The 57,671-nt window shown below is 27.7% G+C and carries 57 protein-coding genes (2 of these 57 running past the window's edge); 45 read left to right on the forward strand and 12 right to left on the reverse strand.

The window, feature by feature from the left end; all coding sequences use genetic code 11:
• The 5 genes from IC174_RS03985 to IC174_RS04005 form a co-directional block, all read left to right on the forward strand.
• Positions 1-222: the 3' end of a pyrimidine-nucleoside phosphorylase gene (locus IC174_RS03985; protein ID WP_227482210.1), read on the forward strand. Its footprint begins 1,104 nt before the window's first position; only the last 222 of its 1,326 coding nucleotides appear in the window; its start codon lies beyond the left edge, outside the window; its stop codon occupies positions 220-222.
• 226 nt (positions 223-448) lie between these two features.
• Entirely contained in the window at positions 449-1,528 is a 1,080-nt protein-coding gene (mltG, locus tag IC174_RS03990) for an endolytic transglycosylase MltG (RefSeq protein ID WP_227482211.1), read from the forward strand.
• Positions 1,529-1,700: 172 nt separating this feature from the next.
• Positions 1,701-2,375 (forward strand): O-methyltransferase, encoded by a 675-nt coding sequence (locus IC174_RS03995; RefSeq protein WP_227434147.1) that lies wholly within the window; start codon positions 1,701-1,703, stop codon positions 2,373-2,375.
• Entirely contained in the window at positions 2,362-3,609 is a 1,248-nt protein-coding gene (locus IC174_RS04000) for a peptidase U32 family protein (protein WP_227482212.1), read from the forward strand. Before IC174_RS03995 ends, IC174_RS04000 begins: the two co-directional genes overlap by 14 nt.
• Positions 3,610-3,680: 71 nt before the next feature.
• Positions 3,681-5,345 carry a peptidoglycan D,D-transpeptidase FtsI family protein gene (locus IC174_RS04005; protein ID WP_227482213.1) on the forward strand — a complete coding sequence of 555 codons (1,665 nt, stop codon included), beginning with the start codon at positions 3,681-3,683 and terminating at the stop codon, positions 5,343-5,345.
• 99 nt (positions 5,346-5,444) lie between these two features.
• Here IC174_RS04005 and IC174_RS04010 read toward each other — a convergent pair whose 3' ends face one another.
• The 4 genes from IC174_RS04010 to IC174_RS04025 form a co-directional block, all read right to left on the reverse strand.
• The gene (locus tag IC174_RS04010; RefSeq protein ID WP_413927177.1) at positions 5,445-5,708 is read right to left on the reverse strand and encodes a sigma-70 family RNA polymerase sigma factor; all 264 of its coding nucleotides are present in this window, start codon (positions 5,706-5,708) and stop codon (positions 5,445-5,447) included.
• 43 nt (positions 5,709-5,751) lie between these two features.
• A complete protein-coding gene (locus IC174_RS04015; RefSeq protein WP_227437633.1) occupies positions 5,752-7,269 on the reverse strand; it encodes a recombinase family protein in 1,518 nt (505 codons plus the stop codon).
• Positions 7,270-7,398: 129 nt separating this feature from the next.
• A complete protein-coding gene (locus IC174_RS04020; RefSeq protein WP_227482214.1) occupies positions 7,399-8,010 on the reverse strand; it encodes a hypothetical protein in 612 nt (203 codons plus the stop codon).
• A 204-nt stretch (positions 8,011-8,214) separates the two neighbouring features.
• Positions 8,215-9,036: a tetratricopeptide repeat protein gene (locus tag IC174_RS04025; RefSeq protein WP_227482215.1), complete on the reverse strand. Its 822-nt coding sequence runs from the start codon at positions 9,034-9,036 to the stop codon at positions 8,215-8,217.
• A gap of 185 nt (positions 9,037-9,221) precedes the next feature.
• On the opposite strand from IC174_RS04025, the gene IC174_RS04030 reads away from it, so the two are divergent.
• The 3 genes from IC174_RS04030 to IC174_RS04040 all read left to right on the forward strand — a co-directional run bounded on the left by IC174_RS04030 (position 9,222) and on the right by IC174_RS04040 (position 11,465).
• The gene (locus IC174_RS04030) at positions 9,222-10,649 is read left to right on the forward strand and encodes a cell wall-binding repeat-containing protein (RefSeq protein ID WP_227482216.1); all 1,428 of its coding nucleotides are present in this window, start codon (positions 9,222-9,224) and stop codon (positions 10,647-10,649) included.
• 154 nt (positions 10,650-10,803) lie between these two features.
• Positions 10,804-10,962 carry a type I toxin-antitoxin system toxin gene (locus tag IC174_RS04035; protein ID WP_227437628.1) on the forward strand — a complete coding sequence of 53 codons (159 nt, stop codon included), beginning with the start codon at positions 10,804-10,806 and terminating at the stop codon, positions 10,960-10,962.
• A gap of 284 nt (positions 10,963-11,246) precedes the next feature.
• Positions 11,247-11,465, forward strand: a complete 219-nt coding sequence (locus IC174_RS04040; RefSeq protein WP_227437625.1) for a hypothetical protein — start codon at positions 11,247-11,249, stop codon at positions 11,463-11,465.
• A 302-nt stretch (positions 11,466-11,767) separates the two neighbouring features.
• Here IC174_RS04040 and IC174_RS04045 read toward each other — a convergent pair whose 3' ends face one another.
• Positions 11,768-12,319, reverse strand: coding sequence for an XRE family transcriptional regulator (locus tag IC174_RS04045; RefSeq protein ID WP_227482217.1), 552 nt, complete (start codon positions 12,317-12,319; stop codon positions 11,768-11,770).
• Between the two features lie 190 nt (positions 12,320-12,509).
• Between IC174_RS04045 and IC174_RS04050 the strand changes: the two genes are divergently transcribed.
• The gene (locus IC174_RS04050; RefSeq protein ID WP_227482218.1) at positions 12,510-13,472 is read left to right on the forward strand and encodes a cysteine synthase family protein; all 963 of its coding nucleotides are present in this window, start codon (positions 12,510-12,512) and stop codon (positions 13,470-13,472) included.
• 391 nt (positions 13,473-13,863) lie between these two features.
• Here IC174_RS04050 and IC174_RS04055 read toward each other — a convergent pair whose 3' ends face one another.
• Positions 13,864-14,256 carry a sigma-70 family RNA polymerase sigma factor gene (locus tag IC174_RS04055; protein ID WP_227482219.1) on the reverse strand — a complete coding sequence of 131 codons (393 nt, stop codon included), beginning with the start codon at positions 14,254-14,256 and terminating at the stop codon, positions 13,864-13,866.
• A gap of 258 nt (positions 14,257-14,514) precedes the next feature.
• Between IC174_RS04055 and aroE the strand changes: the two genes are divergently transcribed.
• The 25 genes from aroE to IC174_RS04180 all read left to right on the forward strand — a co-directional run bounded on the left by aroE (position 14,515) and on the right by IC174_RS04180 (position 40,390).
• Complete coding sequence (gene aroE / locus IC174_RS04060; RefSeq protein ID WP_227482220.1) at positions 14,515-15,366, forward strand: shikimate dehydrogenase; 852 nt, start codon at positions 14,515-14,517, stop codon at positions 15,364-15,366.
• A 57-nt stretch (positions 15,367-15,423) separates the two neighbouring features.
• A complete protein-coding gene (locus tag IC174_RS04065) occupies positions 15,424-15,783 on the forward strand; it encodes a hypothetical protein (protein ID WP_227482221.1) in 360 nt (119 codons plus the stop codon).
• Positions 15,770-16,462: a hypothetical protein gene (locus IC174_RS04070; protein WP_227482222.1), complete on the forward strand. Its 693-nt coding sequence runs from the start codon at positions 15,770-15,772 to the stop codon at positions 16,460-16,462. Before IC174_RS04065 ends, IC174_RS04070 begins: the two co-directional genes overlap by 14 nt.
• Positions 16,463-16,481: 19 nt before the next feature.
• A complete protein-coding gene (locus IC174_RS04075) occupies positions 16,482-16,901 on the forward strand; it encodes a hypothetical protein (protein ID WP_227482223.1) in 420 nt (139 codons plus the stop codon).
• Positions 16,891-17,421, forward strand: coding sequence for a hypothetical protein (locus tag IC174_RS04080; RefSeq protein ID WP_227482224.1), 531 nt, complete (start codon positions 16,891-16,893; stop codon positions 17,419-17,421). The genes IC174_RS04075 and IC174_RS04080 overlap by 11 nt, the downstream gene beginning before the upstream one ends.
• 379 nt (positions 17,422-17,800) lie before the next feature.
• Positions 17,801-18,358 carry an elongation factor P gene (gene efp / locus IC174_RS04085; RefSeq protein WP_227434156.1) on the forward strand — a complete coding sequence of 186 codons (558 nt, stop codon included), beginning with the start codon at positions 17,801-17,803 and terminating at the stop codon, positions 18,356-18,358.
• 91 nt (positions 18,359-18,449) lie between these two features.
• Positions 18,450-18,911, forward strand: coding sequence for a CD1247 N-terminal domain-containing protein (locus tag IC174_RS04090; protein WP_227434157.1), 462 nt, complete (start codon positions 18,450-18,452; stop codon positions 18,909-18,911).
• A 162-nt stretch (positions 18,912-19,073) separates the two neighbouring features.
• Positions 19,074-19,784, forward strand: coding sequence for a ribonuclease III (gene rnc / locus IC174_RS04095; RefSeq protein ID WP_227434158.1), 711 nt, complete (start codon positions 19,074-19,076; stop codon positions 19,782-19,784).
• Between the two features lie 53 nt (positions 19,785-19,837).
• Positions 19,838-20,908 (forward strand): elongator complex protein 3, encoded by a 1,071-nt coding sequence (locus IC174_RS04100; protein WP_227434159.1) that lies wholly within the window; start codon positions 19,838-19,840, stop codon positions 20,906-20,908.
• Positions 20,909-20,935: 27 nt separating this feature from the next.
• Positions 20,936-24,490: a chromosome segregation protein SMC gene (gene smc, locus IC174_RS04105; RefSeq protein WP_227482225.1), complete on the forward strand. Its 3,555-nt coding sequence runs from the start codon at positions 20,936-20,938 to the stop codon at positions 24,488-24,490.
• Positions 24,491-24,516: 26 nt separating this feature from the next.
• A complete protein-coding gene (gene ftsY, locus IC174_RS04110) occupies positions 24,517-25,809 on the forward strand; it encodes a signal recognition particle-docking protein FtsY (RefSeq protein ID WP_227434161.1) in 1,293 nt (430 codons plus the stop codon).
• Positions 25,810-25,911: 102 nt separating this feature from the next.
• Complete coding sequence (gene ylxM / locus IC174_RS04115) at positions 25,912-26,280, forward strand: YlxM family DNA-binding protein (RefSeq protein WP_227482226.1); 369 nt, start codon at positions 25,912-25,914, stop codon at positions 26,278-26,280.
• Positions 26,277-27,629, forward strand: a complete 1,353-nt coding sequence (gene ffh / locus IC174_RS04120) for a signal recognition particle protein (RefSeq protein WP_227434163.1) — start codon at positions 26,277-26,279, stop codon at positions 27,627-27,629. Before ylxM ends, ffh begins: the two co-directional genes overlap by 4 nt.
• Positions 27,630-27,668: 39 nt before the next feature.
• The gene (gene rpsP / locus IC174_RS04125; RefSeq protein WP_003419338.1) at positions 27,669-27,941 is read left to right on the forward strand and encodes a 30S ribosomal protein S16; all 273 of its coding nucleotides are present in this window, start codon (positions 27,669-27,671) and stop codon (positions 27,939-27,941) included.
• Positions 27,942-28,005: 64 nt separating this feature from the next.
• Positions 28,006-28,233, forward strand: a complete 228-nt coding sequence (locus IC174_RS04130; RefSeq protein ID WP_227434164.1) for a KH domain-containing protein — start codon at positions 28,006-28,008, stop codon at positions 28,231-28,233.
• Between the two features lie 110 nt (positions 28,234-28,343).
• Positions 28,344-28,859: a ribosome maturation factor RimM gene (gene rimM, locus IC174_RS04135; protein ID WP_227482227.1), complete on the forward strand. Its 516-nt coding sequence runs from the start codon at positions 28,344-28,346 to the stop codon at positions 28,857-28,859.
• 8 nt (positions 28,860-28,867) lie between these two features.
• On the forward strand, positions 28,868-29,563 hold the full coding sequence (trmD, locus tag IC174_RS04140; RefSeq protein WP_227434166.1) for a tRNA (guanosine(37)-N1)-methyltransferase TrmD: 696 nt from the start codon (positions 28,868-28,870) through the stop codon (positions 29,561-29,563).
• Positions 29,564-29,751: 188 nt separating this feature from the next.
• Positions 29,752-30,102 carry a 50S ribosomal protein L19 gene (gene rplS, locus IC174_RS04145; protein ID WP_227434167.1) on the forward strand — a complete coding sequence of 117 codons (351 nt, stop codon included), beginning with the start codon at positions 29,752-29,754 and terminating at the stop codon, positions 30,100-30,102.
• 317 nt (positions 30,103-30,419) lie between these two features.
• A complete protein-coding gene (gene ylqF, locus IC174_RS04150) occupies positions 30,420-31,316 on the forward strand; it encodes a ribosome biogenesis GTPase YlqF (RefSeq protein WP_227434168.1) in 897 nt (298 codons plus the stop codon).
• A gap of 384 nt (positions 31,317-31,700) precedes the next feature.
• Complete coding sequence (brnQ, locus tag IC174_RS04155; RefSeq protein ID WP_227482228.1) at positions 31,701-32,993, forward strand: branched-chain amino acid transport system II carrier protein; 1,293 nt, start codon at positions 31,701-31,703, stop codon at positions 32,991-32,993.
• A gap of 1,127 nt (positions 32,994-34,120) precedes the next feature.
• Positions 34,121-35,416: a branched-chain amino acid transport system II carrier protein gene (gene brnQ, locus IC174_RS04160; protein ID WP_227482229.1), complete on the forward strand. Its 1,296-nt coding sequence runs from the start codon at positions 34,121-34,123 to the stop codon at positions 35,414-35,416.
• 536 nt (positions 35,417-35,952) lie between these two features.
• Positions 35,953-38,163, forward strand: coding sequence for an adenosylcobalamin-dependent ribonucleoside-diphosphate reductase (locus IC174_RS04165; RefSeq protein ID WP_227482230.1), 2,211 nt, complete (start codon positions 35,953-35,955; stop codon positions 38,161-38,163).
• Between the two features lie 71 nt (positions 38,164-38,234).
• Positions 38,235-39,002 carry a ribonuclease HII gene (locus IC174_RS04170; protein ID WP_227434172.1) on the forward strand — a complete coding sequence of 256 codons (768 nt, stop codon included), beginning with the start codon at positions 38,235-38,237 and terminating at the stop codon, positions 39,000-39,002.
• Positions 39,003-39,059: 57 nt separating this feature from the next.
• Entirely contained in the window at positions 39,060-40,076 is a 1,017-nt protein-coding gene (locus IC174_RS04175) for an alpha-hydroxy-acid oxidizing protein (RefSeq protein ID WP_227482231.1), read from the forward strand.
• A gap of 65 nt (positions 40,077-40,141) precedes the next feature.
• Positions 40,142-40,390, forward strand: a complete 249-nt coding sequence (locus IC174_RS04180) for a hypothetical protein (protein WP_227434174.1) — start codon at positions 40,142-40,144, stop codon at positions 40,388-40,390.
• A 183-nt stretch (positions 40,391-40,573) separates the two neighbouring features.
• On the opposite strand, the gene IC174_RS04185 is transcribed toward IC174_RS04180, so the two are convergent.
• From IC174_RS04185 to IC174_RS04210, 6 genes are all read right to left on the reverse strand, one after another.
• Positions 40,574-41,071: a CarD family transcriptional regulator gene (locus IC174_RS04185; RefSeq protein WP_227434175.1), complete on the reverse strand. Its 498-nt coding sequence runs from the start codon at positions 41,069-41,071 to the stop codon at positions 40,574-40,576.
• 255 nt (positions 41,072-41,326) lie between these two features.
• Entirely contained in the window at positions 41,327-42,391 is a 1,065-nt protein-coding gene (locus IC174_RS04190; RefSeq protein ID WP_227482232.1) for an ABC transporter permease, read from the reverse strand.
• Between the two features lie 2 nt (positions 42,392-42,393).
• The gene (locus IC174_RS04195; RefSeq protein WP_227482233.1) at positions 42,394-43,491 is read right to left on the reverse strand and encodes an ABC transporter permease; all 1,098 of its coding nucleotides are present in this window, start codon (positions 43,489-43,491) and stop codon (positions 42,394-42,396) included.
• Positions 43,492-43,504: 13 nt separating this feature from the next.
• Positions 43,505-44,440, reverse strand: a complete 936-nt coding sequence (locus IC174_RS04200; protein WP_227482234.1) for an ABC transporter ATP-binding protein — start codon at positions 44,438-44,440, stop codon at positions 43,505-43,507.
• A gap of 187 nt (positions 44,441-44,627) precedes the next feature.
• Positions 44,628-45,272, reverse strand: a complete 645-nt coding sequence (locus IC174_RS04205; RefSeq protein WP_227482235.1) for a response regulator transcription factor — start codon at positions 45,270-45,272, stop codon at positions 44,628-44,630.
• Positions 45,265-46,428, reverse strand: coding sequence for a sensor histidine kinase (locus IC174_RS04210; protein WP_227482236.1), 1,164 nt, complete (start codon positions 46,426-46,428; stop codon positions 45,265-45,267). Before IC174_RS04210 ends, IC174_RS04205 begins: the two co-directional genes overlap by 8 nt.
• Positions 46,429-46,612: 184 nt before the next feature.
• Between IC174_RS04210 and IC174_RS04215 the strand changes: the two genes are divergently transcribed.
• The 11 genes from IC174_RS04215 to IC174_RS04265 all read left to right on the forward strand — a co-directional run.
• Positions 46,613-46,957, forward strand: coding sequence for a YraN family protein (locus IC174_RS04215; RefSeq protein ID WP_227482237.1), 345 nt, complete (start codon positions 46,613-46,615; stop codon positions 46,955-46,957).
• Between the two features lie 30 nt (positions 46,958-46,987).
• Positions 46,988-48,571, forward strand: coding sequence for a YifB family Mg chelatase-like AAA ATPase (locus IC174_RS04220; RefSeq protein ID WP_227482238.1), 1,584 nt, complete (start codon positions 46,988-46,990; stop codon positions 48,569-48,571).
• An 18-nt stretch (positions 48,572-48,589) separates the two neighbouring features.
• Positions 48,590-49,690, forward strand: coding sequence for a DNA-processing protein DprA (gene dprA, locus IC174_RS04225; RefSeq protein WP_227434183.1), 1,101 nt, complete (start codon positions 48,590-48,592; stop codon positions 49,688-49,690).
• A gap of 32 nt (positions 49,691-49,722) precedes the next feature.
• Positions 49,723-51,810 carry a type I DNA topoisomerase gene (topA, locus tag IC174_RS04230; protein WP_227434184.1) on the forward strand — a complete coding sequence of 696 codons (2,088 nt, stop codon included), beginning with the start codon at positions 49,723-49,725 and terminating at the stop codon, positions 51,808-51,810.
• Between the two features lie 163 nt (positions 51,811-51,973).
• Positions 51,974-52,759, forward strand: a complete 786-nt coding sequence (gene codY / locus IC174_RS04235) for a GTP-sensing pleiotropic transcriptional regulator CodY (RefSeq protein ID WP_227434185.1) — start codon at positions 51,974-51,976, stop codon at positions 52,757-52,759.
• Positions 52,760-52,873: 114 nt separating this feature from the next.
• Complete coding sequence (locus IC174_RS04240) at positions 52,874-54,139, forward strand: replication-associated recombination protein A (RefSeq protein ID WP_227482239.1); 1,266 nt, start codon at positions 52,874-52,876, stop codon at positions 54,137-54,139.
• A 30-nt stretch (positions 54,140-54,169) separates the two neighbouring features.
• Positions 54,170-54,940: a GNAT family N-acetyltransferase gene (locus IC174_RS04245; protein ID WP_227482240.1), complete on the forward strand. Its 771-nt coding sequence runs from the start codon at positions 54,170-54,172 to the stop codon at positions 54,938-54,940.
• A gap of 109 nt (positions 54,941-55,049) precedes the next feature.
• Positions 55,050-55,499, forward strand: a complete 450-nt coding sequence (locus tag IC174_RS04250) for an RrF2 family transcriptional regulator (RefSeq protein ID WP_227434188.1) — start codon at positions 55,050-55,052, stop codon at positions 55,497-55,499.
• Between the two features lie 17 nt (positions 55,500-55,516).
• Entirely contained in the window at positions 55,517-56,710 is a 1,194-nt protein-coding gene (gene nifS, locus IC174_RS04255) for a cysteine desulfurase NifS (protein ID WP_227434189.1), read from the forward strand.
• A gap of 55 nt (positions 56,711-56,765) precedes the next feature.
• Positions 56,766-57,206 (forward strand): Fe-S cluster assembly scaffold protein NifU, encoded by a 441-nt coding sequence (gene nifU / locus IC174_RS04260; RefSeq protein WP_227434190.1) that lies wholly within the window; start codon positions 56,766-56,768, stop codon positions 57,204-57,206.
• 326 nt (positions 57,207-57,532) lie between these two features.
• Positions 57,533-57,671, forward strand: the 5' end (the start) of a protein-coding gene (locus IC174_RS04265) for a cell wall-binding repeat-containing protein (protein ID WP_227482241.1). 2,705 nt of this gene lie beyond the right edge of the window; only the first 139 of its 2,844 coding nucleotides appear in the window; its start codon is at positions 57,533-57,535; its stop codon lies off the right edge, out of view.

Raw genomic sequence — 57,671 nt, forward strand, 5'->3', positions numbered from 1 at the left:
GATGATATTTTAGATTTATCAGCAGGAATAATTTTAGAAAAAAAAGTTGGAGATTATGTAAAAAAGGGTGAAGTTTTAGCATATATGCACTATGATGATGAGAAAAAACTTACACTAGCAAAGGATAGATTCGTCAATTCATATTCTATTGTAGATGAAGAAATAGAAAAAAATAAATTAGTATATGGTATTGTAACTAAAGATGAAATTAAAAAATTTTAGAAAATTTTAGAAAAAGTGATTATAAAAAGCCTAACATGTTAAAAATAGTGTTAGGTTTTTTATTTTTTTGAAAAGTTTGAGAAGTATTAAATATATAATAATAAAAATATATTTTAAAGTATTTTTTTATAATATAAATAAGTTTATTCGACAAGATGATTGAAAATTACAGTGCTTAGTTTTATAATAGAAAATGGACAAATATACATAAGGAGTAGATTATATTATGAATTTTAAAAAAAATAGATTGAAAATAGTAGCATTAATAGTTGTTATTTTAATTGTTGTGGTAGGTATATTTGTGTCTATGCAAATAGGTCCTTATGACAAAAATAACAAAGAAGATGTAATTATTGACATTCCAAGTGGAGCATCAGTTGGAAAAATATCTGACATACTATATGAAAATAAATTAATAAAAAATGAATTATTGTTTAAATTGATAGTAAAAGTAAGTAATAAGGCACCATCTATAAAATCAGGAACATATTTACTTAATCAATCGTATTCAAATAATGATATAATAAGCCTTTTAGCTTCAGGAAAAATATATCATGATGGTGTAAAAGTAACTATTCCAGAAGGGTCTACATCTAAAGAAATTATATCAATATTAGTAAATAAAAACTTAGGAGATAAAACTACCTTTGAAAATCTAATAAAAAAACCTCAAGAGTTTTATGACAAGTTTACATTCTTAAAAGAAGATGGAATAACTTCTTTAGAGGGATTTTTGTATCCAGAAACATATTATTTTAATTCAAAGAAACAATCAGAGGAAGATATTTTAAATGAAATGTTAAACGTATTTGATAGTAAATATACAGACAAATTTAAAAAGAAACAAAAAGAATCAAAGATGACTCTTCAAGAAGTAATGGAGATGGCTTCAATAATTGAAAAAGAAGCTGTACTTGATAAAGATAGACCAATAATTGCAAGTGTATTTTACAATAGACTTAAAGTAGGTATGCCTCTTCAATCAGATGCAACAATACAATATATATTTGAAGAAAGAAAGAAAATTGTAACTTATAATGATTTAAAAATTGATTCACCATATAATAGTTACAAAAATAAAGGATTACCTCCTACACCAATATCAAATCCTGGTATAAAATCTATTGAGGCAGCACTTTACCCAGATAAAACAGATTACTTGTATTTTGTAGCAAAGATTGATGGAGGAAATAACTATAGTACAAACTATCAAGACCATTTAAAATATGTTAAAGAGTACAAGGAAGCGAGAGATAAACAAGGTAAAGATACAAAAACAACAAATAATGAAAATACCACAAAATAAACAATGATTATAAAAAGTCTAACAAGGTAAGAATAATGTTGGGCTTTTTTATTGAAAATTGTTATTCTTAGATTTATAATAAAGAAAGTGTAAATATACAGAGCAATATGAATTTAAAAAATAATAAATTAAGACAAAATTTTGATGTTTATTATTTTAGGGAGTGTTTTTTATGAGTAATATAGTTAATGACTTGGTTGAAGATTATATAAGAGTAACATTAAAAGAAAAAGAAGGACTTTTAAAAGATTTGGAAATTTATGCTGAAGAAAATAGTGTTCCTATAATACACAAAGAAGTTTCAGACTTGTTAAAAGTTTTATTAAAGATTCAAAAGCCGAAAAGAGTTTTAGAAGTAGGATGTGCAATTGGTTATTCTTCTATTTTCTTTGCAACAATCATAGGAAAAGGTGCAGATATAATAACTGTTGAAAGAAGCGAAAAAATGATAGAAAAAGCAAAAGAAAATATAAAATTAGCTGGATTTGAAAATAATATAACTATACTAGAAGGAGATGCAGAAGAAAAATTGAGTCAAATCCAAGGTGAATTTGACCTTATATTTATAGATGCAGCAAAAGGTCAATACAAGCTATTTTTTGATTTAGTTATAGATAAGCTAAAAGATGGTGGACTATTAGTTTCTGATAATATTTTATATAAAGGAATGGTTGCACATGATGATTTTGTTGTAAGAAGAAAGAAAACCATAGTAAAAAGAATGAGAAATTATTTAGATTATATATGTAATTGTGATTATTTGAGTACATCATTGATACCAATCGGAGATGGTGTGGCATTAAGTTATAAAGAAAGTAAAAGAGGTGACGTAGATGGAATTAAATAAAGTTGAACTTTTAGCTCCAGCAGGTGATTTGGAGAGATTAAAAATAGCTATAACATATGGAGCAGACGCTGTCTATATAGGTGGAGAAATCTTTGGAATGAGGTCTGCTGCAAAAAACTTTAGTAAAGAAGATATGGCAGAAGGTGTAGCTTTTGCACATGAGAGAGGGAAGAAAGTCTTTGTAACAGTAAATATAATACCTCACAATGAAGATTTCCTACAATTAGAAGCTTATTTATTGGAGTTAGAAGAGATAGGAATAGATGCAGTTATAATAGCTGACCCAGGTGTTCTTAGTGTAATTAAAAAAGTAATTCCAAATATGGAAATACATTTAAGTACACAAGCAAATACAACTAATTATCTTAGTGCCAATTTTTGGTATGAACATGGAATAAAAAGAGTTGTAGTGGCAAGAGAATTATCATTTGATGAAATATCTGAAATAAGAGCTAAAACACCTTTAGATATGGATATAGAAGCTTTTATGCATGGAGCTATGTGTATCTCTTACTCAGGAAGATGTTTGATAAGTAATTATATGACTGGAAGAGATGCAAACAAAGGTTCTTGTGCTCAATCTTGCAGATGGCAATATCATTTAGTTGAAGAAAAAAGACCTGGTGAATATTTCCCTATATATGAGGATGAAAGAGGTACATTCTTTTTTAACTCAAAAGATTTGTGTATGATAGAATACATACCAGAATTAATTAAATCTGGTATAACAAGCTTAAAAATAGAAGGAAGAATGAAGACATCGTATTACGTAGCAACAGTTGTAAGAGCATATAGAATGGCAATAGATGAATTTTATAAGGACCCTGAAAACTGGAAATTTAATCCTATGTGGATGGAAGAGTTGAAGAAAGGGAGCCATAGACATTTCACATCAGGTTTTTACTTGAATAAGCCAACAACAGAAGACCAAAATTATCAATCAGCATCATATGTTAGAAACTATGATTTTATAGGTATAGTTAGAGAGACAGAGGATGAAAATGGGCTTATTGTAGTTGAACAGAGAAATAAAATGTGTGTTGGTGATGAAATAGAAGTTATGGGACCTTATAAAGAAACTATGTTTACTAAAATAGAAGAAATGTACAACGAAGAAGGAGAGCCTATAGAATCAGCTCCTCACCCTAGACAGATAGTTAAGTTAAAACTATCTGTAAAAGTTGAGAAAGATTATATGCTTAGAAAAGTTATAGAAGAAAAAGTTGAAGAGTAATAAAAATTTAATAAAAATAGTATTAGCCCCTTAGAAATTGTCAATAATGAAATTATCTAAGGGGTGATTTCATGTCAAAAAAGAAGACTCCATTTTTTAAAAAAGTGGGAAAGAGAAGCTGGTATATATTTACTATAATTTTAATAATTTATAGTGGTTTAATATATAGGCTAGTTGATATACAGGTATTAAAAGGTGATAAGTACAAAAAAAATGTTGAATCGCAGAGTGTTGAGAAAGTAGAGTTAAATAGTGGACGAGGCATAATTTATGATAGAAATAATAAGAAACTTACAGATACAAGTAAAGTTCAGATTTTAGTTGTTGAGAAAGAAAAATTAAATAACAACTATAAAATACTGGAACTTGTTAAGAAGGCTACGAAGATGGATGATTTGGAAATATATAAAATTATACAAGAACAATTGGCACATCCTATAATACAAATTCAGACCGAAAATATTGATAATAGCATGAAAAAACAACTTGAGAAGAATGGTATAATGTTAGAAGAAAAGACTATGCGATATTCACAGGATGGTTTATTATCACATACAATAGGTTATATAAAAGATGATGATAAATCAGGTCAATTGGGGATAGAAAAAAGTATGGATAGTGTGCTTAGAAACTCAAATGAAAAATATATAAGTGCCTTTAAAGCAGGAGATGCGGGAAACGAAAAATCTCTAAATATTTTAAAGGGAAGTGTAAAAACAATTGATGAAAAAGATAAAGATAAACATTTAAAAACTACTATTGATTATGATATTCAAAAAAATTTAGAGCAAATACTAAATAAAGAAGAAAATCCAACAGCAGCAGTGATTTCAGACGTATCTACAGGTGAAATTCTTGCTATGTGTTCTAGACCTAATTTTGACCAAAATAACATAGCAAAGAGTTTAAAGAGTAAAAATGGAGAATTTGAGAATAGAGTCATAAAATCGACATATCCGCCAGGGTCTGTGTTTAAGATGGTAGTACTATTTTCTGCGCTTGAAAATGGAGTTGTAGATGAGAATTATACCTACAATTGCAAAGGTAAAACTAAAGTTGGAAATAGTAATGAAATATTGCGATGCAATAAACTAGATGGACATGGTCTTCAATCCTTACAGCAAACTTTTTCTAATTCATGTAATCCAGCATTTTTAGATATAGCAATGAAAGTTGGTAAAGAGAAGATATTAAAATCTGCTGAAAAATTACATTTATTTGAAAAGGTTGATATTGGTCTTGATGAAGAACGAATTAGAGAAGCTCCAAAAAATATATCAATACGTAATTTAGCTATAGGTCAAGAAAATATAGAATTTACACCACTCCAAATAAATCAAATGACCCAGATAATAGCTAATAATGGAACATTTGAACCATTATATTTATATAAAAGTCTTGTAAATAATGATATGGAGACAGTAAAAACCTATAAGTCTTCAAAAAAAGAAGAAATTATTTCTCCTTATGTATGCACACAAGTAAAAGAAATTATGAAATCTGTTTCTAAAGTTGGAACAGCTAAAGTCCTAAAGGATTTAGAAGGAGGATGTGGGGTAAAAACTGGTACAGCTCAAAGTAGTCTGAATAAAAAGCCAATAGATCATGGTTGGATAACTGGATTTTATCCAGAGAAAAGACCTAAGTATGTAATAACTGTGCTAGTAGAAGGAACTCAAAAGGAAAGTAAATCAGCAATACCTATATTTAAAGAAATATGTGAAAGTATAAAATAAAGTCATGTATTATAAAATTTAAGGATATATCGTAATTTTAATTTTTAGGCAAGTTGTTTTGTCTAATGTTATACGATATATCCTTCTAAAAATATAATATTAATTTTCTTGAACAAGCTCTTTTTCTAGTTTTTTAAGAGCTTTTTTTTCGATTCTGGACACATATGATCTAGAGATATCAAGTCTTTGTGCTATTTCTCTTTGAGTTTTATACCCATAAGGAGTTAACCCGTATCTTAACTGGACAATTTCTCTTTCTCTAGGAGTAAGGATTTTGTTAAGTTGTTCATATAGTTTTCCAACTTGAACTTTTAACTCAACTTCGTCAAGAACATAGTTGACATCTGTACCAAGTATATCCAAAAGACTTATTTCATTACATACTACTCTTTATATGTTATTGGTATTACTGGTCTTCATGTAATTTCAAATGAACCATTAATTCAAAAGAATCTAGTTTTTGTTCTTTAGATTTGTAATAAACTGCTTTATCAATTACAGATTTTAGGAGTTTATTTTTTCCAAGTAAATCTGAATCGTGGTAAAGTGATAGTACAGTTTTAATATCTTCTATCATTTTAGCATTATCTTTTTTAACAGTATTTAATTTATTTTTTACTGTCTTGATTGAATCTTTAATTTCCTCAGTTCTTGAACTTATATTATTAGACCTTTCAATAAATGTATCTTCATCATATATTCCTCGCTCCAATAAATCATATAACTTATTTTTTTGCTTACTCAATTCTTTTAATTCAGTTTCTAAGCTTTTTAATACTCGCTTTTGAAATTCTATATTGCTGTCTTTATTATTTTTATCTAAGTCTATATCAGATGCTTTTAATTGATATTTTTTTACAGTGTCTTCCAAAGATTTTAAAATGGCAGCTTCAATAAATTCAAAGCGAGAACTTTTATTACAACCAGGATGATAACAAATTATATAGTCGTGGTCTGCATATGGTCTATGTACTAATGGTCTACCACAGTTTTTGCAAATTATTATTCCTGCAAGTGGATTTTTTATTTGATTACCATAGCTGATGTGACCATTTTTTTTGAGTATAGTTTGAGCCTTTTTCCATGTTAATTCACTTATTAAAGGTTCATGCTTTCCTTTTGCCTCAATCCATTCATCTTTAGGTCTTAGCTTAACTGTTTTTATTTTGTTTGGATTTTTAGATTTTTTATAGTCCTTTTTTTGCCATTGAATATATCCACAATAAACTTTATTTTTTATTATATTTGTGATTGCAGAGTTATACCAATTAGCACCTGTAGCAGTTTTAATGCCCAAGTTATTTAGATATTTTGATATTTTACTACAACCCATATCCTCATTAATATATAAGTCAAAGATAGTCCTAACTACATCAGCATCATTATTTGGTATAAGTATTCTTTCTTTTCTGCCTGTTGTTACAGCATCATATCCAAATGGAGCAGAAGTTCCTATGAAATTACCTTCTTCAACTGATTTTATTCTTCCTCTTTGCATACGTCTAGATATAAGTTTTAGCTCTTTTCTTGCCATAAAGGCTTCAAATTCTGAATATTCTTCATCAAATTCATCTGTTAGGTCATATGTTTTTCTAGGTGTTATAATTTTGGTTTTACTTTCTTTAAAAGTTTCTAATATTATACCTTGGTCTTTCATATCCCCACGACCAAGTCTGTCTAAGTCCATAACTAAGACGGAATCGTATTTATTTTCTTCAACTTCCTTTAGGAGTTCAATCATTTTAGGTCTATGTATTATACTTTCACCAGAAACTAGCTCTTCTTTTATCTCAGATACATCCAAGTTTTGTTCTTTTGCTAGTTTTAGTAGGGTTGATTTATGTCTACTTAAAGTTTCAAATTCTCCTTGTTTTTCTGCCTCTTCATCAGCACGAGATTTTCTTAAGTATATAGCAACACTCATATAAATAATCACACTCCTTGAATATATTATATAGTAAACTAATAGTATTTTAAATATAAAAAATAAACACATTCAAAAGAGCGTTTATTTTGAGTGTGTTTATTAGATTATGTTTTTATGTTAAAAAAATTATCTTTGTAAAGTAGCTTTTATTTTGTCGTCAAGTTTAGCAAATATACCAGGATGGATTGCATAGCTATCTGATACCCCATAAAGTTTAGTAAAGTCAGAATACACTATATCTTTGAAGTTATCATAATCTACCTTATCACTAGTTTCTCTATTCCAAATTATAACAACTGTTTTTTCTTCACTTTCTTTTCCATAGTTATCAGTAAGAGGTGTAACAGTTTGTAAAGTTACTTTTTGAGCGTTTTTATTTTCGAATGCTTTTCTAAAAATGTCTACACCTCTTGTAGCAGTATCTTTTACAAGTGATTTTTCTCCCCATGTACCAGAATCTTCTAAAGTCACAATTACATTACTTCCATCAATTTTAACATCTTTGATATATGAGCTATCAACATTTTTAATTTCATTTATATACTTTTCATCTGATAATTCTAAATTAGAAACATCTACTGGTTTCTCTTCTTCTTTCGGTTGGTCTTGTTGTTCCTGTTGACTTGAAGCTTCTGTTGGCTCATCCTCTGGTGTATCTGGTAGAAAACTACCAATGACACCCAGAATTAATACCACACCTAATATAATTTGCCACTTTTTAAACTTTCTCCCTTTCATTTATTCTCCTCCTTAATTGTAATAATCCACTTTTATTATATCAACAAATAAATAAAAAAAATGTAAAATAATGTCATAAGAGGAATGGATATTATTTATATATATCTGCAAACATAAAATAATATACTGATTTTGGGTGTGTGCATGTCAAAAAAATAAATAGGTTGAAAGTTACCTCAACTTTTAACTTGTGAAAATACTATTTTATAAGTCTTTAATATAATTCAGATTAGTTTTTGCATACTCATTGTCTGAGTTGAGTTCTAATGCTTTATTGTAATACTCTTTTGCCTTACTAAAGTCTTCTTTATCCATATAGATAACCCCTTTTAAATTATATATATCACTGGAACTTGATTTATAATATTCATCATCTTTATCTAGATATTCTAAGCATTTATCAGCTGCATTTAAAGCCTCATCATATCGTTTTAAATCTACATAAACATATGCTAGTGCATAATATGCTCTAGAATTTTTGCTGTCAATTTCTATGGCTTTTTTTATATCAATTGCAGCCCTGTTAAGATCTTTATTTTCTTTTTTATCAATTTCCATCCAAGCTACATCAACATAATTAGAACTGAAGTTTTCCTTGAAATCGTCATGCCATAATAATTTGTACTTATTATCTTCAACTATAAAATATCTATCAGAATTTGAAGTATCCTCTTTATTATCATCAGTAGATTGAAGAGTAGCAGTTTCTTTTATTTTTATAAGTTTTGAGTAGTTTTTACCAGCATACTTATATTTATCTACCCTTTTTTCTTCTCCAAGTTTATAGCTTTTAACTATTTGGCATTTATCATACACTTCTTGATATTCTTTATAGTCTTCTAAAGTAACATCTTTTTTACTATCTTTACTTAGTAAGTTATATGCTGTTTCATAATCCTTAGATTTTACACTATCAAGATATTTTTTTGTTACTTCTGTAGCACTTTCTTTAGGAGCACATCCAACCATTGATATTATGATTAGAGATGATGCCAATATTGTTGTTATCTTTTTATTGATTCTCATAATATAATCCCCTTTCATTCTCTCTCACTAATTTTATTTTAACACCATATTTTGTCAAAGTCATTAATTTAAGAATGATATTTTCATCAATATTTATGTAAAATAATAATATTTTAATTTATGGCAATATTTTCCTATAAAGTGTTGTATAATTTAAGTGAAAATATTTAGGAGGGGAAGATATTATGAAAATTAAAAAATTATTAACAATAGGGTTATCTTTATCTATGTTTATTGCTAGTTGCCCTATATCTGCAAATGCACTTGACAAGATTGATACAATTAAAGGTGTAGATAAATATGAAACTGCTGGACTTATCGCAGATAAGCAAAACTATACTACAGCTATACTGATTAATGCAGATAGTACAATGGCAGATGGATTATCTGCAAGTGGGCTTGCAGGCAGTACAAATGCACCTATTCTTTTAACTAAGAAAAATAGTATACCAAATGCTACACTTAAAAGAGTAGAAAAGGCAAAAAAAGTATATATAATTGGAGGAGAAAACTCTATTGATAAAGCAACAGAAACAGTTCTAAAAGATAAAGGGATAGAGATTAAAAGACTTCAAGGTAGTGATAGAATTAAGACAAGCTATGATGTTGCAAAAGAAATAAATTCAATTAACAAAGTAAATAAAGTGATATTGACTAATGCTTTTAAAGGAGAACCTGATGCAATGAGTGCTGCACCTGTAGCTGTTAGAGATAAAGCAGCTATAGTATTAACTGATGGAAAAAGTGTGTCATTTAATACAACTGGTGTGGAAAGTTATGTAATAGGTGGTACTTCATCAATGAATGACAAACTAGTTAATGATACTAATTCAACTAGATTGGGCGGGACTGATAGATATGATACTAATGAAAAAATAATAAATAAATTTTATAGTGGAGTAAAAGAGTTTTATATAGCAAGTGGTACTGATTTAGTGTATGCGCTTGTTGGCTCTACTATTGCTAAAAATAATGCTATTGTGTTAGTTGATAATGATAGTAATAAAAGTGTATTGAAAAGTACAACTAAATTAACTGCTATAGGAAATTTGAGTGATAGTATATTACAACAGTGTTTAAATGTGACAAAAAATATAGGAGATTCTAATACTGGAAGACAATATAAAGTAGAAGATGCTGCTAATGCAGTAAAAAAATTGCTAGGTGTAAATAAGTTTTACTATGAACCTAATTATTCAGAAGATGAAGATTTAATATTTATACTAGATAAAAACTTTGCTTTTTCAGGAAAAGAGTACTATGCATTTGCTTATATCAAACAAGGCGCAGAGGGTGATGTTAGATATTGTGTAGAAAAAAATGATATGAGTAAAGTTTATACATATGATGTTAATGGTAATATGAAAGTATGTAATCCTGATGATTATAAAAATAAAGAAAGTATAACAGAGGAACAAGCAAAACAGATAGCATTAAAAGAGTGTGCGAAGAGACATAAAATCAATATCAATAACTTAATAGTTGATATGATAGATTTTAGAGATGATATATATAGTGGTAATGTTTATGCTGTTAAAATCAATTCAAAAAATAGCAATGGAACTTTTGGCTGGTTTTTTATAGATATAAAAACTGGAAAAATTTATAACTAAAATTAGAATATCTAAGTGTACATTTTTTATTAGATAGATTACCAAATTATGTTATAATATTTTTAGCAAGAAGATGTAATCTACAATTTATAGAGTGGAGTTCATACAAACAAAAGATTATCCTCCCAACAAAAATGGAGGGAGGTGATTATGTATGGATAATTTTTTACTGAGTATATTAGCTAGTATTCTAGCTAGCTATATAGTTTACTTAATAAGTAAGTTATTTAGAAAATGTAAAAAACCACTCAAAGCTGGCACTAAGAGTGGTTGGGAGTTTGATTTAAAAATCAAATTCCATAAATTCAAATAATATCATTTATGATGAACTCCACTCTACTGCTAAATAGATTGTAGTTCTTCTTGCTTTTATTATATCACAAGTTGGGATAAATATTCAAAAATAATAATTTTATATTGATTAATTAGAGAAGGATAGAGTAGGTTAAACTACTCTATTTTTATTTATGAACTACACTTTACATTGATTTTATTATACTCAATTTTTTAATATAGAATTTTAAAATTAAATACATCTTAAAATATTAAGTATAAGACAAGTTTATAGCCTCATATTTTATAATAAGGGGTGATATTGTGAAAATACTACAACAATTTAAACCATTTAAATATGATGCTGAAAAAGATATAGAATATGATGAGAAAATTATAGCTAATCAAAATACAGAAGTTTATATAATATATCCACGTATCTCTGATGAAGAAAACAAAAGAAGATGGAATGAACTTGATGCTGTAGCTAAAGAAATAGCTATTAATATAGCAATGAAAAAAGCTGAGACAGTTGAAAGTTAAAAAAATAGAGAAGTTGCTAATACTTAGCACTTCGCTGTAAAGAAATTGGACAAGTATTTTCATAGAATTTTGATAACATTTTTGTAAAGTATATAATACCTAATAATTAGAGTCTTAGTTATTCAGTTAAAAAAATAGTTCCTTGGATTTCAAGGTTTTAGAAGTTAGGTAGCAATAATATTTATGCAATATCATTAATAAATTATGAAAAAGAGTGTAAGAAAACAAAAAAGATAAATCCTATCTATGAAGATTTACCTTTTTATATGAGAAAATCATTATCGTATTTTGAATTAATATCTTTAAACTGGATAGTAATTTATTATCACTGTTTTCAATGTTTTTTTTCCTTGATTATGGTATGTATGTGTTGATTCGGCTGAAAAACAGATAGAGTCATTTTCTTTAAGTTGATAAACAGAATCATTTACTTCTAATCCTAACTGACCTTCTAGAATCATAATATATTCTTGAGATTTTTCAGAATGACCAATAGATGTATAACTATGACCTTCCTCTAGTTCCATTTGAAATAATTCAAAATTTCTAGTTGGTGTATTAGGATAATAACAATAAAGACGATAGTCTTCATTTTCTGAAATTTGAACATCTATGTCAGATTTTGAAACAATAAAAGTTTTATCTTGTGGTTGGTCAAGTATTGCAGTGTATGGTACATTTAGTCCATTTGCAATCTTCCAAATTGTGTTTACTGTAGGATTAGAATCACCCTTTTCAATTTGTGATAGCATTACTTTACTTACACCAGATAATTCAGCAAGTTGACCTAAACTTAAATTACGTTCATTACGTAATCGATTTAAATTTTTTGCAATAATAGTATTAATACTCATATGTACTCCTTAAATTGTAAATTATTGACAAATATAATTTACGAATGTATAATTTATTTAACATTATTTCTAATTTATGAATGCATAATATATTAAATGTTAAATATACTGTACATCCGTAATATACATTATAATGTATAAATAATTGTTTTTCAACAGATGATAGTTAATCGATTAAGGGGGAATTGTGATGCATGTACTTAATAATGTTACAGAAGCAATAGGAAATACTCCAATGTTACACTTATCTAAAATAGTGAAGGAATTTGGATTAGATGGTAATATTTATGCAAAGATGGAGTATTTAAATCCAGGATTTAGTAAAAAGGACCGTGTAGCATTACAAATGATTACAGAAGCAGAAAATGCAGGGCTATTAGTTCCTGGACAAGCAGTTGTAGAATTGACAAGTGGAAATACAGGTACAGGATTGGCAATAGCTTGTGCATGTAAGGGCTATAAGTTTATTGCATGCATGTCAAAAGGGAATTCTATGGAAAGAGCAAGAATGATGAAAGCTTTAGGAGCAGAAGTAGTTCTTGTAGACCAAATGCCTAATTCAGTTCATGGACAAGTTTCTGGCGAAGATTTAGCACTTGTAGAAGTTGAGGCTCAAAAAATTGCAAAAGAAAGAAATGCATTTAGAGCAGATCAATTTAATTTAGAAGCTTGTAATCATGCACATGAATATTATACAGCAGAAGAAATGTGGAAACAATTAGATGGGAATATTGATGTATTTGTAGATTTCCTTGGAAGTGGTAGTACTTTTGCTGGTTGTTCGAAAACACTTAAAAAGCACAATTCTTCTATTAAATGCTATGTGGTTGAACCTTCAACAGCAGCAATTTATTCAGGCAAAGAAATAACTGATCAAGGGCATAAAATACAAGGTGGAGGTTATTCTATGGATTTACCATTAGTAGATAAGAAGCTTATTGATGGTTATATTCAGGTAACAGATGATGAAGCAACTAATGTAGCAAGAAAATTGGCTAAATTAGAAGGCGTATTTGCAGGTTTTTCTTCTGGAGCAAATGTATGTGCAGCAATTAAATTATTAGAGAGTTCAGAAAAAGGTAAAAATATAGTTCTTACTCTTAATGATAGTGGCTTAAAATACTTGAGTACTGATTTATATGAAGAATTATAATGACATTAAAATATTAATGTACCAACTTTTAAATTAAAAATATATATTAAAATTCATCAGTTATGTTTTTAAAAGAATCATAATTCAACTACAAAAAAGTATCTCTTTAAACTTGAGATACTTTTTTCATATTTTTTATATCTATAATATCTATTTATCAATAAATTGTATCTAGATAACAGGTCTTAATTCATACACTTAGTTTTTTAAAAAGCTTCATAATAATTTTTTTATGATTCTTTATTTATATGATACTTTATGGATTTATTGTAGAATCTAAAGTTATCATGTGTATAGTTTAGAACCATATCTGACATTCAAAAGAGATGAAAATACTACTTTGTAACCAAAGCCTAAGATAGGTGAAAACAAAATAATAGATAATAAAAAATTACATATAAAGAGTAGTATTTATTTCATTACCTTCTTTATCTGTTCCGATAGGGTCTTGTAGAGATACTTGTGATTTGTTTTTTTTGTTAGATCTGATATTCATTAAAATTTCATTTTCAATACATCTAGAAGCGTATGTTGCCAATCGAGTTCCTTTATCTATATTATAAGTTTCTATAGCTTTTATTAATCCTATTGTACCTATAGATATTAAATCATCTTGATCTTCTGTCGAATTGTTATATTTTTTTGCGATATAAGCTACTAATCTCATGTTTCTTTCAATCAATATATCTTTTGCACTTTTATCATTTTCTATTTTAAATTTAGTTAAATACTCAATCTCTTCTTCAGGGGTTAAGGGTTTTTCAAAAGATTTAAGCGCTGCCAATAAGTCACCCCCCTTTTTAACGGTCACTTTAAATTATATGAAGGAGACTTATCCAAGTTGACTGTTATTCAATAAAATAATATGTATACTGTTAGAATTTAAAACATATATTTACAAACTTTTGGCTGTAATATAACATTAAAAAGAAGAATTTAAGTTTAATTTTTTGTTGAATATATAAAAAATAAGACGGATAAATTATTAGTTTATTTGGTATAAATTGAATTTTAGATGTCAATAAATAAAAGGGAGAAAGATATGATTATAAATAGCGAAACAAAGCTTATATGTCTTTTAGGACATCCAGTGAAACAAAGCTTTTCACCAATCATGCATAACTACTTATTTGAAAAATACAAACAAAATAATGTTTATGTATGCTTTGATGTAGAGCCAAAAGACTTATGGAAAACAGTAGAGTCCATAAAAAGTATGGGTGTAGAGGGTTGTAATGTGACAATACCTCATAAGGTAAATATAATTAAATACTTGGATTATATTGATTACAAAGCAAAATTAGTTGGAGCAGTTAATACGATTAAGAATGAAGGAGGTAGATTAAAAGGATATAATACTGATGGAGTTGGATTTGTAAAAGCTGTAATTGAAAATGGGTTTGACCTAAAAGACAAAAAGGTCATGATATTAGGTTGTGGAGGTTCGTGTAGAAGTATTGCTATTGAACTTGCATTTAACAATGTAAAATCTATAGAAATAAGAAATAGAAGTATAGATAAAGCAAGGGAAATATCAAATATAATAAAATCCAGTTTTAAATTAGATGTAGTCTATAGCACTAAAGAAGTTGATAAAAATGATTTAAGCAAAATTGATATACTTATAAATACTACACCAATAGGTATGGGGAATAACTTATGTCCAATAGATGAATCATTGATTCCAAGCAAAAAAATACTAGTATGTGATATAGTATACAAGCCTCATGAAACAAGTCTTATAAAATGGGCGAGAAAATACAATTTAGATGTTATATTTGGAATTGATATGTTAATAAATCAAGGTCTAAGTGCATTTTGTATATGGACTGGAATAAGGTTAGATAATAATGAAAATAGTTGTATAAAAGAGCTTTATGAAAAGAATTTATAACTAAATCCTTAAGATTTAATCTATAGAATATAAAATATTAATGAGAGGTTTTTATTATTGAAAACGAAAAAGAATGGTTTTATATCAATTGAATGTATAATGAGTATCGCCATATTATATGTAGCTGTGTATTTGGTATCTACATCTTTACATAACTGCTATAGTTTTATTAGTAAAAATGTATCTAATAGAGAGATGTTAAATATTGCAAAGAAATACTTGGAAGATGAGAAATATAAAATAAAAAATAATGAATATCAACTGACTGAGGATGAAATAAATAAAAATTACATAAAAGGTTATGAGATAAATAGCACAGTGAAACAAATTTTAAACTATTATCAATGTTATGAAATAAATATGGAAATTAAGAGTGATTTAAAACAATTAAGATTTAAGAGTTATGTTACGAAATAATAAAGGTTCTATATTAATAATAACATTGATAATATTTTCTATTATAAGCACTGTATGTATTATGTGTATAGGTTTAATTTATAGTAATGAGAACTTATTTGAATTAGAATATAAAGATGCTAAGTTAAGGGAAGTTTCTTTAAGTGGTATAGAAATATCAATAAGTAATGTCCTTTGCTGTGTGGAAGAAGCTATTAATATATCTAATAATGAAGAAGAATTTAGAGACTATTTCTTAGGAAATAATATGATTGATTGTATAAAAAAAATAAAAGATATATCTTATAGTAATTTAGAAGAAGTTCATTTAAAAATAGAAAACAATACTATATATGACAAAGGAGATTTTTTTGAGTTTGATATAACAAGTACAGCTAGAGAGAAAGACTTTTTAAAAGTAATAAAAGTGAGCGTGAAAATTAAAAATCCATGGGTAGGAGTTGATATTAAAGATTATACAGAGGCTGATTATAGTGATAAAGATTCTATTGAAACATCTGATGAGTCTAAATCGTTTGACCAAATAGAACTTTCAACTATATTTGAGACTGACAGTAAAGATTTTGATAATCAAAACACTAATGGAGAAGAAGAAATCGACCAAGAGATAATAGAAAATATAAAAAAGAACTTTAATGAAAAAAACTTAGTATATATATATAAGTATAGGGGTGTATAACTTTGAAAAAAGAAGGAATGTGACTGTAATAGAATTAGTAGTATCCATAAGTATAATACTATTGATAACTACAATATGTTTTCCAAAAGATAATCTTGAAAATCATAAAATAAATTTATTTGCACGTCAACTTTGTTCAGATATAAGGTATGTTAGACGAATTAATATGTTTAGCAACTACAATACATATATATACTATATAAAGCAAAAGGAACAAGAAGGATATGTATTGAGAAAAGATGGCAAAGATGTTAAATCCATAGTATTGCCTAGAAATGTAATAATCGCAAGAAGTATTGAAACTATAAAATTTAAATCTGATGGCTCACCTCAAAGAGCAACTACAATAGAGATATATAATGGTAGATTAAATAAAACTATAACAATAACACCTGTAAGTGGAAGAGTACTTTTGAAAGAGGGAAAATATGAAACGTAAATGTGGATATTTACTTTTAGAAAGTGCAGTATCTTTAACTGTAATTGTAGTACTGGTGATAACTTTATATTCTATATTTATACTTACAATGAATTTAAAAGTTAAAATAGAAGATAAAATAGAGTTACAACAACAAAGTATTGAAATTACAAAATCTATAGAAGGAATCATTGGTAATTCTAAGGGGATAATAAACTTATCTTCTAATGATGAAGGTTTAAAAAAAATGACATCCATAAAATGTAGATATATAGATGAAAATACAACTTATAATGAAGAATATACAAGCAACAAAGAAATTATATTAAATGAGAGACGAAATAAGTTGTTTGTAAATTCTTTAAATGGTGAAAGTAGTCAAGCTGGTGGATATGAAATTGGTGATTATGTAGATGAAATGTATGTCTCAATGTCTAATAATGGAGAATATATTAATATAATATTGAAATTATCAAAACGTAATCAAAGATATGAAACTGAGTTTAAAGTAAAAGTATGGAATTTTATTAAAAATGTGTAATTTTAAGTAACAGTATTATTAATGAAGAAAAATGTTTTAAATTTTCATAAAAGTTATTCTGTAAAAATCTAAAAAATTATGTTTATCCATTGTTTTTAAATAAAAAGTAATGAGTAATAGTGGAAAGTATAGCTGTAGAGATAAATAATATCAATATATAAAATGTATAAAGTGTGATTATAGATGTAAATAATAAAAATATAGGATAAGTAATCTGCCAAATACTTGTTTATATTGTATAACTTATGATATTATGATATTAGTAAAAATTTGTAATCCTGACTTGACAGAATTCAAGTAAGAGATATAATTTTAAAGGCATAGTAATGTAAAATTTACTAAAAAATAAGAAATTTATTTTAATATGGAGGAACAAAAAATGGTATCAGCAGGTGATTTTAGAAAAGGTGTTACATTTGAAAAAGATGGACAACCATGTTTAGTAGTTGATTTTCAACACGTTAAGCCAGGTAAAGGAGCTGCTTTCGTTAGAACTAAATACAGAAATTTAAAAACAGGAGCTATAAGAGAAGAAAGTTTTAATCCAAGTGAAAAATTCCCTAAAGCTGTAATAGATACAAGACAAATGCAATATCTATACAATGATGGTGAGTTATATTATTTTATGGACCAAGAAAATTTTGAACAAATACCATTAAACTATGATCAAGTTGAAGATGCAATTAAATTCTTAAAAGAAAATGAAGTTGCTACAATAAGGTTTTATCAAGGACAACCATTCCAAGTGGAAGCTCCGAACTTTGCAGAGTTAGAAGTTGTAGATACAGAGCCAGGAATAAAGGGTGATACAGCAAGTAATGTAACTAAAGCAGCCACAGTTGAAACTGGTGCAGTTGTTCAAGTTCCATTATTTATAAATACTGGAGATAAAGTAAAGATAGATACTAGAACAGGTGAATATTTATCAAGAGTATAAAAATTTATGTATATAAAAGCTTATATGTCTTAATAATATAAGATATATGAGCTTTTAGTTTATATATTAAAAAGAAAGCGAGGGGTGTTACATGAAACATTTATATGAAGAAGTTGCATACTTAAAAGGTTTAGCAGAAGGTTTAGAAATAAGCACTGAAAGTAAAGAAGGGAAAATGATACATAAAATAGTTGATGCATTAGAAGTATTTGCAGAAGCTATTGTAACATTGGATGAAGAACAGGAAGAACTTCAAGATTTTGTTGAATCTATAGACGAAGATTTAGCAGATTTAGAAGAAGATATTGCTGACATGGAAGATGACCTTTACGAAGAAGATGAAGAAAATGATGACGATGAGGACTTCAGCTATATAGAAATGGAATGCCCAAATTGTGGAGAATTAGTAGAAATAGACGAAGATTTATTATATGATGATGACGTAGATGTTGTTTGTCCTGATTGTAAGGCTGTAATATTATCATCAGAAGATGATTATGATGATGATGATTGTACATGTGGTGGTTGTTCGAATTGTGATGATAGAGAATAAAAATTCATAAGAAATAAAACTGCCTATGATGCCTATGAGATATTTTGTTTCATAGGTAGTTTTATTTTTATGAGGACAAGTATTTTAGATTTTGGTTTTGCAATAGTTGCACAAAAATAGTACACTAGAATTTATAGAATAGGATTTTGGAGGGATGTAATAATGAAGATAAGTAAAAAATTACTAGATAATATACAAAGATTTGAAGATGTTATAAATTATAAATTTAAAAATAAAGAATATATACTAGAAGCTCTTACACATAGTTCATATTCTAATGAAAATAAGAGATATAATTTTAATGAAAGATTAGAATTTTTAGGAGATTCAGTTTTAGGCATAGTGATAAGTGATTATTTATTTAATGAAGAATCTAATCTGCCCGAAGGGGAATTGACTAAGCTTAGAGCAAATATAGTTTGTGAGGATTCATTAAGTGAAGTTGCAAATGATATAAATTTAGGGGTTCATATGTTACTGGGTAGAGGTGAAGAAGCTACTGGAGGTAGACATAGAACTTCAATATTAGCAGATGCATTTGAGGCTGTAATAGCAGCAATATATCTTGATGGAGGATTTGAAAGTGCAAGACAATTTATATTACACCATATGGAAAATATAATTTACGATTCAAGAAAGGGAAATATATTTAGAGACTATAAAACACATCTTCAAGAAGTATTACAAGGAAATGGAGAAAATAATATTTGGTATAGGCTTATAGAAGAAAAAGGACCAGACCATAATAAAAGGTTTGTTATGGAAGTGGGAATTAATGAAGGTGTTTTGGGGATAGGAGAAGGTAAAAGTAAAAAAGAAGCAGAACAATTGGCTGCTAAAGTAGCTTTAAAGAAAAAATTATGGGAAAAATAAATATAATATGTAAAAATATAAAAAGAAATATTTAGATTAGAAGGATGTTGTAGATGAAAAAGAGAATTATACCTATATTTGTTCCTCACAAAGGTTGTCCTCATGATTGTATATTTTGTAATCAAAAAAAAATAACAGGTGTGAGTACTGATGTTACTAGTGAAGATGCAAGAAATATAATTGAAGAATGTCTAAAGACTATAGATAAGGATGCTGATGTAGAAATAGCATTTTTTGGTGGAAGTTTTACTGCTATAGATGTAGATATACAAAAAAGTTTATTAGCTGTTGCCAAAGAATATGTAGAAAAAGGTTTTATAAAAGATATTAGAATGTCCACAAGGCCAGATTGTATTAGTGAAGAAATATTGGAAATGTTAAAAGAATATAAGACAAGTATAATAGAGCTTGGAGTACAATCCTTAGATGAAAAAGTATTGTTAGATAGTATTAGAGGTCATCAGTCAGAAATTGTATATAAGAGTTCAAAGTTGATAAAAAATAGTGGAATTAAACTTGGTTTACAAATGATGGTTGGGCTTCCAGCTGATACAGAAGAAAAATGCATATTTACAGCCAAAAAATTTGTAGAGCTTAGACCAGATTGTGTAAGAATTTATCCAACTTTAGTGGTAAAAGAGACTGGTCTGGAAAAATTGATGGAGCAAAACGAATATAAGCCATTTACACTTGACGAGAGTATAAGAATAGTAAAAAAAGTACTTGTATTATTTTATGTTAATGATATAAATGTAATAAGAGTCGGGCTTCAAGCTACTGATGATATACAAATGGGAAAAGCTGTCTTAGCGGGTCCATATCACCCTGCTTTTAGAGAATTAGTAGAAGCTGAGATGATAAAAGATTATTTAGAATTTCTTATTTTACAAAATAAAAATATAAATAACGTGTTGGTGAAGTCTAATAAAAAGAATATTTCTAAAATAATAGGAAATAAAAAAACAAATATTAAATATATGAAAGAAAATTTTGGTGTGATTTTAAAAACACAAGAATCAGATTTAGATATAAATCAATTAGAAATTGTGTTAGATGGGAAAAGTTTAATTATTGCTAATATGAGAGACATCCATAGAAAATTGTATGACATTTATAACCTTTAGTTTTAACAATGAAGGGAGAGAAACGATTTGTATTTAAAGAGACTAGAGTTAAAGGGATTTAAATCCTTTCCAGTAAAGACAGATATTATTTTTAAAGAAGGAATAACAGCGATAGTAGGACCAAATGGAAGTGGAAAAAGTAACATATCTGATGCCGTAAGATGGGTATTAGGAGAACAAAGTATCAAAAGTCTTAGAGGAGACAAACTTGAAGATGTAATATTTGCAGGTACAGATACAAAAAAACCCATGAATTACTGTGAAGTAGCTCTTACTATTGACAATTCTGAGAATCAATTAGAATTAGACTTTACAGAAGTGACTATAAGAAGAAGAGCTTATAGAAATGGAGAAAGTGAATTTTTTCTAAATAATAAGAGTTGCAGATTAAAGGATATAAAAGAAGTCTTTTTAGATACTGGTATTGGAAAAGATGGTTATTCAATCATAGAGCAAGGAAAAGTAGATGAAATATTGAGTAATAATCCTTTAAGTAGAAGAAAAGTTTTTGATGAAGCTTGTGGTATATCAAAATATAGATATAAAAAACAGGAAGCAGAAAGAAATTTAAGTAATACAAAAGAAAATTTAGAAAGAATAGATGATATATATATAGAAATTGAAAATCAATTAAAACCTCTTTTTAATCAACAAACAAAAGCAAAAAAGTATTTAGAAATAAGTGAAAAATTAAAAATATTAGAAGTCAATAATTTTATAAGAGAAATTGAAGGAATAGAAAAAGAACTGAGTGAAGTTGATGAGCATAGTAAAGTTCTTGAAAAAGAACTTAAAGAAAAAGAAGAACAAAAAAATGTTGTAGAGAAAAAACAAGAAGATGTTGATAAGGAGATAGAGGTACTACAAGATGTAATTGAAAAATCTGTAGATTATATAAATTCAATTAAAGGTGTTATATCAAAAAAAGAGTCACAGATAAATTTAATTAAAGAAAGAATAAAAAACTTTACAAATGAAATTCATAGAAAAAATTCTGAAATAAACAATATAAAAGAAAAGCTAAATGAAAATAAGGTATACATAAAAGAATTAGAAAGTAATAAGTCTTCAAATAGCGAAGAGTTATCGATATTACAAGAGAATATAAAAAAGTTAGAATCTAGTAAAGAAAATCAAAGGATGAAGTTGGAATCTTTAAATAATGATATAGAATTATTTAAAGAAAATATAATAGATATATTAAATAAGAAGCAAGAATTTAGTAATAAGTTATCTGCTTTAAATGCAAATAAAGAAAATATGAATATCAGAGATGAAAACATAAACTCAGAAATAGCAGAGTTAAACCAAAATGTCCAAACAAAATCTTCTGAATTAGATAGTATAAATAAAGACTTTGATATGAAAAAAGAAAATTTAAACAATGTGAATAACAGAAATAAAAAATTAACTGCTGATTTACAATATTCTATTAATGAACTCAATAAGGTAGAAGATGAAATACAGAAAAGTAAATACAATCTAAATGGATATAACTCAAAGTTAAATGTTTATATAGATATGGAAAATCATTATGAGGGATTTAATAGAGGTGTAAAAGAAGTATTAAAAAATAAGGATTTAAGAGGTATTCATGGAGCGCTAGGACAGATTATAAATGTTCCTGAAAAATATGAGAAATCTGTAGAAGCAGCACTTGGTGCTTATATGCAAAATATAATAACTGATGATGAGTTTAGTGCTAAATCTGCAATAAACTATTTAAAGAAGAATAATTTAGGAAGAGTAACATTTCTGCCATTAAATATAATTAAATCAAATAAAATAAGTTTGGGAAATTTAAAAGCAAATACTAAATTTATAGGAATAGCAAGTGATTTAATTACGTTTGATGAAAAATATAGAAATATAATTGAAAATATACTTGGAAGAACGATATTTATAAATAATATAGATGAGGGGATAAAATTTGCAAAAGAAACTGGTCATAGATTTAAAATAGTAACTTTAGATGGTGAAATCTTAAATCCAGGAGGTTATTTAACAGGAGGTAGTTTAAAAACTAACGGAAATATATTATCAAGAAAAAGATTTATTAACGAATATACAGAAAAAATAAATGATGTTAAGGTTGAGATTTCAGGTCTAGAAATTACAAAAGAATCTCTAAATAAAAATATAAAAAATATAAAAAGTGAAATTGACTTAGTTGAAAATGAAGTAAAAGATTTAGAAAAAAGCATTATAATAAAGAGTACAAGTATAGAAAATATCGAATCTGAGATTGAATCTTTAAAATCTAGCATTACTAGATTAAATAATGAGAAAAGTGATTTGGGTTCTAACTTGAATTATACTCTCGAAAAAAGTGACATTGTTAAAAAAGAGATGGAAGCACTAGAAAATACATACAATCAAAATAAAGAAAAAATTGATATATTAAGTGATGAAATAAAAAAATATAATGATTTGTATGATAAAGAAAAATCTGAATTTGATGAATTAAACCTAACTTTAGTAAAGAAAACAGAAGCTTATAATAGTATAGTTAGAGATATAAAAAGAATATCTGGTGAAAATTGTGAGTTAGAAGAAAAAACCAAACAATTAGATGAATCATTAAATTATGAAGAACAAGAAATAGTTAAGTTACAAGACTCTATAGCTATTGAAGAAAAAGAAAAAGAAAACTTAATTAAGCAATTAGGGGACAGCAATAGAAATCTTGAAACTAGAAAAATAGCTAAAGATGACTTGAAAAATAACTTTGATGAAATTGGTAAAGAGTTAAAAATTATAGATAGACAACATATAGAACTTAAAGAAAGTTTATTTAAGGTTGGTGGAAGATTAGAAAGATTAAAAACTAGTCAAGACACATATATAAATAAGTTATTTGAACAATATGAAATGACTTTAGTACAAGCATTGGAAATCAAAGATGAAAATCTAGAGATAGATAGAAAATTCTTAGAAAATTTAAAGAGAGAAATAAGAAGTCTTGGGAATATAAATATAGATTCTATCAAAGAATATGAAGAAATAAAAGAAAGATATGATTTTTATAGTGAACAAAAACAAGATTTAGAAGAATCTATGGAGGAAATAGAAAAACTTATACATACATTAGAAGAAAATATGAAATCTGAATTTGAGGTTAAATTTGAAGAAATAAGTAAAAACTTTAAGTATGTGTACAAAAGACTTTTTGGTGGTGGATGTGGAGAATTAACTATTTTAGATAAAGAAAATTTATTAGAAAGTGATATACTAATAACAGCTCAACCACCTGGTAAAAAAATGAAGAATTTAAATCTACTGTCTGGTGGAGAAAAAGCTCTAACTGCAATAAGTATATTATTTGCAATATTAATTACAAAACCAACACCATTTTGCATATTAGATGAAATTGAGGCTCCACTTGATGATGCAAATATATTCAGATTTGGAGAATTTTTAAAGGATTTATCTAAAGAGACACAATTTATATCAGTAACTCATAGGAGAGGAACTATGGAAGCTGCTGATTATATATATGGGGTTACAATGCAAGAAAAAGCTATTTCAAAAGTTATTAGTTTAAAACTAAAAGAAGCTCAAGAGATAACTGATATTATATAACTTAGATTGACATAGGAGGAAGAATAGTGTTAAAAAAATTATTTGGTTTTGGCAAAGACAAGGATAAGGAATTAGAAAAAAAAGATGTTGGCTCAGAAGAAGAAATAGAAACTGGTGCTGACAACTTAGAAAATGTAGAAGAAACAATTTTTTCAGGGTTTGAGGAGGAAGTTGTAGATAAAGTAGAAGATATTCCAGAAAAAACTGAAGAAGAAGTTGTTGATGAAAGTGCTGAAGAAGATAGAGAGATAGAAGATAAGATAGATACTAATGAACAAGATGTAGAAGAGATAATAAATAATGATTCTCTAGATAGTGAAATAGAAGCATTAAACAATGATAATAATGATGAAGAAACTGAACATGAAGATTATGAAAATAAAGAAGAGAAATATGAAGAAAAGAAAGTTAATTTGTTTGAAAGATTAAAACAAGGATTAACAAAGGCAAAACAAGGAATAACTGATAGAATAGATGAGGTTTTAAAATCATATACAAAAATAGATGAAGAATTGCTTGAGGATTTAGAGGAAATTTTAATAACAGCAGATGTTGGTGTAAATACAACTATGGACATAATTGAGAAACTAAGAGATAAGATAAAGCAAAAGGGAATTACTGAACCAATAAAGGTAAGAGAAGAACTTAAATCTATAGTTGAAGATATCCTTACAAATGAAAACTCTACATTAGACATAGAACCAGCTCCATGTATAATTCTAATGGTAGGTGTAAATGGAGTGGGTAAAACTACTACGATAGGAAAATTGGCAAATAGATATAAAAAAGATGGGAAAAAAGTTTTATTAGCAGCAGCAGATACATTTAGAGCAGCAGCAACAGAGCAATTAGAAATCTGGGCAAATAGAACTAATGTAGACATAATAAAGCATCAAGAAGGAGCAGATCCAGGAGCAGTAGTGTTTGATGCCATAAAGGCAGCAAAAGCTAGAAAGGCAGATTTATTAATATGTGATACAGCTGGAAGATTACACAACAAAGCTAATCTTATGAATGAACTTGGAAAAGTATTTAAAATAGTAGATAGAGAATTTCCAGAAGCAAAGCGTGAGGTACTTCTTGTAGTAGATGCCACAACAGGTCAAAATGCAGTTGTTCAAGCTAAAACATTTAAAGAAGTTGCAGATATAACAGGTATAGTACTTACAAAACTTGATGGAACAGCAAAAGGTGGAGTAGTGCTTGCAGTAAAGTCAGAAGTAGATGTACCTGTAAAACTTATTGGAGTTGGAGAAAGAGTAGAAGACTTACAGGATTTTGATGCAAAATCATTTTCAGATGCATTATTTGGTAACTAGTATTCTTTTAAAAATAATGGTTGACAAGAGTGTTTATATGATATAAAATACAATAGTGTAAAGTAAATAACCTTTACAGTATACTGCTAGGAAGTGTAAGATATGAATATAGAAAAAATGGTCGAAATTGGATTGTTATTTGAACAGTATAAAGAATTACTAACTGATAAGCAAAAAGAGATAGTAGCTCTATACTATGAAGAGGATTACTCTTTAGGTGAAATCAGTGAGAATTTAAGTGTATCAAGACAAGGTGTATATGATACATTGAAACGTTCAGAAAAGATACTAAGAGATTATGAAGAAAAGCTACATTTAGTATCTAAGCTTCAAGAACAGGAAAAAAATATTAAATTTATAAGAAATAAAATTATTGACATTAAAGAAGATTTATTGCACAATAGAGATTGTGCTAATTTAATCCCTAAGCTAGAAAATATAGAAGATGTATGTAGGGAGATGATAAAATGATATTTGAAGGATTGTCGGATAAACTACAAGGGGCATTCAGTAAGTTAAAGTCAAAAGGAAAACTTACAGAAGCAGATGTAAAAAATGCTATGAGAGAAGTTAAACTTGCTCTTCTTGAAGCAGATGTTAACTTTAAAGTAGTTAAAGATTTTATAAAAAAAGTTCAAGAGAGATGTGTTGGACAAGAGGTTATGCAAAGTTTGACACCAGCTCAACATGTAATAAAAATTGTAAATGAAGAACTTACAAGTTTAATGGGGGATGTACAAAGTAAAGTAATGATTTCCTCAAAACCTCCTACAATCTTAATGATGGTTGGATTGCAAGGTGCAGGTAAAACTACGACAGCAGGAAAACTTGGAGGATATTTTAAAAAGCAAGGCAAGAAGCCTCTATTGGTGGCTTGTGATATTTATAGACCAGCAGCTATAAAGCAACTTCAAGTTGTTGGTGAAAAATTGGATATACCTGTATTCAATATGGGAGATAAAGAAAGTCCAGTAAATATTGCCAAGGCAGGTTTAAGTCATGCAATTAAAAATGCTAACGATTTGGTTATTATAGATACTGCTGGTAGACTTCATATAGATGAAGTGCTTATGGATGAGTTAAAGTCAATTAAGTCAGAAGTTAAGCCACATGAAATACTTTTAGTTGTAGACTCTATGACAGGGCAAGATGCAGTAAATGTTGCAGAAAGCTTCAATGAAGCACTTGGTGTTGATGGAGTAGTATTAACTAAATTAGATGGAGACACTAGAGGTGGAGCTGCACTTTCAATAAGAGCAGTAACACAAAAACCTATAAAGTTTATGGGTATGGGAGAGAAACTAGATGATATAGAACCTTTCCACCCAGACAGAATGGCATCAAGGATATTAGGTATGGGAGATGTATTAAGCCTAATAGAAAAAGCACAAGAAAGTATGGACTTAGAAAAAGCTAAGGAATTAGAACAAAAAATCAAAAAACAAGAACTAGATTTTGAAGATTTTTTACAACAAATGGAACAAATACAAAATATGGGACCTCTAGACAAGATACTTGGTATGATGCCTGGTATGGGAAATATAAAAGACCAACTTGGAGATGTAGACTTGAATGGTAAAGAAATGAATAGAACTAAAGCCATAATTCAGTCAATGACTACATATGAGAGACGTAACCCAGGAATATTAAATGCTTCTAGGAAAAAAAGAATAGCTAGAGGTAGTGGAACTACTGTTCAAGATGTAAATAGACTTATAAAACAACTTAATGAAATGAAAAAAATGATGAAGATGTTTGCTGGTTCACAAAAAAGTATGAAGAAAAGGGGCGGCTTAGGCGGTTTACCTTTTTTTAAATAAAATATAAAAAATAGTAAAAATTATTCGGAGGTGACTGTAATGGCAGTTAAAATAAGATTAAAAAGAATGGGAGCTAATAAAAAACCTTTCTACAGAATAGTAGTAGCTGATTCAAGAGCTCCAAGAGATGGAAAATTCATAGAAGAAATAGGATACTATAATCCAATTTCTGAACCTAAACAAGTAAGAATAAATGATGAAAAAGCTATAAAATGGTTAGCTACTGGTGCTCAACCAACAGAAGTAGTTAAAAAATTACTTGTAAAAAATGGAGTAATAGAAAAATTCGAAGCTTCTAAACAAGCAAAATAATTTTCTCTTAGCAATTAGTATAAGTAAATACTTATTGTTGAGGTTACTTTAGGAGATGAAATATATGAAAGAGCTAGTTGTAGATATAGCTAAGGCTCTAGTTGATAATCCTGACTCAGTTGTTGTTGAGGAATTTAAAGACAATGACGGTATCGTCTTAAAGCTTACAGTTGCTCAAGATGACATGGGTAAGGTTATTGGGAAGCAGGGAAGAATAGCTAAAGCTATAAGAACTGTCGTAAGATCTGTTGCAAATAGAGAAAACATAAAAGTTTCTCTTGAGATAGTGTAAAGAGGAGGATTAGGTATAGTGCCTAGTCCTTTTTGTATAACTGTGTACAGTTTTGAGAATTTATGATGATATGGTAACATAAGATTAAATTTTTTTGAGAAGGTGATAATATGAAAGAAAAATTAACTCATTTTAAGGTAGGGCAAATAGTAAACACACAAGGTCTAAAAGGTGAGGTAAGAGTTTATCCACTTACTGATGATATAGATAGATTTGATGAATTGAAAGATTTTTATTTAGGAAAAGATTTAAACAACAAGTGGACTGTAGAAAATGTAAGATATAAAGGTTCTATGGTTATAATGAAGATAAAAGATATAGACACTATAGAAAAAGCAGAAAAGCTAAAAAATAAATTTATGTATGTGTCTAGAGAAGAGAGTAGAGACCTTGAAGAAGGCGAGTTTTTTATAGCAGACATGATTGGTTTGGAAGTTTTAACTATAGAAGGAAAGTATGTAGGAGTCTTGGAGGATGTACTTCAATATTCTGCAAATGATGTCTATGTAATAAAAGGTGAAGAAGATAAAGAATTTATGATACCAGCTATAAAAAAATTTGTACCTACTATAGATATGGATGAAAGAAAAATGATTATAGACCCTATTAAGGGTATGATAGATTAGGTGGTAATATGAGATTTCACATAATGACGCTTTTTCCAGAAATATTTAATTCATACATGAATGAAAGTATAATGAAAAGAGCAGTTGAAAAAGGCATAATTGATGTGCATATATATAATATAAGAGATTTTTCTAATAATAAACATAAAAAAGTAGATGATTATCCATTTGGAGGAGGAGCTGGTATGGTGATGACTCCTCAACCTATATATGACACATATAAGCATATAATAAAAACTCATAATATAAACAATCCAAGAGTAATTTATTTAACTCCCAAAGGTAAAGTATACAATCAATCTATAGTCAAAGAGATGTCTATCCAAGAGGATATAATACTTCTATGTGGTCACTATGAAGGAATAGATGAGAGAATTATTGATTTAATAGTAACTGATGAAATTTCAATTGGAGATTATGTACTAACTGGAGGAGAACTGCCTGCACTTATAATGATAGATTCTATATCAAGATTAATTCCAGGAGTATTAAATCAGGACGAATCATTTGAAGAGGAGTCATTTAAAGATAATCTATTGGAGTATCCTCATTACACAAGACCTAGAGAGTTTGAAGAGTTAAAAGTACCAGAAGTGCTTTTATCAGGAAATCATAAAAAGATAGATGAGTGGAGACGAGAAGAATCTATAAGAATAACTAAGGAAAGACGATTAGACTTATATAAAAAATCTCAAGAAAAATAAAAACATATACAATAAAAATTTAATATACATGTATACAATAAAGTGGCTATAAATGGAATTAAAAATATAAAAATGCTTGTAATAACTATAGAAGTATAGTATAATATAAAATGTTGGAAATACGGGCGTTCCTCTGTTTACACTGGTCGGGTAGTTAAGAACGTCTATGATATTTAGGAGGAAGAAAGATGAATGAAATGTTAAGAGCAATTGAGCAAGAACAATTAAAAAATGAAGTTCCTAATTTTGGACCTGGGGACACAGTTAAAGTACACGTTAGAATTATAGAAGGTAAAAGAGAAAGAATACAAATATTCGAAGGTGTAGTATTAAAGAGACAAGGTGGAGGAGCAAGAGAGACTTTTACAGTTAGAAAAATGTCTTTCAATGTTGGTGTAGAAAGAACTTTCCCAGTTCACTCTCCAAAAATAGAAAAAATAGAAGTAACTAGAAAAGGTAAAGTAAGAAGAGCTAAACTAAACTACTTAAGAGGTAGAGTAGGTAAAGCTGCTAAGATAAAAGAAGCTAGAAATAGATAATTAAAAACTTTACTTATAAATGGGGGGCTGATTTATCAGTCCTCTTTCTATTTTAACTAAAATCATAACAAATAATTAAATTGTAAGCGCATATGATTATTTGTTGAAAATATACTATTTATTGATAGATTTAGGAATTTTAAAATTGAAAATAAAATCAATAAATATTGGATTATATTTTGAAATAATACTAAAAATAAGAAAATAATATTATGTAAAGTATGATGTTAAAAGGGTGACAATGTAGGATTTTAAGTAGATATATTTTTAAGTAAAATTAGGTAATAATAACATACTATTTTAAAGGAGTGATATACGTGTCAAATGAATATGAAGAGTATCTTATGGATAATAATCTACATATAAACTGGTATCCAGGTCATATGAAGAAAACCAAAGAATTAGTAAAAAATAACTTAAAACTAATTGATGTAGTGGTTGAACTTTTAGATGCTAGAATACCATTTAGTAGCAAAAATCCAGATATAGATATGCTTGTAGGAGATAAGCCTAGGGTAGTTGTATTAAATAAAAGTGATATGGCAGATAGAGATAAGTTAAATCAATGGATTGAGTACTACAAAAAGAATAACATAAAAGCTATACCAGTAGATACATTAAAAGGTGTAGGTGTAAATAAGATAGTAGAAGAATGTAAGAATGTAACTAGAGAAAAAATGAGTTCTTTAAAAGATAAAGGAAGAAAAGAAAGAGCTATAAGAATAATGATAGTTGGTGTACCAAATGTAGGAAAATCATCTCTTATAAACAAATTAACAGGTAGAAAAAGTACTCAAACGGGAGATAAGCCAGGAGTAACTAAAGGTAAGCAATGGGTTAGGTTAAAGGGAAATCTTGAACTTTTAGATACACCTGGAATACTTTGGCCAAAGTTTGAAGACCAAGAAGTTGCTTTAAACTTAGCATTTAGTAGAGCTATAAAAGATGAGATTTTAGACGTTGAGACCTTAGCTTTAAGACTTATAGAAAAACTTATGATAATAGAGCCAGAAAAGTTGAAAGCTAGATATAAATTAGATTCTTTAGGAGAAACTCCAATTGAAACAATGGATATGATTGGTCATAAAAGAGGATTCATAACAGGTGGGAAAGAACTTGATTATACACGCATAGCTGTAACTGTCTTAAATGAATTTAGAGATGGAAAGATAGGCAATATAACACTAGAAGTACCAGAGAGTGTTAAAAGATAGATTTTAAAGCTGGGTTAAAAAATTAATATTATAAGTAAAAAAAAACCTTTTTTTAAAAGGTTTTTTTTCTTTTCTGAAATATAGACAAAAATTGTCACATGAAAGTATAAATTAGATTATAAAACTTTCAAAAATATTAATTTAAGACAAATATACCTAATTTTTTGAAAATTAAAATCAGTATGATAATTTGCAATTTTGGCATATTGACGTGCTTGTTTCATATAATATATAATAAGCACAAATAAATACAATATATTAAAAATTTATTTAATTTTATTAATTTAATAATAGATTCTTATTGTTTTAGTTAATTTATTTATGCAAACGTGAACAATTGAGAAATTTTGTTAATTTAATAAGGTTAAAAAGGGGGATTTTATAATGGGTAAGACCAAAGATGTAATAGTATTTGGATTTGCGTTATTCGCAATGTTCTTTGGAGCAGGTAACTTAATATTTCCGCCATACTTGGGAATAATTACAGGTCCAGAATGGTTAATTGCCTTCTTAGGATTTACATTTGCCGATGCTGGTTTGGCACTTCTAGCAGTAATGGCTACAGCTAAATTCGATGGAAACGTAATAGAAATGTTTAAAAGATGTGGTATGAAATTGGGGATTCTTATAGGTTGTGTAGATATTTTATGTATAGGACCATTCTTAGCTATACCAAGAACAGGTGCAACAACTTATGAGATGGGTATGATGCCTTTATTTGGAAGCTCAATTCCAGTGTTATTATTCTGTATAGTTTATTTTGCGATATCATATGTATTAACAATAAGACCATCTAAGGTCGTAGATATAGTTGGACAGTTTTTAACTCCAGCTCTTCTAATAGCTTTAGCATTTATAATTATAAAAGGTGTTATATCTCCTCTTGGAGAGGTAATAGATAAACCTATGATACCTAATGTATTTGCAGAAGGTATTGGTCAAGGTTACCAGACAATGGATGCATTTGCAGCAATAGCGCTTGCATCAGTACTGATAGTATCTCTAAATGAAAAAGGATATACTAGTATTAGTGAAAAGTTAAAGATGATTGGTAAAGCAGGTGTTCTTGCTTGTGGAGGATTGGCACTAGTTTATGGTGGATTATGTTTCCTTGGTGCAACTGTATCAACAATGTATGGAACAGATGCAGTACAATCACAAGTAATAGTAAATATAACACAAGGATTGCTTGGAAATGTTGGGAAAGCGATTTTAGCAGTAGTAGTATCTCTAGCATGTTTAACTACATCTATAGGTCTTACATCTGCAACAGGGCAATATTTTTCTAGACTTACAAAAGGTAAGTTAAGTTACGAAAAAATAGTATTAGCCGTATCTGTATTCAGTGCAGTAGTAGCATCTTTTGGTGTTGGAACTATAATAAAGATAGCATCTCCTATACTAAGTATAGTTTATCCACCATCAATTGTTTTAATAATATTAGCTTTCTTTAATGAAAAAATTAAGAATGATAATGTATACAAAGGAGCAGTATATATGTCATTGCTTGTAAGTATATTAACAGTTATATCTAGTTATGGAGTAAGCGTTCCAGTAGTAAATTCTTTACCCCTTCATTCATTAGGATTTAACTGGGTAGTTCCAGTTATAATAGCTGGAATAATTGGTAATTTTATACCATCAAAAAGTCAATCTAATACACTTGGTACAAATTAAAACTTATTTAATTGAAATATAAGCATTTGAAAATAAAAGAGTTATCTATAATAAATGAAACTATTTATATAGATAACTCTTTTATTTTTGAGTATATACTAATTATTTGCATTTAATATAGTAAAATTAGCTAGAAGTATTAAAAAAAAAATGTTTATTTTTTAACAATAATGATTATTTATAAAAGATATTCAGAGTAATATTACAAGTTCAGATATTTGTATTAGTTGACTTTTACAAAAATATTATATAAATAAAATTATGACAATAATAAAATAATAAAATAAAATTTAAGCATTTAAACATATAAATAACCTGTGTAAATTACTAAATTGTTTTTTAATTAGTTCATATTAAGATTATTTAGTAAATTCTAAAAAATAAGTAAACTAAGGTGAATACTAGCAACTGCAAAGTTTTAACAAGTTGGAACTTACAATATAGTTTCTATGAAGAAAAATAAATCAACAAATCATAATAAAAAATTTTCAGAAAAAATGATTTGGAAGCACTCTAGTAAGTAAAAAGTCTATAAGAGTAGAATTGGAATTCAGTAAAATTAATAGTGAATTTAGCAAAATAAATACAAAATACTACAAGAATTAACGTAAATAGAAGTTATGACAAAAGGAAAACGATTTTTTAAGTATCATAATTTTGAAAATTAAAAAAATTAAAAATCATATTGACTGCTTTTTTTTCAGATTATATAATAAACACAAAATATTTAAAATTTAAATTGAACTTAAAAAATTATACAAAACAAAAAGGAGAGTGATGTATACATTAATATTGTCTATAAAGCAATATAAATTGGAAATAATGCAAATAATTGAAAAAGTCGCACAATTAAGATGATTTAAAAGTTTTAATTTTGTCAAGAAAAATTAAATAAAAATAAAAAAAGCATATATGTTTAAAGTATACATGTTAATTTTATTTAATTAAGAAAGTTGTACTAAATATTGCGAAGATTTTATAAATTATGAAACATAATTGACAAGTTTAGGTCAAAAATGTATAATTAAATAAAATCTCGTCAAAAGGTTTTCATTTAAGAAGAGATTGGACTTATTTTTTGGTAAAATGTAATAAAACGTAGTAAAATTCAAATGGGGGTGCTTTAAATGGGTGAGAAACAAATCAAGTTTAAAGATGTAATTGTAATTGGATTTGCACTATTTGCAATGTTTTTTGGTGCTGGGAACTTAATATTCCCTCCATATCTAGGAGTTTTATCCGGAAGTAGTTGGCTAGTAGCTTTCATAGGATTCCTTTTCGCAGATGGTGGTTTGGCATTATTAGCAGTTATAGCAGCAACTAAGTTCAATGGAGACACATCAAAAATGTTTTCAAGAGCTGGTAAAGGATTAAGTGTTGTATTAGGATGTGCAATGGTAATCTGTATAGGGCCACTTTTGGCAATACCTAGAACAGCAGCAACAACTTATGAAATGGGTATATTACCTACAATAGGTTCAGGAATAAGCCCAGTAATATTCTCTATAGTATTCTTTGCTATAGTATTGATTTTAACAATAAGACCATCAAAAGTTGTAGATATAGTTGGATCAATTTTAACTCCAGCTTTACTTATAGCTTTAGCAGTATTAATAGTTAAAGGTATTGTATCTCCACTAGGAGACATAAGAGATACTTCTTTAATACAAAATGTATTTGCAGAAGGTATAACTCAAGGATATCAAACAATGGATGCATTGGCAGCTAGTGTATTTGCATCAATTATAATCATGTCAGTAATAGCTAAAGGTTATACAGGTGAAAAAGAAAAGATGAAAGCTACAGTAAGTGCAGGTGTTATAGCGGTAATAGGTATGGCACTAGTTTATGGTGGACTATGTTACCTTGGAGCAACTGTATCTAAGATATATGGACAAGATGTTCAACAAACAGCTTTAATAGTTTCAATAACAGCAGCATTACTTGGAAATACAGGTAAGATTCTATTGGCTATTATAGTTACATTAGCATGTTTAACAACAGCTATAGGTCTTTCTTCAGCAGCAGGTCAATATTTCTCAACACTTACAGATGGAAAATTAAAATATGAGCATATAGTTATAGTAGTTTGTGTATTTAGTGCAATCATATCAAACTTTGGAGTAAGTACAATAATAAAATTCTCTTCTCCTATATTAAGTATGGTATATCCAGCAACTATAACTCTAGTTATACTAGCATTATTTAGTAATCAAATTAAAAATGACAATGTATTTAAATGCGCTGCATATATGGCATTGTTAGTAAGTGTATTAACAGTTGCAACAAGCTTTGGTATAAATATACCTTTAGTTAATAGCTTACCACTAGCTTCATTAGGATTTAACTGGGTAGTTCCAGTTGTAATAGCAGGGATAATAGGAAACTTTATTCCATCTCAAAGCAGCAAAGCTGTACAATAATAAAGAATAATTAATACATATAGGAATTGCCTTAAAGTGATTAAAATCATTTAGGAGGCAATTCCTTTTTGATATGTAAAACTTTATATGTATTTATATGTAAATGGATATTAAATTAAGTAGATTAAAGATAGATTATTGTTAGGTTGAATTTTGTTATATATATTTACAAATAATATTTATGGGATGTAGCATATTTATATGGAAAATATAAAGAATTTATTAATAATTTCAATGGAAAATAATGGAATAATAAGGATAAAATTTATAAAAAAATAAAGTATATAAGAGTATAATTACACTTTTATATACTTTTTTATGTTATTTTTAAGTTTTTAATAGAAGATATTTAGAATATAAAAAGTTCATTTACTTAATTGAGAAAACTATAAAGCGTGTTATATTGAATATAAAATAGTATAATATATATTGTGTAAGATAATTAATATGAAAACATGCAAATATAGAAAAAAGTTTGTTTAGAATTACAACTAATAGGTGTATTAATGTAATACTAATTTATTGGAGGTCTAAAAATGAAGTACATAATAAAAAGAGATGGGACAAAAGAACTTTTTAGTAAAAGTAAGATTGAAGATGCTGTCTATAAGGCTAGTATAAATAGTGAAGGTGGAGTAGATAGAGATTTAGCATATGATATATCAAGAAAAATCGCTAATGATTATAATTCTATGGAAAAATGTTTATCTGTAGAAGAAATCCAAGATATAGTTGAAGTATTACTTATGGAATCAAATAGAAAAGATATAGCAAAACACTACATATTATATAGAGAAAGACGTTCAGAAATAAGACATAAGGCTTGGGAGTTTGATGAATTACAAAAATCAATATGGAAAAATAAGTATAGACACGATGGAGAAAGTTTTGATGAATGGATAAAGAGAATTTCAAATAATAGTCCAAGAATATCAAAGTTAATAAGACAAAAGAGATTTTTATTTGCAGGTAGAATTTTAGCAAATAGAGGTTTACATAAAGAAGGTAAAAAAGTAACTTATTCTAATTGTTATGTAATAGAGCCACCAAAAGACAGTATAGAAGATATTTTTGACACTGCAAAAAAACTTGCTAGAACTTTTAGTTATGGTGGAGGGGTTGGAATTGATATTTCAAAATTAAGACCCAAAGGTGCAAAAGTAAATAATGCTGCAAAATATACAACTGGAGCAGTGTCTTTTATGGAACTTTATAGCATGACGACAGGTTTGATTGGTCAAAGAGGTAGAAGGGGAGCTCTTATGATTTCTATGGATGTAAATCATCCGGAAATAGAGGAATTTATAGATATAAAAACTGATTTGGAGAAGGTTACTAAAGCAAATATTTCTGTAAGAGTAACAGATGAGTTTATGCAAGCTGTAAAGGAAAAAAAGTTGTATAATTGTACTTTTGAAGTTGAAACTACTGGAGAAAAAATAGTCAAAATAGTAAATGCATATGATTTGTTTAATAAGTTTGTTAAAAATAACTGGGATTATGCAGAACCAGGAATATTATTTTGGGACAAAATAAAAACATATAACCTTATGAGTGAAGATAAGTCTTTTTGTTTTTCAGGTGTAAATCCTTGTGCAGAAGAGCCACTTCCAAGTGGAGGAAGCTGTTTGCTTGGCTCAATAAACTTATCAGAGTTTGTAATACAACCATTTGGGGAACATGCTACCTTTGATATTAATAAGTTAAAATCTTGTGTTAGAGAAGCTGTGGTAGCTTTAAATGATGTATTAGATGAGGGATTAAATTTACATCCATTACAAGAACAAAGGGATAGTGTCTATAAATATAGACAAATAGGATTAGGTGTAATGGGTATTGCTGACATGCTTATAAAGATGGGGATAAGATATGGTTCTGATAAATCTTTAGAATTGTGTGATTTAATTGGTAAAACTATGCTTAACGAAGCTGTAAAACAATCAGCTTTGATTGCTAAAGAATATGGCACATTTAGTGAGTATAAATATGAAAATATTTCTAAATCTAGATTTTTTATAGAAAACCTAAACGATGATATTAAAGATATGGTTGAAAAGTATGGGCTTAGAAACTCACAACTTTTAACTATACCTCCTACAGGTTCTATATCTACAATGATAGGTATTAGTGGAGGAATAGAACCTATATTTAATCTTTCATATATAAGAAAAACTGAAAGTTTGCATGATGAAGATGTGTATTATAAAGTATATACTCCAATAGTTAAAGAATATATGGATAAAAAAGGCATTACAGATGAAGAATGTTTACCAGATTTTTTTGTTACTGCTATGAATATAGGATATGAAGAAAGAATAAATATGCAAAAAGTATGGCAAAAGTATATTGATGCTTCTATATCATCTACAATAAATATACCTTTTGAAACTACAATTGAAGATGTTTTCAACATATATGTTAAGGCATGGGAAGCTGGTCTTAAGGGAGTGACAATATTTAGAGATGGATGCAAAAGGAGTGGAATCTTAATAAATGAAAAAAAAGAAGATAATAAAAAAGAAAATAACAAAAAAGAAGATAATAAAAAAGAATCTCATAAAAATAATAAAGAAGAAAAAGATAATAAAGAAGAAAAAGATAATAAAGAAGAAAAAGCCAAAGAATTAAAAAGTAAAAATTTTGAAGAAGAAGAAAAGTTTGTATGCCCTGAGTGTGGTAGTGAAGGAATAGCACATACAGGTGGATGTAGTATATGTTTAAAATGTGGATATAGTGGATGCAATTAAATTCTAAGTTAGTGAGTTTTTAATATATTTAAGAGAAGAATATTTTTACAGGTGAAAGATGAGGGGATAGCATGCAGAACAAGAGTGTGAGGGAGATTAAAGAAATAATTGAGGCTTTAGAAGTTGAAAAGTATATGGAATATATAGAAATATTAAGAGTGGACGAAAGAAAATCTGTTCAAAGTTTGGCTATAAAACTTGCTAAGAAACTAGATAATATTAGAAAAGAAGCAGAAAGATTAGAAACTATAAATACGTTTGAAAATGAAGGATATAGTAAAGGATATTTATATATTGGAGGAATTGATGAAGCTGGAAGAGGACCACTTGCAGGTCCTGTTGTAGCTTCTGTTGTAGTGTTTAAGAAAAATACAAAAATAGAAGGCGTAAATGATTCTAAGAAACTAAGTGAAGCAAAAAGAGATGAGCTTTTTGAAGTAATAAAAAAAGAAGCATTAGATTATGGAATAGGGATAGTAAATAACGAAGAAATAGATGAATTTAACATATTAAATGCCACGTATATGGCAATGAAAAAAGCAATAAATTGTTTAAAACAAACACCAGATTACTTACTTGTTGATGCAGCGACAATACCAGGAATTGATATAGTTCAAAATCCAATTATAAAGGGAGATTCAAAATCTATATCAATAGCAGCAGCAAGTATATTAGCGAAAGTTACTAGAGATAGTATAATGTATCAATATGATAGAGTATATCCAGAATATGGATTTAAATCTCATAAGGGATATGGAACAAAAGAACACTATGAAGCTATTGAAAAACATGGGATAACTCCTATACATAGAAAAAGCTTCTTGAAAAATATACTATAAACATAATATGATATAATATATATTATATAAATTACTATAATTAATGGGGGATTAGATATGGATTATAATGAACTATTAAAAAATGCTAGAGAAAATTTAAATGGAAGTTGTAAAGTTTGTAAAGTTTGTAATGGAGTTGTCTGTGCAGGTGAAGTACCTGGTATGGGAGGTAAAGGAAGTGGTTCTTCTTTTATAGAAAATAGCAAGAGTTTAGAAAAAGTAAAAGTAAATATGAGAGTAATACATGATGTTTCAAATCCTGATACATCTATAGAAATGTTCGGAAAAAAAATGAGTGCTCCTATATTTGCAGCTCCAGTAACAGGAACTACTTTAAATATGGGTGGAAAAATAAATGAAAGAGATTACATAGAACCAGTAGTTGCAGGATGTGTCAATAGTGGTATCTATGCAATGGTTGGAGATACAGCAGTAGATGCATTTTTAATGGAAAATTTAGATGTAGTTAAAAAGTATAATGGTGCTGGAATTGTATTTATTAAACCTTGGGACAATGAAAATATTATAAAAAAAATAAGATTGGCTGAAGAAGCTGGAGCATTTGCAGTTGGAGTTGATATAGATGCTTGTGGTTTAGTAACTTTATCAATACATGGAAAACCAGTACTTCCTAAAAATGTTGACCAAATAAAAGAATTAGTTAAATCTACTAAATTACCATTTATATTAAAGGGAATAATGACTGTAGAAGATGCGTTAATGGCAGTTGAAGCAGGTGTAGATGCAATTGTTGTATCAAATCATGGAGGAAGAGTACTTGACTGTACTCCCGGAGCATGTGAAGTTTTACCAAAGATTGCTGAGTCTGTTAAAGGTAAAGTTACAATACTTGCAGATGGTGGAGTTAGAACAGGGTTGGATGTATTAAAAATGATAGGTCTAGGGGCAGATGCAGTATTAATAGGAAGACCTTTTGTAACAGCTTCATTTGGTGGAGCAACTGATGGTGTAGAAACTTATGTAAATAAACTTCAATCAGAATTAAGTGGTTCTATGATATTAACTGGATGTCAAACTATAAAAGATATTGATGGAAAAGTTATATACAAATAAATTTTTATACAAAAAAGAGGAAAAATTATTTTAATGTAGAACAATTATACAAAGGGGGAATTTATATGAGTAAAAAAGCTTATGAAGAAGCCTTAGTAGAATTGGAAAAATTTATTGATGAGAGAAAGCAAATAGTTAAAAGTGCGGAGGAATGTATCGATAAGTACATAGTTGACAGAACGCTACCTTTTGATTACAAAGATAAATGTGTGGAATGGCAACAAGAGTTACTTGACATTGCAGAAGCACAGATTTTAGAAGCAAATGAATTGAATGTATTATTGGAAGAAAAAAAGGAACTTGAGGAAGATTAGATTTTGTTGACCAAGTGTAAATCATATTACTGACTTACACTTGGTTTTTTGTTGTATAAAATATATTCTAATTAAGATGGCTTTATAAACACTAGATTAGGAACACTAGATTATGAAATCTAAAGTAAAATATGGTAATAAATATGATTAATCTAAAAAATAAAACCAGTCTTAAAGACTGGTTTAATTATTATTTTTCGGATTTAGAATATGTTTTTTCATTTCTTCTAATACGATTGTATAGGATTTACATTGAGCAGCAGCTAATTCCGACAAAGCAAATCTCTGAGCTTTATTTAAAAAGTCCTTATCTGTACTACATAATTGTTTTGAACAATCTTGTATCATAAGCATCTTAATTAATTTTACAATCTCAAAGATATCTCCTGAATGAAATTTATCATGGTATAATTTAAGCCGCTTCTTTCTATCAAAAATCCATATAGCATCTGTTTTGTTAATAGATTGGATAAAATTATCAATTTCATTTTCGTTCATAATTGGACGGACACCAATCTTGTCAGCATTCAGAACAGGAATAGAAATTTTAAGAGTACTATTGAAAATGACAGTTAATTCGTAGTATTTCTGCATATGTTTATTTATTTCCTTGGTTACAATATCACTTACATAACAGGCTCCCTCTTTTGGATACATCACACTTTCACCGATATTATACATATGTTAGTTATACCTCCAAACTGAATTTTAGATATTGCAATTTGGGTACAATGCTTTAATTATCTAATAATTAATATTATATCATAAAACTATTGACAAGTCAAAAATATTAATATATAATACTAAGTTTAGCATCAAAAGTGGTTAAAACCAACTATAAAACTAACTATAAAAATATAATATAAAATAATTTAACATCTTGAAATATTATGTTAGTATTGTATAAAATTATATACTAACTATATTTAGTAATCATTAGTTTTTTGCAAAATCTCTTAATTTAAAACTTCCAGCTGTTACAAATACTATTCCAATAAGTATTAGAACGATTACATTTATTAAAATGCTATCATTGCTTTTAATAGCGTTTATAGTCCAGTAAAAAGGTGTAAGCTTTGATAGATTAGCCATAAATGATAATTCATTCATTGATGGTATCAGACTAGATATAGATATAGCTAAACCTATTAAAGAATAAAATGTAGTTACAAGGCTTATAGAGTTTTCATTTTTGAATACTCTAGCTATACAAAATACAAATCCAGTGGAAACAAAACTATTTGCTAGTACAATCATTAATACATTTAGAGTTAATTTAAAATCTCCAACAAATGTAAGGCATCCAAGTATTAAAGTGTATACAATTGCTTGAATAAAAAATAAGCCTAAGAGTATGCTAAAAATTATTTTTATATCTTTATGTTTTGTAGAAATAAGCCTTCTTAAAACATTTGATTTTTTTAATGAAAATAAGTCAGAAGCAAGATGCGCTGCGTTAATATACATAAAATAACATATTAAGAAAACTGGTAAAAATAAATTTGTGTTTTTATCAGGTTTGTTGTCAACTATAGTTGTTTTAGTTAATTTTTCATCCAGATTTCTATCTATTTTTGATTTTAAAGAATTATTGATAAAAGATTCTATTTCTGATTCTGCCCAAAGACTACCACCACCATTTTCAGTTTTAAAACATTTAACAGCAGGTCTTTTTAAGTTATCTATATCAGTTGAAAAATTTTTGTCTAAAACAAATACTGCAGAAACTTTATTATTTTTTAGTAAGTTCATAGCTTTATCTTCTTCATTTAATCTAAATGTGTTTTCCTTTAACTTTGAATTATTTATCAATTTATGTTCATATTTTCCTGAAGAGTGAGATACAACTGCTACTGGAGAAAAGTACATAGATTGATTGTCTGATTTACTAGAAAAAAGGTTAAGAGAAACAACTAATATAATAGGAATCATAACCATACTAGCTAAAAGAGAAGGATTTTTTATATATCTTTTTATATTTGCAAGAATTAATCTAATCATTATTAAATCTCCCTCCATTTATATTTTTCTTTTACAATAGAGAATATAATCAATATTGTAGAGGCAACTAAGCATGTTACAATTAAATTACTTATTGAACTTAAAGTATTGAAGCTTTCATAGTCACTATATAGAGCTCCTATCAAATAAGTTGGAGATAAACTAGTAAACTTAGTAAAAGTTTCACTTATCATGTTAAAAATACCTCCAAAAATTGTCTGTAAGAAAAGTAACATATAAACTATGAATGTACCATATTTTTTACTAAAAAAACTAGTTACAAAAGTAGATATCGAAGTCATAAAATATGATGATAAAGCACATAGTAAGGTCAATATGGCAAGATTACCTTTAAATGTTATTCCTAGTATTCTAAAAAATAAAACATATAATAATAGAAATATAAATGAGTAAATCCATAAACCTACAAAGTCGTAAATTAAATACTGCACTCTAGTTATAGGCATAGAATAAAGTCTTTTTGAAAGCCCTTTTGATTCACTTATATAATTTGACAAAATATTATTCATTATGAAAATTATTACAAGGAATCCCAATGAAACTAAAGCAAAGTATTCATATGAGTTTTGTTCGATATCGCTTTTTATTATAGAAGTAGCAATAGAACTTTTATTAAACAACTTAGAAAAATCTTCTGAACTTAGTTTTTGAGAATTATTTAAATATAATTTTTCATGATAAGTATCTAATATGTTTTGAAGTAGTATTGCTAAGTCATCATTAGTTCCAAGTTTTTCTATATTTAAAGTATTTGATTTTTCATTTAGAATATTGTTTTCGTATCCCTTAGGTATTGTAAGTTTTAAATCTGCATCAGAATCATCTTTGTTTATTTTTAGTACAGAAGATAAATCATCTTTTAAAAAGTTTGTCAAATTACTTGATAACTTGGAACTATCTTTGTCATATACAACGATTGATATAGGTTCTGTTTTTATAGGATTTTGAAACATATCTCCTGTTACCATTCCAAGGAACCAAGCTAAAAGTAAAGGAAGAGCCAAGAAATATAGCAAACTAATCATGAAGGAACTTTTCAGACCTTTTAACATAGTTTTTACACTTATATATAATTTCATAAAATCACCCCTATTAGTCTCTTAAATTTTTACCTGTTAGATTTAAGAATACATCTTCTAAACTAGGTTCTTCATAAGATATACGTACTACCTTTGAATTGTTTTTATCAACAGCAGAAAGTGCATCTGTTAGCAGAAAGTTTTTATCTACATCTAATGCTATTACTGAAGTATTTTCTAAAACAGATATAACTCCTTTAGTATTTTTTAAATCAAATATAAGTTGAGCATTTATATTTTTTATTTCCATAATTAATTTTGTACTTGTAGATACTATTGATTTTAGATAATTATTATCCCCAAAAGCAACTTCTTTACCTTCATCCATAATAAAGATTTTAGAACAAAGATGTTCAACTTCTTCCATATAATGAGATGTATATATAATAGTAGTTTTTTGTTTTTCAGATATATCTTTTATAAAATTAAAAATGTGATTTCTTGATTGAGGGTCAACACCTACAGTTGGTTCATCTAATATTAATATTTTAGGGTGGTTTAAAAGTGCTATCCCAATATTTAATCTTCTTTGCATACCACCAGATAATTTTTTTACTTTTTTCTTTTTAACTTCAGCTAGACCTGTAACTTCCAAGGCCTCATTGATTCTCTCTTGAAGTAACTTGCCCTTCAATCCATAGAAAGCTCCAAAGTATTCTAAGTTATCAAAAGGAGTTAGTGTTTCCATAATTGCTAATTCCTGTGGAACTAATCCTATTATAGATTTTGCACTCATAGGATCTGCTGACAAATCTATACCATTTATTTGAATATTACCGCTATTTGGTAAAGTAAGATTGGTAATTATACTTATAAGTGTAGATTTACCAGCACCATTTGGACCAATAAGTCCAAATATTTCCCCTTCTTTAACAGAAAAGCTAATGTTATCAAGTGCTAACTTATCATTAAATCTTTTTGTTATATTATTTACTTTAACTATATCCATAAAAATCCCTCCCAAAATATTTTTGTGTAATTTAAAAATCTATAATATTATAATAAAGAATTAATAGGTGTATTTCTATTACTATAAGTCACTAAAAAAAGTGACTTAAGTCACTTTATAGTTTTATATTTATTATAAGTTAAGTTTTTTAAAATTTTGTTTATAGTTTAGCTTTTTTATTGACATATTATATTACAATTTTATTTTTGAAAGCAAATATAGCCAATTGAGTCCTATCTCTGAGTTCCAATTTACCTAAAATATTAGTTATATTATTTTTTATGGTACCCTCAGATAAAAATAATTCTTGACTTATTTCTTTATTACTAAGCCCATCTGCAATTAACTTAACTATGGATATTTCTTTTTCAGTTAAATTATATATATTAGAAATATGTTCGTGTTCGACAGTTTTTTCAACTGACATAATTTTTTCAATTACATTTTTGTCAAGTACAACATTGCCAAAAAATGAAGAGCGTATTCCCTCATGTAACACTTCATCAGAGCTGTCTTTTAAAAGGTAACCTGAAGCTCCAAATTTCATTGCATCCTTTATATATTCATCATCATTAAATGTAGTTAAAATTAATAGTGCTATTGACTCATCATATTCTTTTATAAGTCTTGTACCTAAAACACCATCACAAATATTCATTCTAATATCCATAAGAACAACATCTACCTCATTTGACTTACAAAATTCTAAAGCCTCATATCCATTAGAGGCATCTCCAATTATCTCCAAATCATCATAAGATGACAATATAATCTTAAGACCTTTCCTAATTAGTTTTTCATCATCAACTATAAGAACTTTGATTTTACTCAAAAAAATCACCCCCTAAAAATTTGGGAAAAGAAGCTCTAATTGTAAATCCATCATTGTGATTATCAAATTCAACTTTTCCATTTAGTTCATATATTCTTTCGCTAATACTGTTAATTCCATTTCCTTTTTTTATATTTTCACATCCTATACCATTATCACTAATCGTAACTATAAGATTTGAAGGATTAAATGTTATAAAAATTTTGATTTTACTTGCTTTTCCATGTCTTGATGCATTGGAAAGCGATTCTTGAATAAGTCTATATAAAGCTATAGACTGAGCTCTAGATAGGTTCCAAGTGTTTTTTGATATAGTTAGTCTTACATTAATATTTGTAAGCTTAATAAAGCTTTTAATTAGTTCTTTAATTTTAAATAAATTTTGATAATTTTCATATTCAATAGGTTTTAACTCAGATATAGCTCTTCTAACATCTTGAAAACTTTCATTTACGAATTCTCTGAGTTCATGTACTAAATCAGATACTTCTGGCTTATCAGTTAAGAACTTTTCTATAGCACTTAGCTGTATTATTGTTGTAGAAAGAGAATGTCCAACACTATCATGTATTTCTCTAGATATTCGGTTTCTCTCTTTTAAAATGGCTAGTTCTTCTATAGAACTTGCATAAATTTCTAAATCAGAATTAGATTTTTTTAATTTATCTTTAGAAATTCTAAGTTTATCATAAAGGTTTTGATTGTATAATTTAGATATATTTTCACTTTCTATATATATAGAAAGTATAGATATAATCAATAATATTGAACTTGATTCCAACGCTAGATACAAGTTTTTGTCTAAACTAATAATAAAAGAAGATACTATAATGAAAAACAATAATATGTATTTGTATTTTTTATTTATAAAAAATGATATGTCCAAAATTAAAGGAACAAAGTAAACTGAATTAAAAGTCTTTGTACAATTATATAATATGAAAATTAAAGCAAATTCTAAAAAATAAGAAATAAGTACAAGTCTACTATTATTTGATAAAGAAAAAAATCTGACTTGATTATTTATTATAATTAGAAATAATATTATTATGGTTATAACTGGATACAATATATTTTCAGTAGTGTTTAAAGAACTTACAAGTACTATAAATAGGGACAAATATCGTATAAAAGTAACTAATTTTTTTCTATTCATTAAAAGGACTCCTCCATAAAAATAAACTTTCCTTATGAAAACTAGGATAATATCATAAAAGAATAAAGTCAATAGAAGTATCTATTAATATTAATAGAAATAAAATCAATCTAAAAAATTTGAATAGTTAAATCGTATACTGACCATAATCAAAAAGTAAAAATTTAATGTATTGGAGTAAAAAATGAATAACAAAGAAAAAGGTGATTTTGGAGAAGAAGTAGCAATTAATTATTTGTTATCAAAAGGTGCAAAACTACTAGAAAAAAACTACAGATTAAAGATTGGAGAAGTAGATATAATAGTAAGGATAGGTGATGAAATTGTATTTGTAGAAGTAAAATCAAGGTCTAATTTAAGGTATGGTTATCCTTGTGAATCTGTAAATTTCAAGAAGAGAAAAAAGATAGTTGAGATTGCTAAATACTATATCACAAAAAATAATTTACATAATATTCCCATAAGATTTGATATTGTAGAAGTCTATTTATCAGAAAAAAGAGTAAATCACATAATGAATGCTTTTTAAGAAAGATAAAGGTTTGGAAAGGATTATTATATGTTAAGTATTATTAACTCAAGTAATTTAATAGGAATTGAAAGTTTTCTAGTAAAGGTTGAGGTGGATACAAGTAATGGTATACCTAGCTTTAATATTGTCGGTCTTCCAAGTAAGGAAATTAAAGAGGCGAGAGAGAGAGTTAAATCAGCTATTATAAATAGTGGATATAAATTTCCAAATACAAGAATTGTTGTAAATTTATCACCAGCAGATATAAAAAAAGAAGGTGCTTTTTTAGATTTATCAATAAGTATAGGTCTTTTAAGAGGGTTAATAGAAAAAGATGAAAATTATATAAGAGAAAGTATGTTTATAGGAGAATTATCACTAGATGGAAAAATAAGAAAAGTAAGAGGGATATTACCAATAATTATAGGTGCAAAAACCCAAAATATAAAGCGTATTTTTATACCAGTTGACAATATAAGAGAAAGTTTATTTATAGAAGAAATTGATATAATACCTATTAAAAGTTTAAAAGAATGTATAGGGTTTTTAAATGGAGAAATAAAAGTCGATAAAGAAAAAATAATGTCTTTTTTAAATGAAGAAATAGAAACAAATGGGAATTATACATATTGTAAATATCCTGAGTTTTATGATACAAAAGAAAGCAAACATGATGAAGATTTTAAGGATGTTAGAGGAAATTATTTTATAAAGAGAAGCGCAGAGATAGCCGCTGCTGGAAATCATAATATGCTTATGATTGGGCCTCCAGGTTCAGGTAAAACAATGATTGCAAAACGAGTAATAACAATTTTGCCAGATATAAGTATAGAAGAGATGATAGAAGTAAGTAAGGTTTATAGTGTATTGGGTATGATAGATGAAAATAAAGGCATAATCGATAAGAGACCTTTTAGAGCGCCTCATCATACAACTACAAAGCAGTCTTTAATTGGTGGAGGAACAGATGCAAGACCTGGAGAAGTAGCACTAGCACATAGGGGGATTTTGTTTTTAGATGAAATCGCTGAATTTGATAGGAAAATACTTGAGACTTTGAGACAACCTATAGAAGATGGGTATGTAAATATATCTAGAGTAAAGTATAGTACAAAATATCCCTGTAGAGTATTACTAATTGCAGCTATGAATCCATGTCCATGTGGTTATTATATGTCAAATACAGAGTGTAGATGTAGGAGTAATGAAATTAATAAATACATAAATAAAATATCAGGACCATTATTAGATAGGTTTGATATTTTTGTAGAAGTAAATACTGTAAAATATGATGATTTAAATTCATCAAAACAAGAAGAAAGTTCTCAAAAAATAAAGACGAGAGTAGAAAATGCTAGAAAAATACAAATAAATAGATTTAAAGAAGATAATATAAAAAATAATAGTGAAATTAAGGCTTCTAATTTATTAAAATATTGTAAATTAGAAAAAGAAGCTTCAAAAATGGCTAAAGTAATATTTAATAAATATAACTTAAGTAGTAGAAGTTATACAAAACTTTTAAAGATGGCAAGAACAATAGCTGATTTAGAAGGAATAGAGTTGATAAATTCACAGTGTATTATAGAAGCTTTTTCATTTAGAAGAGCTTATTATAGCTATTTTAAATAAGTTTTTGAGGTGTATTTTATGGAGAAAAAAGATATCTATTTATGGTTAAAATCAATTAGTGGAATAACAACAAAAACAATTGAAATAATAGAAAATAATATAGTAAATATTGAAGATATATTTGATTTTTCTGAAAAAGAAATATATAATTTAAAAAATATAAGCTTGAATATTAGAAAAAATATAGTAAAATATAGAGGTCACGCTTATTTAGAAAATATAAAAGAACTACTTTACAAAAAAACAATTAAATATATTTGCCAATATGACGAAGAATATCCTGAAAATTTGAAGAATATATATAATGCTCCAAAGTTATTATTTTACAAAGGTGACATAAGTTTAGTTAATAATAATTTCAATATAGCTATAGTAGGTTCAAGAAAGCCTACAGCTTATGGAATTAATTGTGCAAAAACAATGAGTTGTCAATTGTCTCAATATGGAGTTAATATAGTAAGTGGATTAGCCATAGGAATAGATGCATATTCACATATAGGTTGTATGAATGGAAAATCTAAGACTATAGCGGTTCTTGGTTCAGGAGTAGACAACCCTCTTCCAAAACAAAATTTACATTTATCAAATAAAATATTAGAAAATGGGGGACTATTATTATCAGAGTATAATATTAACTCAACAGTAGCTCCATATCATTTTTCTAATAGAAATAGAATTATTAGTGGATTAAGTGATGGAGTAGTGGTTGTAGAAGCAGCAATACGAAGTGGTGCATTAATAACAGTAGAGTTTGCTCTTGAACATGGAAAAAATGTTTTTGCAGTACCTGGTAATATAAATTCTCAAATGAGTAGAGGATGTCATAAAATTATAAAAGAAGGTGCGAAATTAATTGAAAATATAGATGATATTTTGAATGAGTATAACATATTTAATATTATCAATAAAAAAATAAATCAAAAATATGATAATATAAGTTTAAATGCCAAGTCTAAGCAAATAATTGAAGCTATAAAAAGAGAAGGAAGCTTGCATATAGATAGTATTTGTGATTATACTGGTATAGAAATAAAGTATGTAAATTCAATAATCAATGAATTAGTACTAAATGAGTTAGTAATAGAGATGAATAATAAAACGTACAGTTTAAATGTATAAATTAAGATTAGGTAGTGGGGGTGTGTGGTTTTATGGCCAAAACATTAGTCATCGTAGAATCGCCTGCAAAAGCTAAGACCATAGAAAAATTTTTAGGTAAAAGTCATTATACAGTAAAAGCATCAGTTGGTCATGTTAGAGATTTACCTAAAAGTAAATTAGGTGTAGATATAGAAAACAATTTTGAACCTCAATATATAAATATACGAGGAAAAGGCGATGTAATAAAGGAATTAAAAAAAGAAGCTAAAAAATCTAAACAAGTGTATCTAGCAACTGACCCTGATAGAGAAGGTGAAGCTATATCATGGCATTTAGCTCATATACTAAATTTAGATGAATCTGATGATTGTAGAATTGAGTTTAATGAAATAACTAAAGATGCAATTAAAAAAGCAATTAAGCATCCTAGAAATATTGATATAAACTTAGTAGATGCACAACAAGCTAGAAGAGTATTGGATAGACTTTTAGGATATCAAATAAGCCCTATATTATGGCAAAAGGTTAGAAAAGGTCTTAGTGCAGGTAGAGTACAATCAGTAACAACAAAATTAATTTGTGATAGAGAAAAAGAGATAAAAGCGTTTATTCCAAAAGAATATTGGACAATAGATGTTGAAGCAAAGACAGCAAAAGATAAAGATATAACTTTAAAATTTTATGGCAAGAACGATGAAAAAATTGAATTAGAAAATGAAGATGCTGTTAATGAAATACTAAAAGAAATGGAAGGAAAGGATTTAAAAGTTGAAAAGATAGAATCTAAATCAAGACGTAAATCAGCTCCAAAACCATTTACAACAAGTATGCTTCAACAAGAAGGTGCAAATAAGTTGTTTTTTACTACTAAAAAAACAATGATGATAGCGCAAGAACTATATGAAGGTATAGATATAGAAGGTGAAGGCACTGTTGGTCTTATATCATATATAAGAACTGATTCTAAGAGAATATCTGATGAAGCAAAAGAAAAAGCTAAGAATTATATAATAAGTGACTTAGGTGAAAATTATTATAAAAACCCTGTAGAAAAAAAAGAAAAACCAGACACTAAAAAGGTTCAAGATGCACATGAGGCAATAAGACCAACTTCCGTTGATAGAACTCCTGATAGCATAAAAGCTTCATTGAGTAAAGACCAATATAAGCTGTATAATTTAATTTGGAGAAGATTTATAGCAAGTCAAATGGAGGATTCAGTATTCGATATACTAAATGTAGAATGTAAGGCTGGAGATATTGTATTTAAAGCCACTGGTTCAAAAATGAAATTTGATGGATATACTAAGGTATACAATTTTTCAGAAAGAGAAGATAAGATTCTACCAAGTATAGAAAAAGGAGATATATTAAGTATAGAAAATATATTGCCAGACCAACATTTTACACAACCACCAGCAAGATATACAGAAGCCAGTTTGGTAAAAACATTGGAAGAACTGGGAATTGGTAGACCAAGTACGTATGCTCCAACAATAGCTACTATATTAAATAGAGAATATGTTGAAAAGCAAGGCACAAGTCTATGTCCAACAGAACTTGGAATAATAGTTACTGATATTTTAGAAAATAATTTTCATAAATTTATAGATGTAGATTTTACTGCTGATATGGAAAGTAAGCTTGATGTCATAGAAGAGGGAAATACAGATTGGAAAGAAATTGTATCTGAAGCATATGCACCACTTAAAGAAGCCATTGAAGAAGCACTTGAGAATATAGAAAAAATAAATATGGATGAAGAAACTGATGAAATCTGTGAAAACTGTGGCTCTAATATGGTTATAAAATATGGTAGGTTTGGAAAGTTTATGGCTTGTAAAAACTATCCTGATTGCAAAACGACTAGACCAATTATGAATAAAATTGGTGTTAAATGTCCAAAATGTGAAGAAGGAGAAATTATCCTTAGAAAATCCAAAAGAGGGAAAGCTTTTTATGGATGTTCTAATTATCCAAACTGTGACTTTGTAGCTTGGAATAAGCCAACAGGAGAGTTTTGTGAAAAGTGTGGTTCATATATGGTTGAAAAAGTGACTAAATCTGAAACGAAAACAGTATGCTCCAATAAAGAATGTAACAAAGAGTCAAAAGAGCATAATGACGGAAAAGAGTGAAAATTGAAAAAAATCACATAATTATCTTGAAAAAGGTTCCAAACTATGATAATCTTTCAAGTGTGAACAACTAATATAAAAATAAATTTTCATTAAAAGTGAGAATAATATTAGAAAATATAAAGGTTATTAAAAGGCCTAAATTTCATGAGGAGATGATTAAATGGCAAGTGAAGTATTACAAAAAACAAGAAAAATAAATAAAACATTACAAACAAGTGGTGGAAGCAGTGTCTCTTTTGATTTACTGGCCGGAGCATTAGGAGATGTATTAAATTCTAATGTTTATGTAGTAAGTGCAAAAGGTAAAGTTCTAGGGCTTCATTTAAATGATATTGAAGATAGCTCAGTTATAGAAGACGAATATACTAAGCAAAAAAAATTCTCAGAAGAATATACTCAAAACTTATTAAAAATTGATGAGACACTAGAAAACTTAAATGGTGAGAAGATATTAGAGATTTTCCCTGAAGAACAAGGAAGATTACAAAAATATACTACTGTAGTACCAATATTAGGAAGTGGACAAAGACTTGGAACATTAGTACTTTCAAGATATTCAATGTCATTTAATGATGATGATTTAGTGATAGCTGAATACAGTGCAACTGTTGTTGGTCTTGAGATATTAAGAGCAATAGGTGAAGAATTAGAAGAAGAAATGAGAAAAAAAGCTGTAGTTCAAATGGCAATAGGCACTCTGTCCTACTCCGAGCTTGAAGCAGTTGAACATATTTTTGCTGAATTAGACGGTAAAGAAGGCTTACTTGTAGCAAGTAAAATAGCTGATAGAGTTGGTATAACTAGGTCAGTTATAGTAAATGCACTTAGAAAATTTGAAAGTGCAGGTGTGATAGAATCAAGATCATTAGGTATGAAAGGAACTCATATAAGAATACTTAATGATAAACTTACAGATGAATTAAAAAAATTAAAAAACAATCAATAATCTAAATTTTATAGATTGTGATTAGAAAAGGTATCTATTTCAAATAGATACCTTTTTTAGACGGATTATTGGGATAATAATCATGAAATATTTTTTTTGAATAGGAGTGGGAATATGCCTTTAGCAGATAAAATAAGACCAAAAACAATGAATGATGTAATAGGTCAAAGTCATATAATTGGTAATGGAAAAATACTGTCTAAGATATTACAGACTAATTTTTTGCCAAATATGATATTTTTTGGTCCACCAGGTGTTGGAAAAACTACTGTAGCAGAAATTGTCGCAGAAAAAAGCAATAAAAATTTTTATAAAATAAATGCCACTAATTCATCACTAGAAGATATAAAAAAAGTAATAGCAGAACTTGGAAGTATAAGTAATATAAATGGGGTTTTACTATATATAGATGAGATACAAAGTTTTAATAAAAAACAACAGCAGTCGATATTAGAATTTATGGAAAATGGTAGTATAACTTTGATTGCTAGTACTACAGAAAATCCATATCATTATGTATATAAAGCTCTTCTAAGTAGAGCGACTATATTTGAATTTAAGCCTTTAGAAAAATTAGATATAGAAAAAGGCTTAAGAAGGGCAATTGAAGTTTTAAATGAAAATAGTTATATGGATATTGAATGTAATAATGATGCTATTGAGGATATAGCTATTATCTCTGATGGAGATATGAGAAGGGCTTTAAATGCTTTAGAATTAGTAGTTTATTCAACTAAACCAAATAAAGATAACATAATCTATATAGATTCAGATGTAGTAAAAAAATCTACATTTAATAAAATTATAAACTATGATAAAAATGGTGATAGTCATTATGATATTTTAAGTGCATTTCAAAAATCTATAAGGGGAAGTGACCCGCAGGCATCCATACACTATTTAGCAAGACTTATAAAAGGTGGAGATTTAATAAGTATCTGTAGGAGACTTTTAGTAATAGCTAGTGAAGATATAGGTTTAGCTTATCCAAATGCAGTTGTTATTGTAAAAGCCTGTGTAGATTCAGCTATGCAGCTTGGATTTCCTGAAGCAAAAATACCATTAGCAGAAGCTACTGTTCTTTTAGCTACATCACCAAAATCTAATTCTGCATGTATGGCAATAATGAAAGCATTAGATGAATTAGATAGAGAGTTTGTTAAAGACATACCAAACAGTATAAAAGATGCTCATTATTCTGGTTCTAAAGATATAGGTAGAGGATGTGGATATAAATATCCTCATAACTTTAAAAATCATTATGTAAAACAACAGTATTTGCCAGATAGCATAAAAGATAGTATTTACTACATACCACAAGAAAACAAAACTGAAAAAAATATAAAGAAATATCTAGAATATTTGGATAGCGATTTTTAAGTTGCATTTTATGTATCGGGGGTAGATATTATGGTTATAAAGCTTAACTCAAGTTATCATAGTAGAGTTATGAAATATTTAAAAAAAGAACCTGAGTACAATTTATTTATAATAGGGGATATTGAAAGATATGGATATGGAAATAACTTTTTAAATTTATGGGCAGATATAGGTTTAAATGGTGAAATCAGAGCAGTACTACTTAAATATTTTGAATTTATGATGTTTTATTCAGATGGAGAGTATGATGTTGAAGGCTTTTATGAATTGCTTTGTGACACTGATTACGAAGAAATTTCTGGAAAAATAAGTGCTGTAGATGCTTTAGCAAAGCGATTAGGGCTTGATAATTTAAAAATAGTTGATTTTTGTAAGCTTCGAACTAAAAAATTTTTAGTTGACAATCATTGTAATGAAAAGGTAAAGAGAATTAGACTTGGAAATCTAAAGAAAACAGTTAGGCTTTATGATTTGATAGATGAATTCCACAGTACAACTTTAGATAGTTTAAAAAATGGTTTAAGAACAGGTAGAGGATATTGTATAGAGATTAACAAAGAAGTAGTATCAATGGCAAAAAGTACATCAGAAAACAGGACTCATGCAATGATAATTGGAGTAGGTACACATCCTAAATATAGAGCTAGAGGGCTTGCTACAAAGTGTTTAATTAAACTATGTTCAGAACTTTTAAGAGAGAATAAAATGCCTTGTTTGTTTTATGATAATGAAGAAGCTGGAAAGATATATAAAAAATTAGGATTTGAAAACATTGGAAAATGGGGGATTTATTCAAAATAAAAAAATTAAAATTAATCTTGACAAAATTAGTAGGGTATAATAAAATTATGTTGAAAGTAATTCCTACTAAAACAGTATGAATTAGATTTCTATATAGAGGTGATAATGTATGAAGTTGTCTACTAAAGGTAGATATGGACTAAAGGCAATGTTTGAATTAGCACTAAATCAAGATAATGGACCAGTGTCATTAAAATTTATTGCTAAAAAGCAAAAAATATCGGACCAGTACTTAGAACAAATATTTTCATCTTTAAAAAAATCGGGTCTAGTAAAAAGTGTAAGAGGTGCTCAAGGAGGATATTTGCTTTCAAAGAATGCTGAAGACATAACAGTAGGAGATATACTTGTAGTATTGGAAGGTCCAGTTGCATTATCTGACTGTGTACTAGATGAAGATGTCTGTGAAAACTCAAACATGTGTGTAACAAAAATAGTTTGGGAAAAGATGAAAAAGGGTATAGAAGATGTTATAGATTCAATTACTCTTAAAGATATGATAAATGACTATAACAAAAATAAATTAGAAAATGATATAACAAATATAACTAAAAAATAGATTTGGAGATGAATGTAATGGAAAAAAGAAGATTGTATATGGATTATTCTGCAACAACACCTGTTAAAAAAGAAGTATTAGATGCAATGATGCCATACCTAACAGATTATTTTGGCAATGCATCTAGTTTTCACACATTCGGAAGAGAAGCAAAAGATGCTTTAGATAAAGCGAGAGAACAAGTAGCAGCCCTTATAAATGCTGAACCTAGTGAAATATATTTTACAGCAGGTGGTTCAGAAAGTGATAACTGGACATTAGAGGGTGTAGCTTATGCTAATAAAAATAAAGGTAATCATATAATAACTTCAAAAATAGAACACCATGCAATACTTCATACATGTGAATACTTAGAAAAACATCATGGATTTGAAATAACTTATTTAGATGTTGATAGCGAAGGAAAAATTGATTTAAAACAATTAGAAGATTCAATAAAAGATACTACTATACTAATAAGTATAATGTTTGCAAATAATGAAATAGGAACTATACAACCTATTAAAGAAATATCTGAAATAGCTAAAAAACACAGTATATTATTCCATACTGATGCAGTACAAGCTTCAGGTAATATTCCAGTAGATGTTAAAGAATTAGAAATAGATTTAATGAGTATGTCTTCACATAAAATATATGGACCAAAAGGTGTTGGAGCTTTATACATAAGAAAAGGTGTAAGACTTCATAACTTTGTCCATGGTGGAGCACAAGAAAAAAGCAAAAGAGCAGGTACAGAAAATATACCTGCAATAGTTGGATATGGAAAAGCAGCAGAATTAGCTAAAGCAAATATGCAAAACCATGTTGAGACTTTAACTCGTCTTAGAAATAAGTTAATAGATGGTGTTTTAGAAAGAATACCTTATACGAGAATAAATGGTAGTTTAGAAAATAGATTACCAGGAAATGCAAACTTTGCATTCCAATTTATAGAAGGTGAAGGAATACTTTTACTATTAGATATGTTAGGAATTGCTGGTTCAAGTGGTTCTGCATGTACTTCTGGTTCATTAGACCCTTCACATGTATTACTTGCAATAGGTTTACCACATGAAATAGCACATGGTTCATTGAGACTTACAGTTGGAGATTTTACAACGGATGATGATATAGATTATATATTAGAAAATTTACCAAAAGTTATAGAAAGACTTAGAAGTATGTCACCACTTTACGATGATGCAAAGAAACAAGGATTAGTAAAATAGACAAAATAGATAAGACATAAAAAATAGGCATAAATTAATGTAGGAGGAAAAAATAATGCAATATAGTGATAAAGTTATGGAACATTTTATGAACCCAAGAAATATGGGAGAAATTGAAGGTGCAAGTGGTGTAGGTGAAGTTGGAAATCCTACATGTGGAGATATAATGAAGATATTTTTAGACATAGAAGGAGACATAATAAAAGATGTTAAGTTTAAAACATTTGGCTGTGGTTCAGCTATAGCAAGTTCTTCTATGGCAACTGAAATGATAAAAGGAAAGACTATAAAAGATGCATTAGACCTTACAAATAAAGCTGTTGCTGAAGCTTTGGATGGTTTACCACCAGTAAAAATGCACTGTTCAGTTTTAGCAGAACAAGCTGTAAAAGCAGCACTTATAGACTATGCTAAAAAGAATAATATCCATATACCAGAATTAGATGGATATGTTATAGATGATGCTCATGACCATGATATTGAGGAAGAAGAATAAAATAAGGAATAATTTTCTAAAAAAAGTTTAAAATCATTTTAAAAAAGTGTATAATGGTATAGTAAGATGAAAAATAGCCGTTTTAAAGAAAACGGCTATTTTTTATTGTTAAAACTGCCATTCTAGCCCGTTTTGGAAATTAATCAAATAATAAAAAAATATACACATCCATAATATTTAAACATTAAAAAATATAAAAAATCTCAGCAAATCAATCGTTTACGAGGATTTCATATAAAAATATATTTTCAGAAATTTTTACTTAAAAATGCTATTTTCTTTAAAAAGGCACATTTCAACTAAATACAATATTAGGGGGAACAGTTATGAAAATACCAAAGAGGATAGCAGCAATACTTACTATATCATTAGTAGTTAGCAGTGCGACAACAGGCATATCAAGTGCTCAAACAAACAGTGATACACTTAAAGGTTCAGGTAGATGGGAAACTGCCATACAAATAA

This window comes from Clostridioides sp. ES-S-0001-03, assembly GCF_020676075.1.
In the GTDB taxonomy this organism is placed as follows: Bacteria; Bacillota; Clostridia; order Peptostreptococcales; family Peptostreptococcaceae; genus Clostridioides.

What these genes read in the sequence shown, in the direction of transcription:
- brnQ (WP_227482229.1), top strand. Translation starts at nt 34,121, where the DNA reads ATGGGTGAGAAACAAATCAAGTTTAAAGATGTAATTGTAATTGGATTT.
- IC174_RS04220 (WP_227482238.1), top strand. Translation starts at nt 46,988, where the DNA reads ATGTTAAGTATTATTAACTCAAGTAATTTAATAGGAATTGAAAGTTTT.
- topA (WP_227434184.1), top strand. Translation starts at nt 49,723, where the DNA reads ATGGCCAAAACATTAGTCATCGTAGAATCGCCTGCAAAAGCTAAGACC.
- IC174_RS03995 (WP_227434147.1), top strand. Translation starts at nt 1,701, where the DNA reads ATGAGTAATATAGTTAATGACTTGGTTGAAGATTATATAAGAGTAACA.
- IC174_RS04030 (WP_227482216.1), top strand. Translation starts at nt 9,222, where the DNA reads ATGAAAATTAAAAAATTATTAACAATAGGGTTATCTTTATCTATGTTT.
- nifS (WP_227434189.1), top strand. Translation starts at nt 55,517, where the DNA reads ATGGAAAAAAGAAGATTGTATATGGATTATTCTGCAACAACACCTGTT.
- trmD (WP_227434166.1), top strand. Translation starts at nt 28,868, where the DNA reads ATGAGATTTCACATAATGACGCTTTTTCCAGAAATATTTAATTCATAC.
- IC174_RS04185 (WP_227434175.1), bottom strand. Translation starts at nt 41,071, where the DNA reads ATGTATAATATCGGTGAAAGTGTGATGTATCCAAAAGAGGGAGCCTGT.
- IC174_RS04195 (WP_227482233.1), bottom strand. Translation starts at nt 43,491, where the DNA reads ATGAAATTATATATAAGTGTAAAAACTATGTTAAAAGGTCTGAAAAGT.
- ylxM (WP_227482226.1), top strand. Translation starts at nt 25,912, where the DNA reads ATGAATATAGAAAAAATGGTCGAAATTGGATTGTTATTTGAACAGTAT.
- IC174_RS04015 (WP_227437633.1), bottom strand. Translation starts at nt 7,269, where the DNA reads ATGAGTGTTGCTATATACTTAAGAAAATCTCGTGCTGATGAAGAGGCA.
- rpsP (WP_003419338.1), top strand. Translation starts at nt 27,669, where the DNA reads ATGGCAGTTAAAATAAGATTAAAAAGAATGGGAGCTAATAAAAAACCT.
- IC174_RS04190 (WP_227482232.1), bottom strand. Translation starts at nt 42,391, where the DNA reads ATGATTAGATTAATTCTTGCAAATATAAAAAGATATATAAAAAATCCT.
- IC174_RS04245 (WP_227482240.1), top strand. Translation starts at nt 54,170, where the DNA reads ATGGTTATAAAGCTTAACTCAAGTTATCATAGTAGAGTTATGAAATAT.
- IC174_RS04130 (WP_227434164.1), top strand. Translation starts at nt 28,006, where the DNA reads ATGAAAGAGCTAGTTGTAGATATAGCTAAGGCTCTAGTTGATAATCCT.
- IC174_RS04210 (WP_227482236.1), bottom strand. Translation starts at nt 46,428, where the DNA reads ATGAATAGAAAAAAATTAGTTACTTTTATACGATATTTGTCCCTATTT.
- IC174_RS04170 (WP_227434172.1), top strand. Translation starts at nt 38,235, where the DNA reads ATGCAGAACAAGAGTGTGAGGGAGATTAAAGAAATAATTGAGGCTTTA.
- IC174_RS04090 (WP_227434157.1), top strand. Translation starts at nt 18,450, where the DNA reads ATGAAACATTTATATGAAGAAGTTGCATACTTAAAAGGTTTAGCAGAA.
- dprA (WP_227434183.1), top strand. Translation starts at nt 48,590, where the DNA reads ATGGAGAAAAAAGATATCTATTTATGGTTAAAATCAATTAGTGGAATA.
- codY (WP_227434185.1), top strand. Translation starts at nt 51,974, where the DNA reads ATGGCAAGTGAAGTATTACAAAAAACAAGAAAAATAAATAAAACATTA.
- efp (WP_227434156.1), top strand. Translation starts at nt 17,801, where the DNA reads ATGGTATCAGCAGGTGATTTTAGAAAAGGTGTTACATTTGAAAAAGAT.
- IC174_RS04045 (WP_227482217.1), bottom strand. Translation starts at nt 12,319, where the DNA reads ATGAGTATTAATACTATTATTGCAAAAAATTTAAATCGATTACGTAAT.
- rnc (WP_227434158.1), top strand. Translation starts at nt 19,074, where the DNA reads ATGAAGATAAGTAAAAAATTACTAGATAATATACAAAGATTTGAAGAT.
- IC174_RS04215 (WP_227482237.1), top strand. Translation starts at nt 46,613, where the DNA reads ATGAATAACAAAGAAAAAGGTGATTTTGGAGAAGAAGTAGCAATTAAT.
- IC174_RS04250 (WP_227434188.1), top strand. Translation starts at nt 55,050, where the DNA reads ATGAAGTTGTCTACTAAAGGTAGATATGGACTAAAGGCAATGTTTGAA.
- IC174_RS04035 (WP_227437628.1), top strand. Translation starts at nt 10,804, where the DNA reads ATGGATAATTTTTTACTGAGTATATTAGCTAGTATTCTAGCTAGCTAT.
- brnQ (WP_227482228.1), top strand. Translation starts at nt 31,701, where the DNA reads ATGGGTAAGACCAAAGATGTAATAGTATTTGGATTTGCGTTATTCGCA.
- IC174_RS04005 (WP_227482213.1), top strand. Translation starts at nt 3,681, where the DNA reads ATGTCAAAAAAGAAGACTCCATTTTTTAAAAAAGTGGGAAAGAGAAGC.
- IC174_RS04200 (WP_227482234.1), bottom strand. Translation starts at nt 44,440, where the DNA reads ATGGATATAGTTAAAGTAAATAATATAACAAAAAGATTTAATGATAAG.
- IC174_RS04165 (WP_227482230.1), top strand. Translation starts at nt 35,953, where the DNA reads ATGAAGTACATAATAAAAAGAGATGGGACAAAAGAACTTTTTAGTAAA.
- IC174_RS04175 (WP_227482231.1), top strand. Translation starts at nt 39,060, where the DNA reads ATGGATTATAATGAACTATTAAAAAATGCTAGAGAAAATTTAAATGGA.
- IC174_RS04070 (WP_227482222.1), top strand. Translation starts at nt 15,770, where the DNA reads ATGTTACGAAATAATAAAGGTTCTATATTAATAATAACATTGATAATA.
- nifU (WP_227434190.1), top strand. Translation starts at nt 56,766, where the DNA reads ATGCAATATAGTGATAAAGTTATGGAACATTTTATGAACCCAAGAAAT.
- IC174_RS04050 (WP_227482218.1), top strand. Translation starts at nt 12,510, where the DNA reads ATGCATGTACTTAATAATGTTACAGAAGCAATAGGAAATACTCCAATG.
- ffh (WP_227434163.1), top strand. Translation starts at nt 26,277, where the DNA reads ATGATATTTGAAGGATTGTCGGATAAACTACAAGGGGCATTCAGTAAG.
- IC174_RS04080 (WP_227482224.1), top strand. Translation starts at nt 16,891, where the DNA reads ATGAAACGTAAATGTGGATATTTACTTTTAGAAAGTGCAGTATCTTTA.
- mltG (WP_227482211.1), top strand. Translation starts at nt 449, where the DNA reads ATGAATTTTAAAAAAAATAGATTGAAAATAGTAGCATTAATAGTTGTT.
- IC174_RS04240 (WP_227482239.1), top strand. Translation starts at nt 52,874, where the DNA reads ATGCCTTTAGCAGATAAAATAAGACCAAAAACAATGAATGATGTAATA.
- rplS (WP_227434167.1), top strand. Translation starts at nt 29,752, where the DNA reads ATGAATGAAATGTTAAGAGCAATTGAGCAAGAACAATTAAAAAATGAA.
- IC174_RS04100 (WP_227434159.1), top strand. Translation starts at nt 19,838, where the DNA reads ATGAAAAAGAGAATTATACCTATATTTGTTCCTCACAAAGGTTGTCCT.
- IC174_RS04025 (WP_227482215.1), bottom strand. Translation starts at nt 9,036, where the DNA reads ATGAGAATCAATAAAAAGATAACAACAATATTGGCATCATCTCTAATC.
- IC174_RS04000 (WP_227482212.1), top strand. Translation starts at nt 2,362, where the DNA reads ATGGAATTAAATAAAGTTGAACTTTTAGCTCCAGCAGGTGATTTGGAG.
- IC174_RS04180 (WP_227434174.1), top strand. Translation starts at nt 40,142, where the DNA reads ATGAGTAAAAAAGCTTATGAAGAAGCCTTAGTAGAATTGGAAAAATTT.
- aroE (WP_227482220.1), top strand. Translation starts at nt 14,515, where the DNA reads ATGATTATAAATAGCGAAACAAAGCTTATATGTCTTTTAGGACATCCA.
- IC174_RS04020 (WP_227482214.1), bottom strand. Translation starts at nt 8,010, where the DNA reads ATGAAAGGGAGAAAGTTTAAAAAGTGGCAAATTATATTAGGTGTGGTA.
- rimM (WP_227482227.1), top strand. Translation starts at nt 28,344, where the DNA reads ATGAAAGAAAAATTAACTCATTTTAAGGTAGGGCAAATAGTAAACACA.